We start from the raw sequence: 55974 nt of genomic DNA on the forward strand, positions 1-55974 counted from the left end.
GCTATGAGCGGGCGGAAATAGTCCCGGATGTACGATTCGCCCTTGAGTTTGATCGCCTGTGCTGTTCCTGACACGTGGATCGCAGTCAGCCTCGCGGGCACCTCGTTCTGCTCCGCACTCTTGGTGAGGTCGACAAGCTCGCTGCTGGCCTGTGGAAAACTGGCCTCGCCGGCGTGTGCCGGTTGCAGGAACCGGTCTTCGCCGGTCAGCAAGTAGCCGCGGGTTCCTGTTTCGATATCGACTAGGAGTCGCTCGACTCTAGCCGCGGCGGCCAGCACCTCCTGGGAGTTTCGAGCCAACTGAGCCGAGCTTCGCTGATCACCGATCGTCAGCAGCAACACGGCGAATGCGGCGCTCGTCAGCAGCGTGAGCAGCGCGCTAGCGATGGCCATACGGCGGGTCAGGCCGCCGCGCACGGTGGCTTACCTCCTGAGCTGTGCGACATGTGAACGGCGATGTGCTTCTGTGTGCGGGCCTGGCGTGCCTTCTCGAGCGCTCCGGCTCTGCTGTGGCCGGTCAAGTCGGCGACGCCGAGGAACTCCTTGACCTCGTACGCACGCACGCCCCGGATCTGGTCCTCGTAGACATCCGGATGCCGCCGACACACACCGAGGAGGGGGCTGGAGGCGGCGCGCGCGATCCGGGTGGAGTTTCCGCGCATTGCGATCCTGCTCCTCTCCGCGCACATCGAATCGAGCACGCGATGGAGCTGCTGGCCAGCGGTGGCCGGGTCGGATACCTGCTCAAGAGTCGTGTGACCGAAGTCGAAGAATTTTACACAGATGCTGAACCCGGTCGCCGGGGCGGCGCCATGATCGACCCGTCGCTGGGGCACGAGCTTGTCCCGGTGCGGCGGCGGGACGATTCGCTGGCCGTTCTCAGCCCGCGGCAGCAGGAGGTGCTTGCTTTCATGGCTGAGGGGCGCTCCAATACGGGCCCCGCCCGTCAGCTGTGGGTAACGGAAGGCACAGTCGAGAAGCACGTGAGCTTTCAATGACGCTCTGGCTCGCAAGGAAGAGTTCTCGGTGAAACGTGCAATGACCTTCGCGGTGGCCGCTGTTGCCTCGGGAGCTTTGCTCACCGGGTGCACGACGGCCCAGGTAGCCCCGGCGAAACACCCTTCGGACACGCTGTCGCTGTCGCCGACGCCGACGCCGCAGGGCGAGCGCCCGGCCTTGAGCACGACGAAGCCCACCAAGCCAGTCAAGATCGCGATCATCGCGATCGAGAACAACCCGTTCTTCGCGCAGGTGAAGACCGGATATGACGCGGTCAAGCCCAAGATCGAAGCCACCGGCGGCACAGTCGACTGGATCACCGCGGGTACCGACGTGACAGTCGACAGCGTGGGTGACGCGATCAACGCCGCCGTCGACGACGGCTATAACGCCATCGCCGCGCTGATGCCCGGTGATGGCATCTGCGCCTACGTTCGGCAGGCGACCGCCAAGGGTGTGCTCGTCGCGGCCTACAACGGCGATGCGTCGTGCGCCCAGAGCTCAGGTGCTCTCTTCTTCCATGGCCAGGATCTCCGCGCCGCTGGCGCGCAGGCTGGAAAGCTGATGTGCACTGCCACGAAGGACCTGGCCAGCGCGAGCAAGCCCGGTGTCGTCGGCGTCGAGACCGAGTCATTCACGTTCCAGGCGCTCGAGGAGCGCCGTCTCGGGTTCCTTGACGGACTCATGCAGAACTGCCCGTGGGTGACCCAGTTCGGCGATGGCGTCGATTACCAAGCGTCGACCGATCGGGTGGCATCCGCGACACGTGACTATCTGACCTCCACGGAGAACCTCGTCGGGATCTACGTGACCGGCGGCAACCCGCAGGTCGCGGCCCAGACCGTGGCGTCGGCGGGCAAGACATCGACGGTCAAGGTGATCGGCTTCGACTTCACCGCGGAGAACGTGGCCCAGATCAAGGCCGGCAATATGTACGCAGCCATCGGCCAGGACCCGTACGGCCAGTCCTACGACACCATCGTCTGGCTGTACAAGGCGCTGGTCGACAAGCAGAAGCCGTCGCCTGACTACTTCATCCCTACGGCGGCCGTGGTCGGGACCCACGCCAACATCACCACGGTCTCGGCCACGAAGTAGCAGGTCGGAATGCAGGTCATCGGTCGGTTGGGTGCCCCAGCAATACCGCCGAACAGACCGCCGCGATCTTCCGGCAGGACCCGAACGTCATCGGCACGGGCCTGTTGCTGTGCTTCGTGGGTTGCATGTTCTTCCTCGCGTTCGGCGCCGCCATCAGCGGTCAGACCCTGCGCATCCCCGGCGTCCCGGCCACGACGGTCGGCCGCGCGTTCCTGCGGGAGGCGGAGATCGCGGTGAGCGCATCGCGGCGGGCGAGGGCGACGGCGCGGGCCGGTGCCGACGAGCTGGTGGGCGAGCTGGTGGTCGCGGTGCAGATGGGCTTTGGCACGCCGCCGAGCTGGAGCGGCTGTGTCGCCGGGGCGTGCTGGACCTCGCCCTGATGGCGGCGTGCGAGCGGAGCCCCGCCGACGCCCACCACCTCGGCGACGAGGAGTTCGTCGTGGTGCTGGGCGCCGGGCACCGGCTGCTCGCCGCGGACCGGGTCGAGCTGCGCGAACTGGAGGGGGAGCCGTGGGTGAGGTTCGACCGTGACAGCGCGCTCGACGGCGTGCTGCTGGCCGTGCTGCGGGACAACGAGCTGACCCCGACCACGGTCGCCCGCGTGTCCCAGACGGCGACGGCCGTGCGCTGGGCGGCCGACGGGCTGGGGGTGACGCTCGTCCCGGCCTCCGCGGTGCCTCCTGGTCACGAACACCTCGTTCGCCCGGTTCTCCCGGTCGTGTCCCAGCCCGTCATCGCCGTACTCCGGCACGGCGCGGGCCCGGCGGAGACGGCCCTGCTCGAACTCCTGCGTCAGGAGACCTGGTCCGAGTCCGCTTTCTTCTCACCGGTGCCCTGACGGCCGAGAAGGGGACGGGCGCCGCTGAATTCTTTTGTCAAAACTGGCGTTCTGCCGAAACTGGCGGTCGGCGAATGCTGTCGGCATCAACCCCTGAGGAATTCGCCGCCGTCCACGATGAGATTGCTCCCGGTCAGCCAGCGAGAGGACCGGCGTGACCCGAGCCGGCGACGTGCAGGCCCACACACCCCGTTACGTCCACCGAAGGGGCACGATTACGGTGTGCGGCCGGAACATGGAGAACAGGACGTGGGGCCGGCTGCCGAGGAGACACTGTCGCCGGCCGGTGCTCCCCTCGTCGAGCGCCGCAACCGGATCAGCGCCGCGCTGGGTCGGCTTTCGGCCGCCCGGTCGACGGAGGTCATCCGTGCCACCGCGCCGCGCGAGCTCGTCGAGGCATGCGGTTTCACCCGGGCGATGATCTCGGCCGTGCGGGGGTCCCGCTGGGTGCCGCTGAAGCTGCACACCCGCCACGATGTGGATCCCAGGGCGGCGGAGTTCCTGGCCTATGTCGAGAGCGACGCGGAGATCCCGCTGGCCAACATGCTGGCGGAGACCGACGTGGTCCGGCGGCGCACCGCACTCCTCGTGGATGAGCACCTCGTGGGCACGCGCGCGTTCAAGCCGATCATCGAGGTCGCCCGGAGCCCGGCCTATGTGGTCGCCCCGCTCCTGGTGGAGGGCCGCACGATCGGGTTCATGCACGCCGACCGGGTCGGCCAGGGACCACCGGTCGATGAGGATGATCGGCGCTGCATCCAGGCATTCACCGCCGAACTGGCGGTGGTGTATCAGTGCGCGAGTTGGAGCGAGCGGGTGGCCGAGCGATCGCGGCGCGCGCTGGGCGAGCTGGAGCGGGCCGCTGACGCTATCCGGCTCATCGACTCGCCGGTCGCTGAGCTTCCAGTGGTCGCCGATCGCGCGCCCGCCGTCCGGCCCGACCCCAGGGCCGGCGGTGCGGTCCGGGAGGAGCGGTTCCTGACCGCGCGGGAGTACGAGGTGCTCGAACACGTCGCCGACGGCGCCACCAACCGGGTCATCGCGCAGCGGTTGTCGGTGTCGGAGGACACCGTGAAGACGCACATGCGCGGCGTGCTTCGCAAGCTGCGGGTGACCTCGCGCGGCGCGGCGGTGGCTCGCTACCTGGACATCAGCAGGGGGATCCGGTGAGCGGATCCAGGACGGAACCCGGCGAGCGGCTGGCCTGGGACAGGTTGGACGCGACGCTGGTGACGTTGCGGACAGCCACGTCGGTGGCCGAGCTCGTCGAGTGTGCCTGTGAGCTCGCGGTGGAAGGGTGCGGCGCTGATGCTGCCGCGGTCGGGCGGGTGACCGGCGGGGTCTGGGTGCCGTGGTTGCGGTCTGGTCGACCGGCGCTGTTCGAGTCGGACGAGATCGTGCCCGCGGGGCCGGCACCTCTCGCGGGTGCTCGCCCGTTCGAGGAGCAGGTGCTCGGCTCCGGGCGTACAGCTCTACGGGAGCTGTCGGGTGGGCAGGGAGAGCCGGCCGTGCGCCGGGTCGCCGTCGCCGCGATCACGACCGGGGACACGGTCCTCGGGCTGTTGCATGTCGTCGGTGCCGATTTACGTGTGGAGATCGTGGGCTCGTATGCACAAGCGCTCGGCTCGATGTTCGGTCTGTTCGACGTGCGCCGCCGGGCGGAGGAGCAGCGGTACCTGCTGGCCCGGCTCACCCTCGCTGACAGCGGGGAGCGTGCCATCGAGCTTTACGAAGCCTCGGCCGATCTGCGGGGTGCGCGGCTCGGTGCGGCGTCTGTGCGGTTGAACTCCTCGGCACTTCGCGCACGGCTGACCGCACGGCAATCCGAAGTCCTCGACCTGATGACGAGCGGGCTGTCAAACGCGGAGATGGCGGAGCGTCTCGTGGTGGCGTTGCCGACGGTCAAGAGCCATGTCCGCGCGGTGCTACGGGCCAGCGGTGCGGTCAACAGGTCGGACGCGGTCGCCCGTTTCGCCCGGGGCGAGTCAGCCGGACACGGCGCGGCCGGTGAATGAGTGGGCGACGGTTATGCGTACCGCTTGCGGAGCTCGGTCTTGAGCACCTTTCCGGTGGGATTTCGGGGTAGCTCGTCGACGATCTCGAGCTGCAGCGGCAGCTTGTAGCGGCCGATGCGCCGGCCGGCGAACTCGCGCAGGTCCTGCAGTTCGACGGTGGAATTCGGCTCTGTCACGACGATCGCGCAGACCCGCTCACCCCACCTGTCGTCCGGGGTGCCGATCACGGCGACCTCGGCCACGGCGGGGTGGTCGAACAACACGCCCTCGACCTCGGCCGGGTACACGTTCTCACCACCGGTGATGATCATGTCCTTGATCCGGTCGGCGATGAAGACGAAGCCGTCGTCATCGAGGTGCCCGCCGTCGCCGGTCCGAAGCCACCGGCCGTTGAACGCGAGTGCCGTCGCCTCCGGATCCTCGAAGTAGCCGGGGGTCACGCTCGGGCCCCGCACCTCGATCTCGCCGTCGACCCCGGGCGGTACGGGCGTACCGGTCGCATCGACCACTCGCAGATCGCACAGCAGCACCGACCGGCCGGCGGATCCGATCTTGCGCAGGGCGTTCTCGGCGGTCAGGAACGACGCGACCGGCGATGCCTCCGTCAGCCCGTACCCCTGGGCCAACTCGACCTGTCGCTCCTGGAACCGGCGGATCAGGCCCACCGCAACCGGCGCCCCACCGGTGATGATCAGCCGGAGGCGGGAGAGGTCGGCCGCCTCGAACCCGGGTAGTGCCGAGAGCGCCTCACACATCACCGGGACCCCGAACATGGTGGTGACCCGCTCGCGCTGGAGATCGTCGAGCACTGCCTGGGGCTCGAACGTCCGGTGGATGACCAGCCGCCCGCCCTTGATCCAGGTGGCGATCGTCGTGACGTTCAGCGCGCCGATGTGGAACATGGGCGCGCAGACGAGGGAGACGTCGTCGTACGCGATGTCCAGGGCCAGTACCACCCCGATGTTGTGCCACCACAGGTTCGCGTGGGTCAGGACGACGCCCTTGGCGCGGCCGGTGGTCCCCGAGGTGTACATGATCAGCGCGGGGTCCGAGGCGTCGACCGGTACCCGTTCCGGCAGTGGGCTCGCGCCCTCGATGAGCTCGTCGCCGTCCTCCCAGTCCGGGACGCTCCCGCCGGCGGCCACGCGGATGAACCGGGACGCGGCGATCTGGTCGCGGATGGCGTCGATGACGGCTGTGTGGTGGCTGTCGGCGAGCACTGTGTGGGCGCCGGAGTGGTTGATCGCGTGCGCGAGCTCGGGGCCGGCGAGGCGGAAGTTCAGCGGCACGAGCACCGCTCCGAGGTTGGCCGCGGCGAACAGGGACTCCAGGATCGCCGGGTCGTTGTGGCCGAGGTAGGCAACCCGGTCGCCCTTGCCAACGCCTCCGTCGCGCAGGACCTGCGCCAGGCGTCGGACCCGGTCATGGACCTCGGCGAAGGTCAGCGTGCGGCCGAGGAAGGTCACAGCGGGGCGTTCGGCGGAGGCCCGGGCCCGGCGCTCCAGCAGCGCTCCCAGGTCGATCTCGGCAGGGGCGGTGGGCAGGTCCGCGAAGTCGGCGCCGGCGAGCCCTGTCGTCTCGGTGGTCTCAGTGCGCATAAGGCATGAGCGAAGCAGCCAGGTACCTGTCCGACAATCCTTCTACGCCTTATCAGCGAGGAAGCCCGCTCATAGGGATGAGGACCCAACCGCCTGTGAGATGTGACAGTGGACACCCGCGATCCAGGCGCCTGTCGGTTGGATCCTCGCCGAAGCCGTCGAACGAAGGTGATTCCCGTGTCGTTGAGCATCCAGACGAGCACACTCGAGGCCTACCCCGCGCGCTATCTCGCCGCCTGGAGCCAGCGTGACCTGGCCACAGCACTGGAGGTCATCCACCCGAAGGTCAACTGGGTCGATCCACTGCTGCCCGAGCCACTCACCGACCACGACGGCGCCGCCGCCTTCTTCGGGGGCGCATGGCAGGGGTTCCCCGACTTGACCTTCGAGGCGGTGGGCAGCCCGCTCGTCGATCCGTCAGCCGGGCGGGTCGCGTCGGCGTGGCGGATGACCGGTACGCACACGGGCGAGTTCCCTCCGGGTGCGCCGATCAGCGGCAAGTCCTTCGAGGTCTTCGGGACCGACGTCTGGGAGGTGGACCTTGACGGGCGGGCGACCTCGGTGCACGCCTTCTACGACTCGATCGTGCTCCTGCGCGCAATCGGCCTGGCCTGAGGAGGCGGAGTGACGAGCACGAGCATCGAGAAGGCCGACGTCGTCATCGTCGGCTCCCGCTGCGCGGGGACAGCGGCCGCGGTGCCGCTCGCCCGGGCCGGGCTCAAGGTCATCGTCGTCGACAAGGGCGGATTTCCCTCCGACACCCTCTCCACGCACGTGCTGGTCCCCAACGGGGTGCAGGAGCTGCAGTTCATGGGCGCGCTCGACGGCATCCTCGCGCTCGGCCCGTCGAAAAGCCGGTATCTGACCGTGCGCGACGGTGACGTGGAGATCATCGAGCGGTTCCGCCCGTTCTCCGGGATCGACTACGCCCTGTGTATCCCGCGCGACCAGCAGGACGCGGTCCTCGTGCAGGCCGCACGGGACGCCGGCGCCGAGATCCGTGAGCGGACGAAGGTCGAGCAGGTCGTCTGGCGCGACGGCCGCGCGGCAGGAGTCCGGTGCCGGGCCCGGGACGGTGAGTACGAGATCCACGCCGAGCTGGTCATCGGCGCCGACGGCCGGCGCTCCCGCGTCGCGGGCGAGGTCGGGGCCTGGACCCCGTACCGCGCCTCGAAGAACGGCCGCGGCTTCGTGTTCCGCTACGTCGACGACCCGCTCGGTGCCGATGCACCCGATGCGTTGGAGATCTTCCGGGCCGACGGCGAGCAGGTCCTCGTCCTCCCGTCCTGCCCGGCGGGCCGCACGCTCGTGGTCAACATGACGGACGCGGCGGCCATCCCGGCGTACCGGAGCGACTTCCACGCGCAGTGGCAGGGGATGCTGGACCGCAACCCGGCGCTCAAGGCCCGGGTCGGCGACGCCACGAATGCCGGAAAGCCGCGCATGACCGACGACCTGACCGCCTACTACCGGCGCTCGTGCGGCCCCGGCTGGGTTCTGGCTGGGGACGCCGGCCACTTCAAGGACCCGACCACCGGCAACGGGATGCGCGACGCGCTCAAGTTCGGCCGCCTGCTCGGCGAAGCCGTCGTGCCCTGCCTGCACGACCCAGCCGGGCTCGACACCGACCGGCTCGACGCGGCCCTGCGAAAGTGGGAGGCCGCCCGCGACGCGGACACCATCTCCACCTACCACTGGGGCAACCGCGAGTCACGCCCCGGCGCGACCAGCCCGCTGGTTCGGGAGGTGCTGCGCACCTTCGTCGACTCTTCGGGCGGAGACCGGCCGAACCTGTCGGACACCTTCAACCGGGCCCGGCCCGTCGAGAACGTGATCAGCCCCAAGCGTTTGGTCATCGGTCTGGTGCGCTCTCTACGGGCACCCGGTGCCGACAGGAAGGCGATCCTCAAGGAGGTCTGGGGCGAGCTGCCGATGGAGTTCTCGCTGCGGCGTCACCGGCTCCTCGACGGGTTCCGCTCGACCCGACCGACGTCGACCGAGCGCGCCGGATGGAGTGTCGGATCGCCGCACTCGGCGCCCTCCTACCGCGCCGCGGCCGACGACGAGGATCTCGCGGCGGCAGCGGAGCCCGCCGCGTAGAAGCCGGAACGAATTCGGCGTGCCAGGTCTGGAACGCTGCTGATGAACCGGCGCCTCGGCCCGATGCGGATCGCCTGTTCCGTTCCAACCCCCGCCGGGCCCTCGGCCCGTTTGAGACGCCCTTCGGCAAGGGCCGCGCTCACGGTGCCGAGGGCCTTTCGTGTGCCTAGCGGCTAGTCGCGGTTGTCGCGGTTGTGGTCGCCGCCGTCGTGGCGGAAGCACCGGTCATCCCAGCGGTGGTTCCAGTCCTCGTGTCGTCTACGCAGCGATGGTGGACACGTCGATGACGAACCGGTACCGCACGTCGCTGTTCTCGACCCGGTCGTAGGCGGCGTTGATCTCGTCGGCGCCGATCACCTCGATTTCCGCGCCGACCCCGTGCTCGGCGCAGAAGTCCAACATCTGCTGGGTCTCCGCGATGCCGCCGATCATCGAGCCGGCGAGCACCTTGTTCCCACCCAGCAGCGAGAACGCGTTGTAGGACATCGCCTCCGGCGGTGCGCCGACGTTCACCATGGCACCACCGACGCGCAGCAGTGACAGGTAGGAGTCGATCGGCAACGGCGCCGCCACCGTGTTCAGGATGACGTCGAAGCGCCCCGCCAGCGTCTCGAACGTGGACTCGTCGCCGGTCGCGTAATAGTCCTTGGCCCCTAACCGGAGGCCGTCCTCCTGCTTCTTCAGGCTCTGGCTCAGCACGGTCACCTCCGCGCCCAACGCGACCGCGATCTTTACCCCCATGTGTCCCAGGCCGCCCAGCCCCACCACAGCGACCTTCTTGCCCGGGCCCACTCCCCAGTGGTGCAGCGGAGAGTAGGTGGTGATGCCGGCGCACAGCAGCGGCGCCGCGACGTCGAGGCCGATCCCGTCGGGGATTCGGCAGACGAACGCCTCCTTGACCACGACCTGCTGGCTGTAGCCGCCGTAGGTGTGAGTGCCGTCGTAGTCGACAGCGTTGTAGGTCTGCACGTTGCCCTTGACACAGAACTGCTCTGTGCCTGCCCGGCAGTACTCGCACTCGCCACAGGAGTTGACCATGCAGCCGACACCGACGCGGTCGCCGACCTGGTATTTCGTCACCGCTGCGCCGACGGCGCTCACGGTGCCGGCGATCTCGTGGCCCGGCACCATCGGGAAGAAGGCACCCGCCCACTCGCCCTTGGCCTGGTGGATGTCGCTGTGGCAGATCCCCGCGTAGGCGATGTCGATCCGTATGTCGTCCGGACGCAGCTCACGCCGTTCGATGGTGGTCGGCGCCAACCGACCCCCGGCATGGGACACCGCATACGCATTGGTTACAGCCATAGCTCCTTATTCCTTCCTCGCGATCCCGGTCGGCCTGAGGGCGTGTGCCGACGGACACGCGAAGATCCGGATGGGCGGACAGCTGGCTCCGGATGGGCGGACATGAGATCTCCGGGTCCGCGGACATGACTTCTCCGGGACACGCCTGAACAGCATGCGAGGCGGGGTCCCTCCTGCCGGGTTGGCTCTGGTTGTCGATCACAGCCAGCCCCGATCTGGAGGGACCCCTTGACCAAGTCTGGCAGGGAAGTCATGGAGATCTTGCAAGCGTTCGATTTGACGCGTTGTCCACATTCAGCCGCGGCGTTGGCCGGGGTGGATGAGAAGACCGTGGCCCGTTTTGTCGCGATCCGCGACTCCGGGCGCGACCCGTTTACCCCGGCGCGACGGCCGCGAGCGATTGACCCGTTCTTGGACAAGATCGAGGAGTTAGTCGAGGCATCGAAGGGGCGAGTTCGTGCCGATGTGGTGCACGCGCGGCTGGTCGCGATGGGGTTTACCGGCACCGATCGCAGCACGCGGCGCGCGGTGGCCGAGGTCAAGGCTGATTGGAATGCGGGGCACCGACGGAAGTACCGGCCATGGGTGGCTGAGCCGGGGATGTGGTTGCAGCACGACTGGGGCGAAGGTCCCCGTGTCGGTGGCAGGCGCACGCAGCTGTTCTGCGCGTGGCTGTCCTGGTCACGGTTTCGGGTGGTGCTCCCGGCCTGGGACCAGACGCTGGGCACCCTGGTGGGGTGTGTGGATGCCACGCTGCGGCGGATCGGTGGGGCGCCCACCTATTTACTGACTGATAACCCGAAGACGGTGACGATCGACCGGGTCGCCGGCGTGCCGGTGCGCCATCCTGACATCGTCGCCGCGGGCCGCCATTACGGCTGCAAGGTGGAAACGTGTGAGCCCTTCGATCCGGAGTCGAAAGGCGGCGCTGAGCACACGGTGAAGATCGCCAAAGCGGATCTGGTCCCGACCACGGCGAACCTGCTGCCCGCCTACGCCTCGTTCGCCGAGCTCGCCGACGCGTGCTTCGAGTGGTGCGAGCGGGTCAACGCCCGCCCGCACCGGGAGACCGGGGCCGCTCCTGTTGAGCGGTTGCGCATCGAGCGCCAGCACCTGCATGTTCTGCCGGGCGCGCCGCATGCGATCGCGCTGGGCGAGGAACGGCTGGTTGATGATGATCAGACGATCCGGTGGGGCTCAGTGCGTTATTCCACCCCGGACGGGCACCAGGGCCAGAAGGTGTGGTGCCGGGTGGTGGGCGAGGAATTGGCCATCACCGGGTCCACCGCGGTGGGGATCAGCGAGATCGCCCGTCACGAGCTATCCACCCCGGGGCATCCGCGCATCGTCGATGCGCACTACCCGCACCACCCAGGCGGGAATCTGCCGCGGGTTCCCAAGGTGCGTGCCCGCACCCCGGAAGAGGTCGCGTTCTTGGACCTGGGCGAGGGGGCACGCCGGTGGCTGATCGAGGCCGCCGCGACCGGGGTGGCGCGGATCCGGGCCAAGATGGCCCGGGCGGTCGCGCTGGGCGCGGTCCTGGGTGGCGACCGGGTCGATGAGGCCCTCGGGCTGGCCGCGATCGCGGGCCGGTTCGCCGAGGACGACCTGGTCTCGATCCTGGATCACCTCGGCGCCGCCGGGCCACCCGATGACGTCGTGCACGTCGACGAGGCGCACTCCGCGCAGCCCGGCACCGGGTCGTGGGACAGGTTCGGCGCATGAACACCCCCGACCCGACCCAGCCCGCGTCGTTGCCGGGCCTGCCGCCCTCGCCCTGGGTACTGATCGACCGCACCACCCTCGAGCAGACCACCACCGTTCTGGATCTGCTCGAGCAGTGGCTGGCCGGCGGCGACCCTGGGCCGACCGAGGCGTGCGCTCGGGCCTGCTCGGGTGGGCAGAGTGACGCGTTCGAGGTCGCGGCCTGGGTGGGCACCCTCGCCGCCCGGCTGCAGCAGCGCATCGAGGCGGTGGACTCATGGTCGTGAGCCACCCGCAAGCGCCGGCGCTGCCCGATGAGTTGGACAAGATCACGCGTCGGATGCGGCTGCCTTACCTGCGCAAAGCCGCGCCCGACATCCTGGCAACCGCACGGGCGCAACGTTGGGACCCCGCTGAGGTGCTGCGTGTCCTGCTGATCGAGGAAGTCACCGGCCGCGACTCGGCGACGCGTCGGTTACGGCGCAAGAACGCGAACTTCCCTACCGGGAAGACGTTCTCCTCCTGGCGGCCCGAGGAGTCCTCGATCCCCGAGCCCACCCAGAACGCGCTGGTCACCCTCGAGTGGATCGGTCGGCAGGAGAATCTTGCGGTCGCCGGCCCATCGGGCACCGGGAAGTCGCACTTCGTTGAGGCGTTGGCGCACGCCGCGATCGAGGCCGACCTGCGGGTCGCCTGGTTCACCTTGGAATCTCTGACCGCGGCGGTCGGCAAGGCCAAGGTCGACGGCACGGTCGCACGGACGGTGTCACGGATCTGCGGCTGCGATTTGATCGTGGTCGACGACATCGGGATGTTGCCCGCCGGCCAAGACGCCGCCGAGGCGTTCTACCGGATCATCGATGCCGCCTACGAGCGGCGCTCGATCGCGGTGACCAGCAATATCCACCCCAGCGGATTCGACTCGATCATGCCGAAAACCCTGGCCACCGCCACCGTCGACCGCCTGCTCCACCATGCACATCTGATCGCAACCACCGGCGACTCGCACCGTCTCGCCGAAGCCCTCGCAGGCAAGGGAGTGATCCCCTTGAACTAACCCACACCCGGAAAACTCACGTCCGCCTACCCGGAGATCCGCTGTCCGCCAGCCCGGAGATCAAATGTCCGCCCACCCGGAGTTCCCAATGACCGTTGACAGGCGTGCCCCATCGAGACCGCCTCCGGGTTGCGGAGGTGGTCGTCGATGGGGCGCGTCCGAGGTGCCGACACCTGTCACGGCTAAGAGTGGCAATCCACCCGGGGGTGTGTCGTCAGGGTGAGTACCCATCCGACTCACCAGCTAGCTGGGATCCCGGACTGCCGGCCAGTGGCTATAACGTCGACGACGCACAGCGGGGTGACCGCCTGGCGGACGCGGGGCGCCAACCTGCGCGCCTATCTCGACGGCAGGCAGGAGGACCTGTCATGAGACACCCTCTGTCAACCACGCGGTCAGGCTGCGTGCCCGAGGGCTCGGTTGCGGTTGGCGACGTGCACGGCTTCGTTGTAGGGGACGCCTTTGGTCAGGCAGTGCCAGAGGATTTCCAGCCATCGGTTGCTCAGGGCTCGCAGAGCCGCGTGGTGGCTTTTTTTGGCAGCGATTTTGCTGTCGTAGAACTCCCGCGCCCAGCCGCTTCTGGTGAGGCTGCAGAACGCCCATTGATGGACCGCTGCGCCGAGGTAGTGGTTGTGCGCCAGCCGGCGGGCAACGACAAAATCGCTTTTCCCCGACCGGCGGGTGACCGGGGCGGAGCCGGCGTAGCACTGCAAGCCCGCGGGGCTGTCGAATTGAGTGATGTGTTCGCCGATCTCGCCGGCGACCCGAGCTGCGAGACGGTCACCCAGGCCGGGGAAGCTCAGGTAGATCTCCCCGCCCGGGAAGGCCTTCCCCGGGTCGGGGTCCTTCACGGTGTGATCGCGTCCGGTGCGGGGCCCGCCCAGCAGCAGCTCGGCCATGCGTGCTTCCCAGCCGCGGCGGGCCTCGTGCAGGGCCAGCAGCTGGACCGCCGCCAGGCGGATGCCGGCGGCCTTGGCGCGCACGAGGTAGTCCCGGGTCGGCAACGACGGCGCGGCGAGCGCGGCGGTGACGCGGTCGGCGAACGTTTCGGGCCAGCCATGCCGGCCGCCCCGGGCGAACGCGACGAGCTCGTCTCGGGAGGCTTGGGCCAGCTCAGGCTGGGTGGGCCATTGCTGCAGCAGCCGCAACACCGTCGGTGCACCCAGGTCCTTACCCGCCAGGGCCAGCGCGGCGGGGTAGGTGGTCTGCAGGTCCGCGCGCAGCCGGTTGAGCAGCCGACGCTGATCGCGGGCGGCGCGCTCGTCATCGCGGCCGATCGCGCGCAACTCCCCACCGACCTGCCCGTGTGGGATCAACGTCTTGAGCGCGGCGTGCCGATCCAACGCGAGCAGGCAACAGATTCGGGCGTCCTCGGCATCGTCCTTCTTCCGGGCCGGACCTCGCCGGCGCGCGACCAGATCGGGGTTCACCGGAACCACGGTGAACCCGGCGTCGACCAGCGCTTCGACCAGCAACCCGTGGCGAGTCTCCAGCACCACCCGCACCTCGGCCGGGTCAGGTTCCAGCCGCAGCGCACGCTCGATCAGCGCGGCGACTCCAGTCGGTCCGTGATCGATGCGGAACTGCTCGACCACCCCTTTCTCCAGTGTTCCCAAGGCGATGTCATGAAACTCTTCCGCCCAGTCGATACCAATTCCCAGCACTGGTCCCCCTTCCGCCGTGAACATGATGCTCGGCGGACCGGGAAAGCGCTGCGTCGTGCTGATGAACCAGTCCTCGCGGGACTACACCCTCCTGGACGTCAGGCCTTCACCGGAGCCCGGCAGGGGCGCCGTCTCATGACAGTCCTCAAAGGACAAGCGAACCAAGCGCTCCCCGCCGGGATCCACCGTGCGAAAGGAAGGTAGTGCCATCAGCGAATCCGATGCTAGGGCGGAGGTGTTGGCCACGATCCGCGACGGATCGCCGCGGATCGAGCCGCGGCCGAGAAGCGGGACGATCCCACCGCGCGGGCGCGATTGGTGGAGCGCGCCGAGATCCGCGCCCAGTTGGCCGAGGAGGAAGCCGAAGCCATCGCCGAGGAGATCGCCGAGAACAAGGAGACGGCTCTGTCGGTACGGGTACCCCGAGTCGTTGTCGCGGGCGCTCGGCCCGGCCGAGGTCGCAGAACTCAGAACGGTGTCGGGATGTGGCGCGCCGAGTAGGTTGGGGGACGGTAGTCGCCGGGTTCCTGTCGCTCGGGCAGCGTGACTTGCGCCTTGACGAGTGGCTCGTACGGGACCTGGCTGAGCAGGTGGCTGATGAGGTTCAGCCGGCCCCGCTTCTTGTCGTCGGTGCTCGCGATGAACCACGGCGCCCAGGCGGTGTCGCTCGCGGCGAGCATTTCGTCGCGGGCGCGCGAGTAGTCGTACCAGCGGCCGTAGGACTTCAGGTCCATGTCCGAGAGCTTCCAGATCTTGCGCGGGTCGTCGATCCGACCCTCCAGCCGACGGGTCTGTTCGTCGGGCCCGACCTCCAGCCAGTACTTGATCAAGATGATGCCGGAATCGACCATCTCCTTCTCCACCCCCGGGACCAGCTCCAGGAATCGGGCTGTCTCCTCGGGCGTGCAGAAGCCCATCACCCGCTCGACCCCGGCCCGGTTGTACCAGCTGCGATCGAAGATGATCACCTCGCCCGCCGCCGGGAGATGCGGCAGGTAGCGCTGGACGTACATCTGCGACTTCTCCCTCGGGGTCGGCGTGGGCAGCGCCACCACGCGGAACACCCGAGGGCTGACCCGCTCGACGATCCGCTGGATCGTGCCGCCCTTGCCCGCGGTGTCCCTGCCCTCGAACACCACGCAGACCTTCGCGCCACTGGACTTCACCCACTCCTGCATCGCCACCAGCTCGCCCTGCAGCGTCGCCAGCTCGGCCTCGTACTCCTTGCGCCGCAGCTTGGGTGCATGGTCAAGCACCGCCACCTGGCCGTGGTTCTTGACGTCGTTGTGCTTCTTGCCATTCTTGTGCTTGGACATGTCCTCGGCTCCCGCCTCACCCGATGCTGCTGTCGCGCTGAAATTCCGGCCCGGCGTACCCGTCAGAGCACGACCTCAGGTGGCGGCTGCACGTCTCGCCGAAGGATCTTGCCGGTCGGGCCCTTGGGGAGAGACGGCACCAGCCAGATGTGGCGGGGGTACTTGTACGCCGCGACCCTCGCCTTGACGAAGTCGCGCAGGTCGGTGGGGTCTGCCGTGGCCCCGGGCTTGAGCACCACCGCCGCGCCGACCTCTTCGCCGAGCTCGGGATGCTTGAGGCCGATGACAGCCGCCTCGGCGACGGCGGGGTGTTCGTAGAGCACTTCCTCGATCTCGCGGGGGTAGATGTTGTACCCGCCCCGGATGATGACTGCCTTCTTGCGGTCGACGATCGTGTAGTAGCCGTCCGCGTCGCGGGTGGCGAGGTCGCCGGTGCGGAACCAGCCATCCGGGATCGCCTCCCTGGTGGCGTCCGCGCGGTTCCAGTAGCCCTTCATCAGGCCCTCGCCGCGGATGGCGATCTCACCGATGTCGCCGTCGGCCACGTCGTGTCCGCCCGCGTCGAGGAGCCGCATCTGTACGCCTCGCACCGGGGTGCCGATGGTGCCGGGCTTGCGGGTGGCGTGGGGGTGGTTGAACGACGCGACGGGGGAGGTCTCGGACGTCCCGTACCCCTCGAGGATGACGCAGTCGAACTCCCGCTCGAACGACCGCAGAACCTCGACCGGCATGGCCGCGCCGCCGGAGACGCAGGTGCGGAGTCTGGACAGGTCGACGTCGCCCCGGTTGTCGGCGTGCAGCATGGCCGAGTACATCGTGGGCACGCCCTCGAAGACGGTGACCCGATCCCGCTCGATCAGGTGGAGCGCACGGTCGGGGTAGAAGCGGGGCAGGACGGTGAGGCAGGCGCCGACGAGCACGCTGGCGTTGAGCCCACACGTCATGCCGAACACGTGGAACAGCGGCAGGCAACCCATCACGACGTCGTGCGGGCCGATCTCCACGAGGGTCTCCGCCGCGGTCCGCGCGTTGCTGGCCAGGTTGGCGTGGGTGAGCTCCGCGCCTTTGGGCTTACCGGTGGTACCGGAGGTGTAGAGGATCACCGCGGGGTCCGCGTCGTCACGTTCGATCGGCTCGACCCGTTCGTCGGGCAGCTCGCTCGGGCCCATCGGACCGACCACCAGCACCTTGGCCCGCGCGGCCGCGCCGGCCTGCTGGGCGGCCTCGGGCATCTGCTCTCCGACCACGACCACCTTGGCGCCGGAGTCACCGAGGTAGTACTCGACCTCGCGGGCCTTCAGCAGCGGGTTCATCGGCACCACCGTGGCGCCGGCGAGTAGCGCGCCGTAGCAGGCGATGGCGAAGGCGGGCACGTTCGGCAGTTGCAGCGCGACCCGGTCGCCCGGGTCGACGCCGAGGCCCCGCAGCAGTGCGGCCATCCGGACCGAGGTGTCCAGCAGGTCGGCGTAACTGAGGATCTGCTCGTCCAGCTTCACCGCCGGCCGGTCCGGGTACTTCGCCGCGGTGTTGAGCAGGTTGCGCGCGAGGTTGGTCATGAGTTGCTGGTCCTTCGGTATAGTTGATCAAGGATCCGCTCCGCCTCCGAGCGGGTCCCACTCTTGACGTAACTCCGCTGTGCTCGCCCCCGTGAACAACACGGGGGCACTCACCGGCAGTTGCTACGCGGACCCATCGGTCCTCGGGATCAACCTTGGGCTGTGGGCCGTCGGCCGCGCTTACGGCCGCGCCCCTGGACAATCCACCAAGGTGGTCGCGCGGCACCTGACCGTTCGAACTCGCCGCCTCTAGCGTTGTGGCACTGGTCTGTTCGGACCGCTGGCCGGTGCGGGGTCTTGGGAGAGCACATGGACTGGGCGGCCATCGTCGCGGACTTCAGAACCTGCGCGACATGGTGGTGTCGAACCTGACCCGCAACAAGGACCTCACCAACCGGCTGATCAAGGACATCGCCACTCCCGAGATCAAGTTCCTGGTGCGGTCGGGGATCTATTTCGGCTCGGTCATCGGCGTGGTGCAGATGTTGGTCTGGGCACTGACCCATAACGCGCTGGTGATGCCGATCTTCGGTCTGTTCACCGGGTGGATCACCGACTACGTCGCCCTGAACATGCTGTTCGTGCCGAGCGAGCCGAGGAGGTTCCTCGGGCTGAAGATCCACGGCCTGTTTCTCCGTCGCCAGCACGAAGTCGCCGAGACCTACGGTGAGCTGATCGCCAAGGAGATCCTCAGCCCGGAGAATCTGTTCGAGGGCATGCTCACCGGGCCACGTTCCGACCGGCTCATCGCGCTGGCCCAGCGCGAAGTCCAACGCACCATCGACCAGCAGAGTGGCCTGGTCAAGCCCCTGGTCGTGCTCGCCGTCGGAGGCAGGAAGTACCAAGAACTGAAGAAGGCCGCCGCGGCGAAGGTGATCGAGTCCGCGCCGACGACCGCCCGGAGCATGTTCGATTACACAGAGAAGGCCCTCGGCGTCAACACCGTGATCAAGGAGAAGATGCGGGAGCTGACCCCTACGCAGTTCATCCAGATCCTCCGGCCCGCCTTCAAGGAAGACGAGAAGACCGCCATCGCCGTCGGCGCGCTGCTCGGCGCCGCGGTCGGCGAACTGCAGGCCATCCTGGTCATCCACCTGCCGGCACTGCTCTGACGCCAGCGTCCGCTCACCTCTGAGCGGGCAATGTCCGCGAACCCCGATGCTGGCGGCCGACCATGCCAATGCAGGCAGCCTCACCCGAGGCGTTCGCCACGATCCGGCGGCGGCTGATCGATAAGGCGGCCAGTGATGGCACCGTCAACGACTTCGGCGCGGTCCGCAGCATCTTCTTCCGCGACCCCGACGGACTCGAAGGAGAAGTGCTGATTGCGAAGGCCTCACTCCGATAGCCCGGTCAGGGTCGCCAGGACCGCAGCCAGACGGTGTTCGGCGACTGGAGCAGGCCGGCCAGCGTGGCGTCGGTCAACACGGTGGCGGTGTCAGTGACGACGTATCCCTGCTCACCTCGGGTGGACAGGGACTGCCCGACCACGTTGACCCCGGTGTCGGCGAGCATCCGACTGATGCCGGCCAGCACGCCGGGCACGTTCCGGTGCAGGTAGCCCATCCGAAATGCGCCGGCGGGTTGCGGAAGGACCACCTGCGGCAGGTTCACCGAGAGTGCGGTGCCACCCGTCGTGACGAAGCCGAGCAGCTTGTTGGCTACGAAGTGCCCGATCTCCTCCTGCGCCTCTTGTGTCGAGCCGCCGACGTGGGGTGTGAGGATGACGTTGTCGAGGCCCCGCAGCGGGGACTCGAAGGGATCGCCCTGCGCCTTCGGCTCGATCGGGAAGACGTCGATCGCGGCGCCGGACAGATGCCCGGAGAGGATGTTGTCCCGCAACGCGGCGTCGTCGACGACCAGTCCGCGGGAGGCGTTGATGAACACCGCGCCCGGCTTCATCGTGGCGAACTGCTCCGCGCCGAAGAGCCCCGCGTTGCCCGGCCGCCCGTCGACGTGGAGGCTCACCACGTCCGCCTCGGCCAGTAGCTCGTCCAGCGAGCCGACCTGCCTGGCGTTGCCGTGGGCCAGCCGGTCCGCGGTGTCGTAGAAGATCACCCGCAGCCCGACCGCCTCCGCGACGTTGGACAGCTGGGTGCCGACGTTGCCGTAGCCGACGATGCCGAGCGTCCGGCCGCGGACCTCGTGGCTGCCCTTCGCCGACTTGTCCCAGATCCCCTCGTGCATCCGCTGGGTCTTCTCCGGCAGCCGGCGAGCCAACGCGACGATCTCACCCAGCACGAGCTCGACGACGCTGCGGGTGTTGGAGAACGGCGCGTTGAAGACCGCAACACCGCGATCGGCCGCGTCAACCAGATCCACCTGGTTGGTCCCGATGCAGAAGCACCCCACCGCCAGCAGATCCTTCCCCGCCTCGAGCGCCCGTGGGGTGACCTTGGTGTTGGAACGGATCCCGAGCAACGACACTCCGGGCAACTCATCGACGAGCTCGTCCTCGCTCAGGGAGGTCGAGCGCACGTCGACCTCGAAGCCCGCCCGCCGGAACGCCTCTGCCGCGACCGGGTGGATGTTTTCCAGCAGAAGTACCTTCACGTGATCAACCTAATCTGGCCGGGTTTCGATGCGGCGGCGGAGTCGCAGCCGCGCGCTCTGCAGCCGCGCGCTCTATCGACACTAGCGTCGGTGGCGCGCCGCGGCACACGCGCCGGTAGCAGCGGTGCCTTCGCTCTCAGCGAGTCCTGACGGCCTCGCCGAGCCAGCGGCAGGCGAGAAGGGCGAGGCCGAGATCGAGGCTGCCGTCCTCTACGCGGCGGCCGAGAAGCCGCTCGGCGGCGCGGACGCGGTACTGGATCGTGTTCTTGTGACAGTTCATCAGGCGTGCCGTGGCGGTGGCGCTGCGGTTCGCCGTCGAGTAGATCCGCAGCGTCCGGCGCAGCTCCTCCTCGCGGCGGCCTTCCGAGGCGAGCTGCCCGAGGGTTTCGGCCACCCAGGCACGGGCGCGCGGGATGTCGGCGCAAAGAAACGCCAGGCTGGACACCTCGCGGTACGGGAAAACCGCGCCCACGTCATCGCTCGCCGCCAACCCGACCTCGTAAGCGGCGCTGGCTTGGCGATGGGAGGCGATGAATCCGTCGAAACCGTTGGCGGGTTCACCGAGGGCGACCCGAACCGGGGAGGGGGCCGCGGGGAGCAGCTCGGGGATCGCCGCGACGTCCACCCGGGTCTGGCCGGCCAGGGGCAACCACACCCACAGGGTCGTGTGATCGCGCGCCACCACCAACGGCCCACTCCGGCATTGAGCCAGCCGGGCGAGTTCGGTCGCGGCGTTCTTGATTCGGAGGAGCTCCTCGCCCGAATCCCCCCGTCCGGCGAACCAGACGATCGCGGCGAGGTGCCGTTGCCCGAGCCGGTAGCCGAGGCCGGCCTCCGCCTCGGCGAGATCGGTCGTAGTGCCCCGGAGCAGCGCGGCGACCAGGCCCACGCGGGCCGACTCCTCCTGCTGGCGCCACCGTTCCCGCTCGGCCTCGTATTCAGCTGAGAGACCACGGCACACGAGGTCGATGTAGGAACGCACGAGGCCGCTGACCTCAGCCGTCTCCGACACGAGCTCATCGACGTCGGTGGTCAGCGTTGCGAGCTCGCGCATGCACTGCTGCACCCAGTACCACTCGGCGAGCTCGTAGCCGCGCACGATCTCGTAGAACGGCACATCGTGCTGAGCGACCCTGCGGACCAGCGCGACTCCCCCGAGGGGCGGTTCCACCCGTGCCAGATCGTCCGGATGCGCCATGACCTGCAGGAGCAGCTCGATATTGGTCTGCGCCGACGAACGCACCCACTCATGTTCGACCTCGTCGCTGCCGAGGCGCTCGACCCGCTCCTCGACCAGTGCGGTCAGGGAGTCGACGATGCGGGTGGACCGCGCGGCCAGCTGCCTCACCAAGGCGCGCCGCAGCGGACTCGTCGTCGTCACCCGAGCAGGATCGTCGACTTGTGCTGATCGGACAACCATTCCGTGGAATCCTGTCCCGCCGGCCGATGTCATCTATCCCGTGAACAGCTGAAATGGCTCACCGCATACGACGCAGGTGTCGCAGCAGAGGGAGCTCATATGGTCGTCCAGCACGAGTCGGGTGTCATGTCGTCCGGGCCGATCGACACCATCGTCATCGGTGGCGGCCACAACGGGCTGACCTGCGCCGCCTACCTCGCCCGCGCCGGCAAGCGGGTCACCGTGCTGGAGTCACTGGCGACGGCGGGCGGCTACTGCACGAGCGAGGCCACGGTCTCCGAAGCCCCCGGATTCCTCATGAACACCGGCGGCATCGACCACATCTTCACCAATGTCGGCCCCTCGGTCGTTGACGAGTTGCAACTTGCCCGCCGCGGGCTGCGCTATGTCGACATCGACCCGTTGGGCAGCTACCTCGGGCCCGACGGAACGTGTCTGCCCCTGTGGCGCGACCTCGACCGCGCGTGCGCTGAGATCGCGCGCTTCTCCCGGCGGGACGCGGAACGGTACCGGGAGTTCGCCACCGCGCTGGCCGACGCGGTACACGTCCTGACGCCCTACCTGATGGGACACCCCACCAGGGTGCGGCCCGTCGACGTACTGGCCATCCTCCGCCGTGCCGCCCGGAGCCGGCGCAGCCTCGCCACGGCCGTGCGGATCCTGATGTCCTCGCCGGCCGCGGTGCTCGACGAGTGGTTCGAGTCCGACGAGGTGAAGTCGGTGATCATTGCGTACACCTCGTTCACCACCACCCCGATCGACACGCCCGGGCTGGGACTCAGCCTCATCCCCATCCAGCACCGGTGGGGTCTGCGGCGACCGGTGGGCGGTAGCGGCGCGTTCACCCGTGCGTTGACCGACTGCATCCGGGCCGAGGGCGGTGAGGTCCGCACGAACGCGGCCGTCCGCGAGATCGTGGTTGGGAACGGCCGTGCGGAGGCTGTCGTGCTCGAGTCGGGGGAGACCTTGCACGCGGACCACATCGTCGGCGCGCTCGACCCGGTCACGTTGCTCACCAGGTTGCTCGACCCCGCTCACCTCCCGGCGAAGGTGCGCGCCGAGCTGGCCGGGATGCAGGTGGGTGCGCACAACCTCGGGGCCTTCAAAGTGGACATCGCGCTGCGTGGGCGCCCCCGTTTCCCGCGACACGGCGGGGGTGACCAGGCTGTTGTCGCCCAGGCGATGCTGACGGACATCGGGGAGGTCAAGGCCGCGACCCGCCAGGCGATGGCCGGCGAGCTGCCTGACGAGCCGCCCGTCACCCTGTGGACGCCGACGGTCTTCGACCGCGAGCTACTGCCGGCCGGTAGCACTGGCGACTCGCTGTACCTCTATCCCATCGCCACGCCCCTGAAGCTTTCCGATGGGCGTGACTGGCAGACCGAGAAGCAGGGCTACCTCGATCGATGCCTGGACGTGGTGGAGAAGTACGCCCCCGGGACGAAAGATCTCATCATTGGCACGAACATCCGCAGCCCGGAGGACTTCCCGTCCCACAACGGGAACATCTATCACGTCGACATGCTGCTGTCGCAGCTGGGACCGTGGCGGCCGACCCCGTCGCTGTCCGGATACCGCACCCCCATCGAGGGTCTATGGCACACCGCCGCGGGAGCCCACCCGGTCGGTGGTCTGTCCGGGTGGAGCGGGCGCACCACGGCTCGGACGATCCTGAGGCAGGACGCTCGCTCGGGAGCGCGCCGCGGACTCCTCCGCCGAGAACATTCAACGGCGTCGTCCTTGGCCTAGCGCACCGGCGGCCCAGCGCATCGGCGAGCCTGGTCCCCGTCCGAGCCGATGCGTGATCATCTGGTGATCGCAATTCCGGTGTGTCCGCACGCTACGCTGACGGGGGCACCTGTCGGACAGAGATCGACCTGGATGGTGCAGCCATGAGAAGGATCTGGGCGGCGTGGGCGTGGCCGATCGTCACGTTCGTCGTGATCAGCGCCTTCATGATCACCGTGCTCGTGGTTCGCAGCGTGTCGGGCACGTCGGCCGACACCGCGAACGCCTCCGCCGCTCCGCTGGAACCGGCGCGGCACGTCAATACCCGTGCCTGGCGGACGATCGCCGCGGACCCGGCGAACCACGCCGACGAACGTGTCGTGGTGTGGGGGCGGGTGACGCGGTTCGACCCGAGGGCCGACGCGTCGAGCTTCCGCGCGAACGTCGACACAGCACGCCACACCCCCCGCAACGGAGTGGTGAACTACCCGACGGCGGTGGTCCTGCACGGTGCTCCGGACATTCTGCGGAACCTGGGCCAAGGCTTCATCTTCACCGCCGAGGTCACCGTCGACGGCACTGCCCCGGCGGGTGGCGCCCCGGACGCCACAATCCCCGCGCTGACCGTCACCAAGCTGACCGTCACCGACAAGACCGTCGGCTGAGCGCACCAGGCGGCTGAACGGCTCGACCGGGGGCTATTCGGTGCGGGACCGGTGGCTACTCGGTGCGGGCGAACCTGGCCACCGCGACGGCCAACAGCACGACGCTGCCCACGACGACCAGGGCGAGCTGCACCCCGAGCGGAACCTGCCAGCCGCCCCAGACGATGCCCGGGTCGAACCGGGCCCGGGTAGCGGCGTCCACCCGGAGGTGGTCGAACACCACCGAGCGCATCGGCTCCACCGCGTAGGTCATCGGGTTGACGTGGGTGAGAACGGTGAGCCAGCCGGGCAACCCGGACAGCGGGAACAGCGCGCCGGACAGGAAGATCATCGGGGTAATGATCATCTGCACCAGCGGGAAGGCCGACTGCACCTGCTTGACCCGCGCGGCCAGCACCAGCCCGAGGGCGACGATCAAGAAGGAGCACAGGAAGAGCAGCCCGACCAGTTCCAGCAGCATCACCGGTGAGTACGGGACCCCGACCAGCCCGGCCAGCGCCAGCAACACGACGCTCTGCACGGTCGAGACCGTGGCGCCGCCGACGCATTTCCCGGTCAGGATCGCCGTTGTGCTCACCGGCGCGACCAGCATCTCGCGCAGGAAGCCGAACTCCCGGTCCCACACCATCGAGATGCCGGAGAACGCGGCGGTGAACCCCACCGACATCGCCAGCACCCCGGGGAACAGGAACGCGGTGAACCGGACCGAGCCTCCCGCCGGACCGGCGCCGGACCCGACCAGCGAGCCCAGCCCCACTCCGAGTACCAGCAGGAACAGCAACGGTTGCACCAGCGACGACGCCATCCGGGTGCGGTCCTTGCCGAACCGGATGAGCTCGCGCTGCCACACCACCAGCGTGGCACGCGCCTCGTGGCGCAGGTCGAACACCGGCACCCGGGTGGGTGCTGTGCTCACCCGCCCCGCCGGCTCCGCCGGCTGCCGTCCCCCGAGGTCGGCCGTCATCGTCCCCTCCTGGCCATCACGGCGAACGGGCTCGGACCGGCGCCGGCCTCGGCGTCGCGGATCGTGGAGCCGGTGTGGGCCAGGAACACGTCATCGAGGGTCGGCCGCTGCACCGTCACCGATCGGATCTCCATCCCCAGCTCGGTGAACAGCCGTGGGACGAATCCCGCCCCGTCCGGTACCGACACCGTGACCAAACCCTCGTGCACCGCGGCGTCCAGCCCGAACCGGTCCCGCAGCCGGAGCAACGCCTCGGTGTCGTCGGACGTGCTGATCTGGACCCGGTCCGCGCCCACCCCGGCCTTGAGCCGGTCAGGGGTGTCCAGCGCGACGATCCGGCCCTCGTTCATGATCGCGATCCGGTCGCAGTTCTCGGCCTCCTCCATGTAGTGCGTGGTGACGAAGACAGTGGTCTTCTCGGTCCGGTGCAGCTCGCCGAGGTAGGACCAGATCGACTTGCGGGTCTGCGGGTCCAGTCCGATCGTCGGCTCGTCCAGGAACAGCACGCTCGGCGAGTGCAGCAGCCCCCTCGCGATCTCCAGCCGGCGCCGCATCCCGCCGGAGTACTTGTTCACCTCGTCGCCCCGACGTTCCCACAGCCCGACCATCCGCAGCACCTGCTCGCGCCGCGCCGCCGCGCTGGCCCGGTCCACGCCGTACAGCTCGCCGTGGAAGCGCAGGTTCTGCTCGCCGGAGAGGTAGCCGTCCAGGGTCGGCTCCTGGAACACCAGGCCGATCTGCCTTCGGACCGCGGCGCGCTGGCGGACCACGTCGAAGCCGGCGACCTCGGCGGTGCCGGCGCTCGCCGTGGCGAGGGTGCACAGGATGTTGATCGTGGTCGACTTGCCGGCGCCGTTCGGCCCGAGGAAGCCGAACGTCTCCCCGGGAGCGACGTCCAGGTCGATCCCGCGTACCGCCTGCACCGAGCCGTAGCTCTTCACCAGCCCACGAACCCGCACCGCCGGCGGCTGGTGGCCAGGCGGTGTCGGGGTGCTCGGTTCGACTCCGGTCTGGTTCACGTGACCTCCGCGTTCGTCCCGTCGCGACGCTACGTCGCGCCGGGAGGTAGCGGCAATGCGGTTTGCCGGCGGCTACGACCTCGCCCGCCACAGTGGCAGCAGAAACGCCGGGCCTCCCGCGGTGGGAGCGCCCGGCGTTTTGCTTGTGGTTGCTGTCCAGGCCGGCCGAAGAGCGGCCGACCTGGACCTTTCGATCAGGCAGGATCAGGCAGGGTCAGATCAGGTCGTACCGGTCGAGGTTCATGACCTTGTCGAACGCGGCGACGAAGTCGTGCACGAACTTCTCCTTCGCGTCGTCGCTCGCGTAGACCTCGGCGACGGCGCGCAGTTCGGAGTTCGAGCCGAAGACGAGGTCGGCGCGGCTGCCGGTCCACGTGACCTCACCGGTGGCGGAGTCGCGACCCTCGAAGGTCTCTGCGGTGGCGCCGTCTTCGGTCGCCTTCCACGTCGTGCCCATGTCGAGCAGGTTGACGAAGAAGTCGTTGGTCAGCGATCCGGGCGTCGTGGTGAGGACGCCTTGTGGGGACTGCCCGGTGTTGGCGCCCAGGACGCGCAGGCCGCCGACGAGGACGGTCATCTCGGGTGCGCTGAGGGTGAGCAGGTTCGCGCGGTCGATGAGCAGGTACTCCGACGGGAGTCGGTTGCCCTTGCCCCGGTAGTTGCGGAACCCGTCCGCGGTCGGCTCGAGTGCGACGAAGGACTCGATGTCGGTCTGCTCCTGCGAGGCGTCCGTACGCCCCGGGGTGAATGGGACAGCCACGTCGTGGCCGGCGTTCTTGGCGGCCTGCTCGACCGCTGCGCACCCGCCGAGCACGATGAGGTCGGCGAGGGAGATCTGCTTGCCGCCGGTCTGGGAGGCGTTGAAGGACTGCTGGATGCCTTCCAGGGTGCGCAGCACCTGCGCCAGCGTGTCGGGGTCGTTGACCTCCCAGTCGCGCTGCGGCTCGAGGCGGATCCGGGCCCCGTTCGCGCCGCCGCGCTTGTCGCTGCCGCGGAAGGTCGAGGCCGACGCCCACGCGGTGGAGACGAGCTGGGCGACCGACAGGTCCGAGGCGAGGATCTGGCCCTTGAGCGCCGCGATGTCCTCGGCCCCGACCAGCTTGTGGTCCACCGCCGGGACCGGGTCCTGCCAGAGCAGCGTCTCCTGGGGGACCAACGGGCCGAGGTAGCGCTGGATCGGGCCCATGTCACGGTGCGTCAGCTTGAACCAGGCCCGGGCGAACGCGTCCGCCAGTTGGTCCGGGTTCTCCAGGAAGCGCCGCGAGATCGGCTCGTAGATCGGGTCGAACCGCAGCGCGAGGTCGGTGGTCAGCATCGTCGGAGGCCGGACCAGCGAACCGTCCTCGGGGTCCGGCACGGTGTTGGCCCCGGCGCCGTCCTTCGGCTGCCACTGGTTGGCGCCGGCGGGGCTCTTGGTGAGCTCCCACTCGTAGCCGAAAAGGTTCTGGAAGAAGCTGTTGCTCCACCTCGTCGGCGTGGCCGTCCAGGTGACCTCGAGGCCGCTGGTGATCGCGTCCCGGCCCTTTCCGCTGCCGAAGCTGTTCGTCCAGCCGAGGCCCTGCTCCTCGAGCGGTGCGCCCTCGGGCTCGGGTCCGACGTAGCGGTCCGGGTCGGCCGCGCCGTGGGTCTTGCCGAACGTGTGCCCGCCCGCGATCAGCGCGACGGTCTCCTCGTCGTTCATCGCCATGCGCCCGAACGTCTCGCGGATGTCGCGGGCCGCGGCGAGCGGGTCGGGGACGCCGTTGGGGCCCTCCGGGTTGACGTAGATGAGACCCATCTGGACGGCGGCCAGCGGGTTCTCGAGCTCCCGGTCGCCGGTGTAGCGCTCGTCGCCGCCGAGCCAGGTCTCCTCGGGTCCCCAGTAGACGTCCTCGTCGGGCTCCCAGACGTCCGGCCGGCCGCCGGCGAAGCCGAAGGTCGTGAAGCCCATCGTCTCCAGGGCGCGGTTGCCCGCGAAGATCATCAGGTCGGCCCAGGAGACCGTGCGGCCGTACTTCTTCTTGACCGGCCAGAGCAGCCGGCGCGCCTTGTCGAGGTTGCCGTTGTCCGGCCAGCTGTTCAGCGGCGCGAAGCGCTGCATGCCTGCGCCGGCGCCGCCTCGGCCGTCGTGGATGCGGTAGGTGCCGGCGCTGTGCCACGCCATCCGGATCATGAACGGCCCGTAGTGGCCGAAGTCGGCGGGCCACCATTCCTGCGAGGTCGTGAGCACCGCGTCGACGTCGGCGGCCAGTGCGTCGAGGTCGACGGTGTTGAACGCGGCGGCGTAGTCGAAGTCCTCACCCATCGGGTTGGCCACGGCGGGGTGCTTGCGGAGGATGCTCAGGTTGAGCTGGTTCGGCCACCAGTCCCGGTTGCTCCCGCCCTCGGTCGGGTGCGGGCGGCGTCCGGTCGCGACGGGGCACCGGGCTTCCTGCTCCTCATTCATCTCTCCAACAACGGCGTCAGGACTGTCAGACACGGGAATCCCTCCGGGATCAGACGGTGTGTTCAGGAACTGAATGCGGTGGAACAGTCGGGGCACAGGCCCCAGTAGATGACCTCGGCCTCGTCTATCACGAAGCCCCGGTCGTCGGACGCGGTCATGCAGGGGGTGGTGCCGACGGCGCAATCGATATCGGCGATGGCACCGCAGGACCGACACACGACGTGGTGGTGGTTGTCCCCGACCCTCGACTCGTAGCGCGCCACCGAGCCCGCCGGCTCGATGCGCCGCACCAGACCCGCGGTAGTAAGCGCACGCAGCACGTCGTAGACGGCCTGGTGGGACACCTCACCGAGGTCCCCGCGCACGATACCGATGATCGAGTCAGTGTCGGCATGTGGATGGTCGTGCACCGCGGACAGCACCGCCACCCGAGGACGTGTCACACGCAGGGCAACCCCACGCAACATGCGCTCGAGTTCCGAAGTCGTTGGCACGCCGCGAAGTTTGCCAGTTTTCTGGACTCAATCAAGAACCGGGGGGCGGCATGTGCGCACTCAGCGGCCGATCGTGGCGGCCACCGACCCGGAGACAGCAGCCGCGTCGGTGGGTGTCAGGCCCAGCGACGTGAGGACATGCTGGGTGAAGGCTTCCTCGGCGCCACGGCCGTGGCGGCCGTCGAGGATCCCCCGGATCAGTCCGAACGCCCCGCCGATGATCGCGGTCAAGGTCACCTCGATATCGACCACGGCGAAGCGCCCGGTCGCGAGACCGCGCTCGACGGCGATCCGCGCATAGGGGTGCATGGCGGTCCCGAACAGCGAGTCGGCGTGTCCGAGGTTCACCACGAGGCGTGCGAAGTCGGGGTCGTCGAAGGCGAGCCGGATGATCCGGAGGCAGGATGAGGCGACCACCTCGGCGGGGTCGACGACATGTCGAACCGACGTCATGGTGGCGGCCGCGAGATCGGTCAGGCTCTCCGAGATCACCGCCTCGACGAGTGCCTCCTTCGTGGTGAAGTGGTTGTAGAACGAGCCCAGGGCCACGTCGGCCCGTTCGGTGATCTCTTGGATGCGGAGGCCGGCGACGCCCCGCTCAGCGATCAAGGTCCGACCCGCGTCGAGCAACTTCCTCCTGGTGCGCTCGCGCTGGCGATCACCTCGCGTCGGGCTGCCGCGCTGCGACTCGTTCTCCACGAACTCATCCTCGCAGCTCGTACGGCTGTCACGGTGCCGTGCGTGTCCTCCCGCCATCAGCGGCCCGCGGCCTCGTCAGCTTCTCGGTCAGCGGTTGCCGATGAAGCTGATGGCCTCGCCGGTCGGGGCGGGCAGGCCGAGCAGCTTGGCGACCAACTGGCTGGCCGGGTTGTTCACCGCCATGGTCGCGTCCGGCGGGAGCAGGCCCGCAGTGATCATCATGTGCGCGGCGCGGACCATGATGATGGCCAGCCGGGTGCCGGCGAAGATCTCGTAGTAGTCGATGTCGCGCACCTGGTGCCCGGTGATCTGTTCGTAGCGCGCTATCGACTCGGCCCCGTCCGGGATGCCCTCGGGGAGCGGCAGCCCGATGCCTTCGGTGTGGTGTCGGATCAGGAACAGCCACCAGCCGAGTTCGAGCTCGCGGCTGGCCAGCGCCACCATCTCCCAGTCCAGGACCGCCGCCACGGTGTGGTCGTCGGCGAAGATGAGGTTGCCGACCCGGGCGTCACCCCAGTTGAGGACCTTCTCGCCCTCCTCGACGGGCTGGTTGTCCCGCAGCCAGCGCAGCGCGGCTTCGAGAGTGTGGTTGGGCTCACCCTCGGCGGCCCAGGTGAAGATCTGCTCCCAGTGCGCGAGCTGGGCGGCCAGTCCGCTGCACTGCTCAGGGCTGTCCAGGAACTCCAGGCCGAGGGCTCGCCAGTCGACCTGGTGAACCTGGGCCAGCACCCGCAGGCTGTTGTCCCAGAGCTGCCCGCGCTGCTCGGGTTCGAGGTCCAGCACCCAGCCCGTGGCGGTGAACGGCGGGTCGTCCGACGGGATGCGGCCGTCCACCCGGGCCATGACCAGGAACGGCGACCCGAGCACCTCGGGATCCTGCTCGTAGAAGAGGATCTTCGGCGCCGGGACCGCGGTGTGGTCGGCGAGCGCGCGCATGACCGTGGCCTCCTTCGCCAGGTCGTAGCTGGCGAACACCCCGGGGCCGCCCGGTTGTACCCGCGCGACCATCCCCTGCAGCTTCGGCGCACCGTTCTCGGTCCAGGCGGCGTCGAACAGGACGGTCTCGGTGGACAGGCCGCTCGCACTGGGAACGTTCACCCCGCTCACCCGGATGTCCTGTGCGTCCGGCATCCGCCGCCCGAGCCAGCTGGTGAGAGCCCGGGTCGCCTCGTCGGCGTCAATCTTGTTCGTCAGGGCCATGTCGGTCGCCTCACTTACTCGTGCGGGAGAGGTCCTTGGCGCGTGCAACCACGCCGCCACCGCTCTCCTTGCGCATCTTCTTCAGCAGCCACTTGGCGGACTGCTGTCCGGGGATGCCGCTGATGCCCCCGGTGGGGTGGGTTCCGGCGCCGCTGAGGAACAGTCCGGGTACCGGCGTGTGGTAGCTGCCGAACCCGCTGGCCGGACGCAGTGGTCCCATCCGCATGGCCGCCGGGTCGACGTGGTAGACGTTGCCGCCGGGGACGTTGAACCGCGTCTCGAGGTCCGGGATGTTGAACACCCGACGCTCGATGACCATCGAGTCCAGCCCCTCGTAGATCTCCGCGGCCGCGTCCAGCGCACGGTCGCCGATCTTGTCCCGGACGTCCTTCCACGGCTCGCGCGGGTGCGCCGGGGTGATGCCCGACCAGTACCAGAAGGTGTCCTTGCCGGCCGGGGCCTGACTGGGGTCGAGTGCGGTCGGGATGATCCCGATGCCGCAGATCGGGTCCGGCCAGCGCCCGGCGATGGTGTCCTCCCAGGCCCGGATGTGCTCGTCGAAGGTCTGCCAGGCCACGATCGGCTCGCGCAGGTTGAGGGTGTCGCCGGGGAGGTGCGCGGCGCGCCACGCCTGGTGGCGGGGCAGGGTGAGCTGGCCGTCCAACGCGACGTCGATCTTGAGTGAAGCGGCTTCCACGACGTCGACGGGGATCGCGTCGGCGCGTCGCTGCATGGTGTCCTCGAGGACACCGCGCGGCAGCAGCTCGGTCAGGGTCAGCTTCGGGCTGCAGGACGCCAACACGTACGGCGCGCGCAGCACCTCCCCACCCTCGAGCCGGACGCCGCTGATCCTCTCGCCGTCCAGCAGCAGTTCCGAGACGCGTGCGGAGAGCTGGACCTTGCCGCCGCTGGCCTCGAAGGAGCGTTGGATCGAGGCCGGGAGCTGTCCTGACCCGCCGGCCATTCGCGAGGAGTTCAGCCGGTGGCACATCGCGATGTAGATGAGCGCCCAGCCGGTGCCGTCCTGGGTCATCCAGCAGAACGGCGGCATCGACGCCAGCGCGGCCTGCAGGATCGGGGTGTCGAACCGTTCGGTGATGATCTCGGCGTGCGACCGGGTCAGGAAGTCGACCAGTGGCCTCAGTTCCTTGCGGCGCCGGGCCAGGACCGGGATCGAGTTGAGCAGCGCGCGGCCGGAGGGCCGGGTCGGGTGGCCTTTCATGAACGGCAGCGCCAGGTCCATCAGCGCGTCGCACTGGTTGGCGAACTCGAGGTAGGCGGCCGCGTCCTTGTGCGAGAACCGCTTGAGCTCCTCGGCGGTGCGCCGGGGGTCCCGCCAGAACGCCAGCGAGGATCCGTCGACGTCGAGGTGCACGTGGAACGGGTCGGCGATGATCTGTCGGAGCCCGTGGCGCCCGAGCTGGAGGTCGTCCACGATGGTGGTGGAGCGGAACATCGAGGCTTGGATGCCGCCCTCGTTGATCAGGTGGTCGGGGGCGCTGGGAAAGATCGGGTTGGTGCCGAGCATCCCGCCCGAGGTGGGCGAGGCCTCGAGCACCACGACGCGCTTACCCGCCCTGGCCAGGTAGGCCGCCGCGGTGAGACCGTTGTGGCCGGCGCCGATGACGATGACGTCGTAGTCGTGGCTCATGGATATCGAGCTCCTTCGCTCGCCGGTAACGGGGGTTCGGATCGGTGTCCCCGGGTCAGCTGCTCGAGGCGACGACCGAGCGCCGCTTCTTCATGGCGCGCTGGTAGGTGTCGAACCACAGTTCCTGGTAGGTGGCGTACGCGACCCGGCCCTCCTGGTCCTCCCAGCGGTAGACGCTGTCGTGGAAGGAGGTGTTCGGCCAGGCCGGCAGCGAGGCGCAGGCGATCGCCTCGCCGGTGAACCGGTAGGTCGCCCCAGTTTCGTCCTCCGCCTCGATCTCCTGGCGAATCGGCAGGTGGATCGTGGGGTGGTACTCCAGCACGTTGCGCCGGACCCGGACGATCTCGCGGGTCTCCTCGCCGAGCTGGATCCACGCGTAGTGGTGCGAGGGGCGGTTGCCCACCTCGAACAGGCCGGCCCAGGCGGGGTCGGTGTCCAGTGGCTCGAAGCTGATCTGGTTGAAGATCAGGTCGGGGCCGAAGTACATCGGTGACCAGCCGACCGGCGGGATGGGTACCGCGCCGCGCTTCTCCACCCGGATCTGCCGCCAGGAGCGGTCCCTGGGGGCGTAGCAGTCGATCGCGTGGCGTTCGCCGTGCAATACCAGCTCGCCGGTCATGTGCATGAACTGCTCGGTGCCGCCCGGCTCGCGGCTCGGGTCGTTGTGGTGGTCCTCCTCACCGGGCATGACGTGGCCGCGTGCGAGCAGTGGGGTGACGGCCTCGGCGACCACGTCCAGGGAGGTGTCGCCGTCGTGGCTGGTGTAGGTGATCCGGGCGGTACGGCCGAGCTCGGTGAACTCGATCCGCAAGCCGTTGGCGGTGGTGACCGTGTTCCCCTCGATCGTCGGCCACGGCATGGTGATCTCGTAGTCCAGGTACGCCATGTCGGTGTGCTCGACGTTGTCGGTGCCCTGGAAGATGCACACGCCGCCCTGCGACAGGGGGAACGCGGGTTGGTAGCGCACGTACAGGAAGGCGCCGATCTGTGCCTCCGGGATGGAGAAGCCGAAGTAGTGGGTGTGGATCAGGTGTGGGTCCCACTGCTCGCCCGGGGCAGGCAGCGGCAGCCAGAGATCGGTCTCGCCGGGGTGGACTCCGATGGGCACGGTCAGCTCCTCGATGCGTCGATCGTGCTGGTGCCGGCGACAGCTGTGCCGGCGTAGGAAGGGGTGGGAGCCTCGGTCCCGACGACGAGGGCCTTGAGCTTCGCGGCCAGCGACTCGTCGGGCAGTTCGTGCGCCGGTCGCGCCACGGCGAGGCTGATGATCCACACGCAGAACAGCGACAGGCCCAGGCAGGCGAAGCCCGCGAGGTAGGTCACCGCGTAGGACACGTCGTGCTGGTTGAGCGTGCCCCACATCGGCCACGCCGCCGCACCGTTGGCGATGCCGTCGGCCATCGGGATGATCGGGATGACGGCCAGCCGCTTCAAGGGGGTGTCCAGCCTCGGCCCCAGCTTGTAGATCAGCGCGCCGGCGACCATCGGCATCACCGGGTTCACGAAGCCCCACCACAGCGGGAAGCCCCAGAAGTTGAACGGCTGGTGGCCGTAGTAGAGGTACGTACCGGCCAGGATGCCGGGGGTCTCCAGGAAGATGTCGACCACGCAGTCGATCGCCCACAGCAGGAACAGGTCCCTCGTGGTCACGCCACGGCGGAAGAGCCGCGAGGCCAGGTAACCCAGCCCGCCGACGTACCAGGGATAGACGAAGCAGATGTAGAGCGGCATCGTCCGGTCCAGGATGGTGAACGTGCCGAGCGCGTTCACCTCCTTCAGGTAGACCAGGCCCAGTACGTCGACCACCGGCTCCATCGTCGCGGCGAGGGCGCCACCGATGATGCAGTAGAGCAGCACCGGGCCCTGCCCTTTGACGATCTTCCGGACGGCCAGTGCCAGCGCGATGCCGAGCGGGATGAAGATGAAGATGTTGAAGATCGTCTCTGGCAGCTTCGGCATCGCATCGGTGACCGGCGGCTGTGGGATCGACGGCGTCAGCGCTGTGATCAGCGAGATCAACACTGGTCTTCTCCGATCATCGGGTGGGCCAGGACATACCGAACACTGTTTGGAATGTACCTGTGACTGATCCGACGTTCAAGAGTGAAAGTTCATTCAATGTCTGACGGCGGGGGTCGCACGGGCAGCCGCCACCGCCGATCGCGCCCAGCGACCAGCTGTACGTCTCGATCGGCTACCCGCCGCGGACCCTTGCGCCGTGACCACCGAACGGATCTGACCAGCCCCGACGCCAACGCGCGGGCGCCCTGACTTGCGACCCCACGCGCCACCGCGCCGGTCGCGGGTTCTGGTGCCGTTCGCGTAGATTCGCGCGGCACGCGCTCTAACGGCGACGTGCGGCGTGGAGGTCCTCGATGACGATGATGTCGGAGCGGGTGGCGTTGCACCGGGCACACGACCCGGGTGACTCATGGACCGCGCGTGGCCCCCGGGTGCCGGCCGCCGTGGTACGCGAGGTGCGTCAGGTGCTCGACGCCGCCGCCGCGCTGTTGATCTGGTCCCCCGCTCCGGCGCCGATCGTCGACTATCCGGCCGCGAGCGCCGCGTTGTCCGAGGTGTGGCGGCTGGTCACCGGCGCTCTGCGGGGCGACCCGCACGCCGCCGAGCGAGCCTCCACCTCGGACGACCTGTTCGAACTGTTGAACCGGATACGCGCCGTCGAGGCCGAGTTGCGCGACGGCAGGACCGCGCAGCGGGAGCGCGCCCTGGGCGAGGTCGGCCGGGTACTGGGCAGGCTGAGTGGGGCTCGCACGGTCAGCCAGCTGAACGACATCGGGGTGCGGGCGCTCTGTGACCTGGGCTTCGACCGGGCGATCGTGTCCGCGATCCGGGACTCGGTGTGGCGGACCGAGGCGATGTGCGTACGGGGAGACCCCGAGTGGGCTGAGGAGATCGTCCGCGTCGGCCGGCAGAACCCGCGCCGGCTGTTGAGCGGACTGGTCGAGTCCGAGGCGGCCCGCCGGCGGTCGGCGCTGGTGGTCAGCAACGTGCAGAGCGAGAGCCACGTGCACCGGCAGATTGCCGAGGCGTCGCTGGCCCGCTCGTACGTGACCGCCCCGGTGCTGGTGGAGGGGCGTGTCGTCGGTCTGCTGCACGCCGACTGCTATTTCCAGCGCCGCAATGTGGACGAGTTCGACCGCGACCTGCTGGCCACCTTCGCCGCCGGTTACGGCTATGCCCTGCAGCGGACCATGTTGCTCGCCCGGCTGTCCGGCCTGCGGGACTCGGTGGGCCGGATGGCCGGCGAGCTGACCGACGCGATGGACCAGGACCTGGCCGGCTGGCCAGGTCAGACGGGGGGCCCGGACGGTTGCCTGCTCGACGCGGACTGCGTCGAACACCCCGGCCCGATCGGAGCCCCGCCGGTGGGCCCGCTCGGACCCGCCGACCCGGGGCTGAGCCGACGTGAGCTCGACGTGCTGCGGTTGATGGCCACCGGGCAGACCAACGCCCGGATAGCCACCCGGCTGGTCCTGTCCGAGGGCACCGTGAAGACCCACGTGCGCAACATCCTGCGCAAGCTCGGCGCGGCCAACCGGGCGGAGGCGGTCACCCGGTGGCTGCGGCCCGGCGCGACTACCGCGTCCCCCCGGCGCCGCTGAGCCCGCCGCCGAGGCCCGTCCCGGGCACTGCCGGAAGCATCGTCCGGTCGGCGGTGATCTTCTCGTCCGATCGGTACAGATCCGGGTCCGCCCGGACGTGACCCGTGCCACGGTCCCCACGCAACGACGGGGTTGCCGGGAGCACGGGAGACGGCGATGGGCTGGTTCGACGGCCGGGTGGCGCTGGCATGAGCATCGCGACGACGGACCTGGCGGGACTGGTACAGCCGGCCAAGGGCACCGTGTCCCGCCAGGTCTACGTGGACCAGGGGATCTACGACCACGAGTTGGAGCGGATCTTCACGAGGTCCTGGCTCTTCCTCGGCCACACCAGCCAGCTGGCCCAGCCGGGCGACTTCCTCACCACGTACATGGGTGAGGACCCGGTGATCGTGGCGCGCGGCAAGGACGGCCAGGTCCGCGCGATGCTGAACTCGTGCCGGCACCGGGGCATGCGGGTGTGCCGTTCGGACGAGGGCAACACCAGCTTCTTCCGCTGCCCCTACCACGCCTGGACGTACTCCAACACCGGTGAGCTGACCGGGGTGCCGAAGTTCCGGCTGGGCTACGGCGGCGTGCTGGACAAGAAGGAGTGGGGCCTGCTCGAGGTGCCCCGCGTGGAGGAGTACGGCGGGTTCCTGTTCGGCAACTGGGACGCCGGCGCGGTGCCGCTGACCGAGTGGCTGGGCGATTTCCGGCTCTACTTCGATCTGGTCTTCGGGCGGGACCCGGAGGGGGTGGAGTTCGTCGGCGGCGTGCACAAGTGGTCGGTGAGAAGCAACTGGAAGATCCCCACCGAGAACTTCGCCTGTGACATGTACCACGTGGCACACTCGCACGCCCGCTCCATGGAGATCGGCCTGCTCGGCCCGTCGGGGGACGACGGTTACGAGATCGCCGCCGGAATGGGTTTCCTCGGCAACGGGTTCGGGCCACCGGCCAGCGCGGACGCCGAGGGCGCCCCGGTGCACCCGATGGCGACCATGGCCACCCCGTACAGCGAGCACCTGGCCGCCCAACGGGCCAGGGTCGCCGAGCGGTACAGCCAGGAGATGAGCAGGGTCGTGCCCGGCGGGCACGGCAACGTCTTCCCGAACTTCGCGTTCCTGGACATCGAGCTGTTGCGACTGGTCCGGGTGCACCATCCGGAGGGCCCGGGCAGCCACACCGTCCACCAGTGGTGCGTGGTGGACAAGAGCCTCCCGGCCGAGGTCAAGGACGCCCTGCGGCGCCAGTACACCCTCACCTTCGGGCCCAGCGGCATGCTCGAACAGGACGACGGGGAGAACTTCCGGGAGTGCCAGGCCTCCATGCGCGGGGTGATCGGGCGCCGGATGGAGAACAACCTGATGCTGGGCCTGGGTCAGGACCGGACCGGCGCGGAGATCGTCGGCGACGGGGACGCGCCCGGAGCCGGCGGCGGCATCTGGTCGGAGGCCAACCAACGGCGCTGGTACGAGCATTGGCTGTCGTTCATGACCGGGCAGGTGCGGCGGTGACCGCTGTCGAGCCAGGTACCCGTCTGGACCGGATGCTGCTGAGCTGGTCGGTGGAGCAGTTCTACTTCCACGAGGCGACCCTGCTCGACGAGCGGCGCCTCCGCGAGTGGCTCGCACTGTGGGATCCCGAGGCGCGGTACTGGGCGCCGACCCGGGTGAACCGGGAGGGCAGCCCGGACGTCACCGTGCCCGGCCAGCTGGGCGTGTTCGAGGACAACCACCTGACGCTGGCGCTGCGGGTGGCCAGCATGGAGGCGAAGTCCGCATGGGCGGAGATCCCGCCCTCGCGGACCCGCCGGCTGATCTCCAACGTGCAGGTCAGCGAGAGCGACGACGGCACCGTGTCCGCGGGTTCGAACTTCATCGTCTACCGCTCCCGGCTGGAGAGCGTCGAGCACTGGTTCGTCGGCCGGCGCAGCGACCGGCTGGAGCGCGTGGAGCCGACCGGCCGGACGGACGACGGCGCGGGCTGGCGGATCCGCGAGCGGATGGTCCTGCTGGACCACGCGTCGTTCCGCACCGACAACATCAGCGTCCTGTTCTGATGCCCGTGGGAGTGCTGTTCTGATGCCCGGCGAACCACTGCGGCTGGGTAACGAGTACGCCACCGTCGAGGTCTCCCTCGACGTGTCCGCGAACGGACCACGGGTGCGCATCGTCTCGGTCCGGGACGAGCTCGAGGTATTCCTCGACCCGGTCGCACTGGCCCTGCTCTGCCACGCCGACGACACCGTGTTCGCCCTGCTGGCCGACGAGGCCCGCGACCACGGCGCACTCGCCGACCTGCGCGCCCACCGCATCACGACCGACCGCCTCACCACCGACCGACCAGGAGGTAGCGCATGAGCGCGCCCAGCGGCATGTTCGTCACCACCGGCAGCTTCCGGACGCACTACATCGAGGACGGCGCCGGGGACCCGGTGATCCTGCTGCACGGCGGCGGCGCCGGAGCCGACAGCGTCTCCAACTGGCGCGACTGCCTGCCGCTGTTCGCCAAGCGGCGCCGGGCCATCGCGGTGGACATGGTCGGGTTCGGGCGCAGTGACAAGCCCGGCCCGGACGGCTTCACCTACAGCCAGCAGTCGCGCAACAGCCAGATCGTCGCCTTCATCGAGGCGCTGGGGCTGGAGCGGGTCAGCATCGTGGGCAACTCGATGGGCGGCGCGACCGCGCTCGGAGTGGCCATGACCCGGCCCGACCTGGTGGCCAACCTGGTGCTGATGGGTAGCGCGGGGGTGCCGCACGACGGCCCGCCGAACCCCGCCCTGGCGCCGCTGATGAACTACGACTTCACCCCGGAGGGCATGCGCCGGATCATCGAGGTGCTGGCCAACCCGGACTACCGGGCCAGCGACGACCAGGTCCGGTACCGCTACGAGCTGTCCGCCCAGCCGGACACCCGCGCCGCCTACGGGCGATCATGGGATGGGTCCGGGAGAACGGCTTCGGCTACACCCACGACGACATCCGGCGGGTCACCACGCGCACATTGGTGGTGAACGGGAAGCAGGACATGGTGGTGCCGATCTCGGACGCCTACACGTTCCTGGAGCTGCTGGAGAACTCCACCGGCTACCTCATCCCGAACTGCCGGCACTGGGCGATGATCGAGTACCCGGAGATCTTCTCCTCGGTGACCCTCGACTTCCTCGACTCCTACGGTGCGAAGACCCCCGGGCGGACGGCGTCATGACGATGTCCGCGGCGCGGCCCGGCGCCACCGACGGCGCGAGCGCGAGCAGCCCGGCGCGGTACGAGGACGCGGTCCTCGGCTTCCGCAACCACTGGTACCCGGCGATGTTCAGCTCGGATGTCAGGGAAACCGAGATCAAGACCCTCCGGGTACTGGGCGAGGACATTCTGCTCAAGCGCGTGGACGGTCGCGTTTACGGCGTGCGCGACGAATGCCTGCACCGTGGCTTCCAGCTGTCGAAGAAGCCGGAGTGCTTCACCAAGAACACCGTCACCTGCTGGTTCCACGGGTTCACCTACAACCTGGCCGACGGCGGTCTCGTCGGGATCCCCTCCGACCCGGACAGCAAGCTGATCGGCAAGCTGAAGCTGCGGTCCTACCCGATCGAGGAACACAAGGGGATGCTCTTCGTCTTCATCGGGGACATCGAGCCGCCGCCGCTGTCCGACGACCTGCCACCGGAGTTCCTGGCCGAGGACATGCACGTGGTGCCGTTCCACCAGCAGGAGGTGGCGTCGAACTGGCGCATCGCCGCCGACTCGGCCTCCGAGCTGAACCACACATTCATCCACAAACGGGACGCGCTGCTCGACTACTGGCGCCAGCCGCTGCCGTTCGCGGAGATCCCGCGCGGCAACAACCCGTACGAAGGCTGGATCCTGCACGAGGGGCCGGGCTTCAAGGGGTTCACCGACGCGTTCGGCGACGCCATCCCGGTGTTCGAGTACAAGTTCGAATGCGATGGTGAGGTCGGGGTGGTCCGGGCGGCCTACGACCCCGCCGTAGAGCCGGGCAGCGTCGCGTTCGGCAACATGGAGGCCACCCTGGCCCTGCCGTGCGGGCTGCGCATCGGCCCGTGGGGCGCCAACCCGGGCGATCCGGAGAGTGCGAACTACTGGCACTACGAGTGGTACGTCCCGGTCGACGAGACGCACCACCGCTACCTCATCGCGTGGGGCAGCAAGGTGGCGAACGCCGAGGAGGCGCTGCGGGTCGAGCACGACGTGCGCACCCGCTGGTCCTACCTGGAGTACGAGGGCTTCAACGCCAGCGACATCACCGCCAACGAGGGATCCCAGCGCGCCTACGCGGAGGACGGCTACGAGTTCGGTGAGAAGGAGAACCTGTCCCGGTCGGACGGGTACGTGCTCACCTGGCGCCGGATCGCCGCCAAGCACAACCGGGGCCTGCAGGTGCGCTACGGCGGGAAGAAGTAGCGGCCGATGGGGTGGCAGGTGCTCTGTCCAGCACGTGAGGTCGTGGCTGAGGAGATCAAGGAATGTGTGCTCGCCGACGGCACGAAGGCCGTCGCGGTGCGGGCCGCCGACGGGGAGGTGAAGGTGTTCCAAGGCACCTGCCCGCACCAGCGGCGAGCCCTCGCGGACGGCGACCTGTACGACAACGTGCTCACCTGCGCCGCGCACATGTGGGCCTTCGACGTGCGGACCGGCGACGGAGTGCAGGAGACCCCGTCGCGTCTTGCCGAGTACCCGAGCAAGATCGAGGACGGGCACGTCATGGTCGATCCGTCAGCTGTCGAACCAGTCGCCCTCTGGGCCTGAGCATCGCGGTGCTGGGCGCGGATTGGGCTGGATAGCGCACTGTGCTTGGCAGGCCTGTGCCGGGGGTCCACACTGCCTCGATGGACCCGACGCTGCCCCGGAGCCTGCTTGGCGGGCTCGTGTTGTTCGGGTTGCTCTCCGTGGTCGACGTGGTCATGACTTTTGTGCCGGTATCGCCGGGTGAGACCGGACCGCCGTTCGCGGCGGTTGTTCTCGGCTTGGTGCTCGGCATCGTGAGCCTGGGTCTGTTGTTCATCGTGGTGCTGCGGCGCAGTACGGCGGCTCTTCGGTGGCTGACCGGGTGCAGGGTGCTCTCCGCGCTGACCGGGTTGCCCGCCTTCTTCGTGGGCGGTGTGCCGTCCTGGGTGGCGGTGCTGGTGGCGATCTTCCTCGTTCTGACCTTGCTGGGCTGTGTCCTGGTTGCGCCGGGACTGCGACGGGTGCCCACGAAGGCGGTGTGACCCTCGGTCCGCCGGCGGCGGGCCGCCCGGGCCGATGAGCTCGGCCCGGGTCGGTTCATCCGTTGTTGCGCACCTTGCCGCTGATCAGCCCGGGCCGGCGCAGGCTGGGGTGCGTGCGTTCTGCCTGGTCCTCGCAGTCCCGGTGACAGGGTCGTGGGCTGTGCGCGGCCGGCATTGCGGTGTCGGAACCGGTCCAGGGACGCCCGAGGGGGTCGGGCCGTTGACCACCGGAGCAACTGCGTCAACCGGCGGGTTCGCCTCGCCAACCAGCGGTGCGGGGCCGGTGGCCGGAGCTCCGGCATCCGGAGTCGTGCCGGTTGCCGGGTCGGTCGTGGTCGGGTTGGTGATTGTGGGGTCGGCGGCGGGGTCGGTGGCAGCGGGGTCGGTCGTGGTCGGAGTGGTGGTTGTGGGGTCAGCGGTTGTGGGGTCGGTCGTTGTCGGACCGGTGGTCGCCGGGGCGTTGGCTGCTGGGGTGTCCGATGGCGCGACGGCGACAGCGGCAGCGGTGTTCGTGCCGACAGCGGGCGGTCCCTGGCCGGTGAGGCCCTGGCAGTTGAGGTTGGTCCAGGAGGCTGTGAGGCGCTGGGTCAGGAAGTCGAACAGGGTGGCGCCGGCGGCCGGATCCGGGGACGTGGCATTGGCCAGGAACTGCTGGGCCCCTGCCAGGCGGGCCGGAGCGACCTTCCCCAGGTTGGTGCAGTACGCCGCGCCGGTGTCCGCGGCGGCAGCCGGCCCCATGTTGACCCCCGCCCGGTAGAGGTTGGTCTTGGCGGTGTTGTTCTGGCCGTTGACCTGGGCCATCGGGTCGTTCGGAGGTACCAGGGCGACGGGTGCTCGCTGGCCGGCGGCGGCCTGCAGCTCGTTGAGCGCGAGTGCCGGGGTCAGGCTGTTTCCTCCCGAGATGTCCGGTGCGGTGAACGGCTGGCAGCCCAGGGCCGGGTCGATGAAGCGGTCGAGCAGCCCGTTGTCCGAGGCATTGGTGAGTACGGTCGCGCCGGCGAGCTGGGACTGGTTGGCGGGGGAGAACTGCGCGGTGCGCCCATCCGGGAGGGCCAGGTACTTGGTGTCCAGGTTGTCGCTCTGGTCCTGGTCGACCACGCTGAAGTCACGGGTGCTCGGGCAGGGTTGGCCGTCGCGGGCGGTGCCCAGGGCCGGCACCCGTAGCGAGCCGGCGCGGATCGCTGCCTTGGCCGCGGCGAAGAACGCCGGCGCGTTGCAGTAGGCGAACTGGCCGAACGGGGAGTTCGCTGTGCCGTTGACGCACTGGTTGCCGTTACCGCCGAGGAAGCGCAGCAGCAGGCGGTGCCGGTTGAAGCGCTTGGCGCGCAGGCTCAGTGTGTTGGCCTGGAAGCCGAACCACACTGCGACCGAGGCCCGGGGTGGCAGCGTCGGGCGCACCGGGGCCGCCGCCGGTTGGGTGCCGTCGTCGATCACCAGCGGGTGGTAGATGGAGATCTTGCCGGTCCCCGGGTCCAGGATCGCCGCCTCGACGAACGCCGACTGGTTGGCGTTCGCCTCGTGGCAGGCGCCGGCCGCCCCGTCGGTCGCGGTCAGCCGGTAGGGGGTGGCCAGCCCAACCGCGGTGAGCGGGGCGGGGGGCACGGCCAGGGTGCAGTTCTGGTTGACCGCGGCGTCGGCCGCGGGAGGCGGGGCCAGCGGGGTCGTGGGCGCCGCGGCAGCGGGATCGGTGGTGGGCGCCGTCGGGTCGGTAGTGGGCGCCGCGGCAGTGGTGGGCGCCGCGGGGTCGGTCGTGGGGGCTGCCGGGTCGGTGGTCGCGCTCGGCGGTGTTGGACCGGGGGCGGGTCGGGGGCCACGACCTCGGCGGGTCGGCTGCTGGGCGGACACCACAACCGGCTCCCGGCTCGACCTCCCTGTGCTCGTCCCGTAGCCGACGGTCCGAATGCCCGGTGCACGGGCCGCGACCCCGGTGGATACCAGGCACAGGCAGCCGAGCAGGACACCGACCAGGATCTGGCCGGTCCAGGGATGGCGAGTTCGGGGATGGGCCATGATGACCTCCGAAAGATGTGCGGTGTCAGGCCGGCGGGCCGGTGGGGATGCGGCCGAGGCGGGGGAGCGTGCCGTCCTGGGATGTCGCCCGGAACAGGCATCCACATCCGAGGACGGACGCTAGAGACCGTCACCGGCCGAGGTTGCGTTCCTGAGCGCACCGTCCGGCGACCAGCCGCCTCGACCCGACCAGCGGGGAGCAAAGCGACCAAACGTCTGCTGCCGAGCGGCTGTCCAGAGCAGCCCTACCTTCAGCAAACCTGAGCACCGGCTGGGTGTCCGCTGTCAGCCAACCGTTTGCCGCACGAACGTCTCCGCCCGACGTGAGACCACGATTGGCCCAAGCCGCTCAGATTTCTGTCCAGGGGAGGTCTGGGCGAGCAGACTCCTGGGTTGTGCGCGATCTCGGGCGGGGGCAGGCAGTGGTGCCGGTTGTCGCGTCGTCGTTCGTGGGTCGGGGCGGCGAGCTCAGCGCGGTCGAGCGGCTGGTGGGGCGGGAGCGGCTGGTCTCGGTTGTCGGCCCGGGGGGCAGTGGGAAAACTCGGCTGGTGAGCGAGGCGGTTCGGTGCGGCTCGTTCGAGCTGCACGGTTTCGTCGAGCTCGCTTCGGTCCGGCAGGGCGGTGCGCTGGCGCTGGCGGTGCTGGCCGGCTGCGGGTTCCGGGACGAGCCGGGACGCAGCCCCCTCGACCGGTTGCGAGACCGGTTGGGGCGGGCCGGTGGTCTGTTGGTGCTGGACAACTGCGAGCAGATCCGCGACGAGGTCGCCGCCCTGGTCGCCGTCCTGGTACGGGATTGCGAGGGACTGCGCGTACTGGTCACCAGCCGGGTCACGCTCGGGGTGGCCGGTGAGACGGTGCTGTCCATCGGCGGGCTGGACGGCGACGGCGAGGCCCCCGCGCTGTTCCTGGACCGGGCCCGCCGGGTTCAGCCCGGGCTGCCCACCGGGGCGGTCACCGACGCCGCCACGCGCAGGATCTGTCAGTTGGCCGACGGTCTCCCGCTGGCCATCGAGCTGGCCGCGACCCACGCCCGCGCGCTGCCCTTGGCTGATGTCGAGGCCGGGATGGCGCAGCGGCTGCGGTTCCTGGCCACCCGTGACCCGGGCGTGTTGCCCCAGCACCGTTCGCTGCTGTCCTCGATTGCCTGGAGTGCCGAGCTGGTGGGCGAGGGGGCGCGGCGGGTGCTGGCCGCGCTGTCGGTGTTCGCCGGCCGCTTCACCCTCGACGCCGCGCTGGCGGTCGCCGGTCCGGGCGGGCGGGCGGCGGTGGAGACGCTCGTGGATCACTGCCTGGTGCAGTTCGACGCCGGGGAGAGCCAGTACGTCCTGCTCGACACCATCCGCGACTTCGCGGCGACCGAGCTCGGGGACGCGGACAGCACACAACAGGCGCACGCCCGGCTGATCACGTGGGTGGCCGAGCTGGCCGGCTCGTCGAGCGTCGGTCTCGGGCGGGCCGAGCCACAGGCCTTGACCCGGGTGGCGCGGGACGACGCCGCGGTGCGCTCGGCACTGGCCAATGCCCTGGTCACCGGGGCAGGCCTGGACGTGGCCGCCGGGATCGTGGTCGACCTCGCCTTCGGCTGGTTCCTGCGCGGGCGCAGCGCCGAGGGCCGGAGCTGGGCGGAGCGGATCAGTGCCGCGCTGGGCTCCGTGCCGCCGGGGTTGGCCTGGGCGAACGCGTTCCTCACCACGTACTCCGGTGATCTCGAGGTCGGTTTCGGGCTGGCCCAGGCGGCCGCCCAGCAGGCCGCCGCCGCGGGAGCCACCGCCATCCGGGCGCGATCGCTGATCCTGGTCGGGATCGCGGAGCTGTTCGTGGATCCGGCGGCCGCGGAGCTGGTCCTCACCGAGGCTGTCGACCTCGCTGCCGGAGCCGGGGACGACTGGGGCCATGTCGAGGCGCTGCAGGCCCTGGCGTACACCCACCTGTTCCGGACCGATCACGCGGCGGCCCTGGGCTGCGCGGATGCGGCGCTGCCCGCGCTCGCCCGGTTGGGTCATGCCCAGCTGCGGGCCTGGGATGCCGCGATCCGGGCCGATGTGGCGGCACAGACCGGACACTTCGAGGAAGCGTGCACCTACGGGCGGGCCGCGATCAGTCTGGCGGTCGGGATCGGCGAACCGGTGAGCGCCAGCACCGTCCTGCCCCCCCTGGCGCGGGCGCTCTGCCAGCTCGGCCGTACTGATCAGGCGACCGAGCTGCTCACCGCACATGCGTCGTTCCTCGACGACCACCCCGGCATGATGGCCGCCGAGGCGCTCGGCCTGGCCGCGGCGGTCACCGCGGCGTGGGTCGACCCCACCACCGCGGCCGAGCGGATCGAGTTGGCGCTGGCCATCGCGGCGGCCTCGGGCGTGGAGTTGTTGGGGGGTGAGGCGGCGGTGATGCTCGCGGTCACCCGCCTCGCCGGCGGCGCCGCCGAGGCCGCGCACACAACGGCGGATGAGACGTTGAGGTGGGCCACCGCGCTCGGCAACCGGGAAACCGCCTGCGCCGCGACCCTGGTCCTCGGTGCGATCCGGCGCGCACTCGGGCAGGACGCGTCCGATGACGCCTACCGCGCGCTCACCGACGCCACCCGGGCCGGGTTGCGGCCGTTGGTGCCCGATGCGCTCGACCTCATCGCCGGGCTGGCCCTGGACGGCGGGCGGATCGTCGTCGCGGCGCGGCTGCACGCCGCGAGTCACCGGCTGCGCGGCGACCTGGGCTGCGTGCTGTCCCCGCTTGCCGCGCTGATGCGGGAGAAGGACGAACCGGCGGTGGCCGGTCGGCTGGAGGCCGTGGACCTGGCCGTCGCGCACCGGGAGGGCGCCGCACTCACCACCGCTCAGGCGGTCTCGTACGCGACGCGCTCCCGCGGCCGCCGCACCCGTCCCAGCTCCGGATGGGCCAGCCTCACCCCGACCGAGCTCGACGTCGTCAACCTGGCTGCAGCTGGATTGGGCAACCGAGCCATCGGCGACCAACTCCTGATCACCGAAGGCACGGTCCGCACCCACCTGCGGCACGTGTTCGCCAAACTGGCGGTGCGCACCCGCGCCGAGCTCGCGGCGGCCGCTGCCCGCCGGGAACTCTCTGCCGATCGGCAGATGTTCTCGTAGCCGATCGTGCCTAGCGTGTGCCGCCTATCGTCCTAACCGGTCAACTCGCCTTCGGGAGCACCCATGCGGTCAGCCACGCTTCTGTACACCACTACTGTCGCCGCCGTCGTGCTGATCTTTGTGGGCACGACAGCTCTGGGCGAGCCTCCGGGGCCCTCGGCCAGCGGCCAGGAGGTAGCCGACTGGTTCGTCGCCCATGGTGGGCAGGCGAGGATGTACGCCTGGTTGATGGTGTTGTTCGTGCCCGCCTTCGCCACCTTCATCGCCCTCGTCCGCGCCCGACTGCCCCGGCCGCACCGCGACGTGTTTGTCATCGGCGCGGTCGCCCTGATCGCCGAGACCACGGTCAGCACCTGGATCTGGGCAGGGCTGTCCTGGCACGCCGAGCAGCTGGAGCCCGCGACGGCGCGCACCTTGCTCGACGTGGCATCGTTCTGGGGCCCGGTGTTGAACAGCGTCACGATCACCATGCTGGCCCCGGTCGTCGTGCTGTCCTGGGGCCGGCGCGCCGTGCTGCCGCGGTGGCTGGGCGTCGTCGGAGCGGTCGCCCTGGCCGAACAGACGATCGAGACGGTCACGATCTTCGGGCAGACCGGGTTCATCGCGCCGGGTGGCCACATGAACGTCTACCTTGGCGCCGGCCTGGTCAGCATCTGGCTGCTGTGCCTCGGGATCACCCTTGCCAGGAGCTCACCCGCCGGCCAGCCCAGCACCCCGCCGGCCACCGCCGAGCCACAGGCAGTGACCAGCTAGCTGCTGGGGCCGGATCGGTGCGATCTCGGGCGGAACCGGTCCGCTGACAGCGGACGGGGTGGCTGGTAGAGCTCCCGCTGCAGTTTGATCTCGTCGATCACGGAGCTCAGGACCCTCGAGAGCAGCGTGATGCCGAGGATTGCGCCGAGGACGAGGTAGAACCACACGAAGAACTGCGAAACTCCGCTACCTCCGCGCAGCGTGCTCAGTGCGGTGGACAGCGTCGTCGACGTTGTCGAGGACGCGACCGGCGCCGCTGTCCGTCCGGCGGAACTCGAGATCAAGCCGGCCAGCCACCTGGCGCGCAGCGCGATCAGCGCCACGAAGACCAAGGGCGACATGCGCCAGCAGGTTGTCACGCCATGACGATGCCGTGCCGCGCGCTCCCCGTCCAGAGGCATCCGAGGGTTGGTCGGGCAGCGGCTGAAACAGTGGGCGCCCAATCCGCCGGCGGACCCACTGTCTCGGTTCCCACTTGAGCCGTATCAGCTAGCGGATACGGTCACCGTCGAAGCGCCCACCGTCACAGCGATCACGGTGCCAGTTCACGTGGCCACCGCCATCGCGGCACCGTTCCGGGCTGACGCCCCAGTCGCGGTCGTGGTCGCGGTGACCCCGGTCGCGGTCGCGGTCGCGGTTGTGGTCGCCCCGGTTGCGGTCGCCCCAGTTGTCGCCCCGGTTGTGCTTGCCGCCCCAGTTGCCGTCCCGGTTGTGGTCCGGACCCTTGCCGCCCCAGTTGCCGTCATTGCCGGGGCCGCGAGGCGGCTTCTGGTCGTCGTGGCGCGGGCCCGGGGGCTGGGGGATCAGGTGCGGCGGTTCGGCGCTCACGATCGAGGCCGTGCTACCTGTCGCCGTGGGCGTGGCCGCGAACGCCGTACCGGCGCCGCCGGCGATCAGCCCGATGGTCAGCCCGGCGGTAACCAGGGCCTTCGTAGTGGAAATCACTGCGACTCCTTTCGGAGGTTTGATTCACGATGGCCGTCAAAAATTCGGCCTCAGAGGTTCATCGAAAAATGGCGCATCCCGTTTCTTGGATCAAACTATTTCACTCTCCCGGCCTAGTCGAGATCATTCGACGAATCGGTCCTTCAGTCGTCTATTCGGCCCGTTCGTTTCCTCTTTTTTGGTGTTTTTGGCGAGGAGCATTCAGGCTAAGGGTCCGCGGGTCGCTTCGAGCCCATCCGTGCAGCTCCAGCCCACCTGAGCTGGGAAGATGTGCCGGATTGGCCGGTCGGTGACTCGATCGTCGGGAGGGCGTATGCCCTGAAAGACCGCCCGCGGCGTTGGCATCCGGCGTAACCAGCCGTATTCTCCCCGTCGAGGTGTCGACCGTGACGGCCGGTTCCCGCTGGGAGGTGGTCGGCGAGATGAACGCTGTTGTTGCCGCCGCCGCCCCACTGGTGGGCAGGGACGCCGAGCTACGGGCCCTGCGGACGGTTCTGCCCCGGGTGCTGGAGAACCAGGCCCAGGTCCTGGCCGTGTCCGGGCAGGCCGGGGTCGGCAAGTCGCGGCTTGCCCAGGAGTGCCTGGCGGTGGCGCGGGATCGCGGCTTTCTGCCGTTGGCCGGCGCCGGCGGTGCCCTGCAGCAAGATCTGGCGTACGCACCGCTGGTCGAGGCGTTGCGGCCGCTCGTGTGCGCGCCGGCGGGGCCCGGTAGGTCGGCGCTGGTCGAGGGCTTGCCGGACCTGGGGCGGCTGTTCGGCGACCTGTCCTTGCCACCGAGTCCGGAGCTTCGCGATCCCGGGCTGGAACGCACCCGCATGTTCGAGTCGGTGTGTCGGCTGCTGGAGCGGGCGTCGGCCCGGCAGCCGGTGGTGCTGCTGCTCGACGACGCGCACTGGGCCGACCGGGGCTCCCTGGCCCTGCTCCACTACCTCGTCCGCGGCCTGGCCGGCCGTCCGGTCCTGGCGATCCTCACCTACCGCGACGACGAGGCCGATGCCGCACTGGGTGAGCTGCTCGCCGGCCTGCGGCGTGCCGGGGCGCTCACGGAACTGCCGCTCACGGGCCTGAGCGATGAGGCCGTCGGGCTGCTGGCGCACAACCTGCTCGACGGGGCGGTCCCCGCCGGGCTCCTGGACGTTCTCACCTCGCGTTCGGGCGGTCTGCCGCTGTTCGTCGATGCACTGGTCGGATCGTTCGTCGAGAGTGGAGCGCTGTACCGGTACGAGGGGCTGTGGGCGTTGGCCCCCGAGCACGCCGAGGCGGTACCCGCGGCCGTGAGCGCGTTGGTGGAGTCGAGGGTCCGACGGCTGCCCGGGGATGCCCGCCAGGTGCTGGACCTGCTCGCCGTGTGCGGTACGCGGGCCGACCACGCCCTGCTCGAGCAGCTCATGCCGGGTGCGGGTCTGCTGGTGGTCTCTCCGCCCTGCGGGCCGATGGCGTCGTGGTGGAGGAGGTCATCGACGGCCGGATCCGGTACCGGGTGACGCATGCCCTGCTCTGCGAGGTGGCTTACGACCTGCTACCGCTCGTGGTGCGCCGCCGTCGGCACGCCGATGTCGCTCGAGCGGTGCAGGACTCCGCACCGGAGCAGCGCGGGCTGCTCGCCACGCATGTACGCAGGGCGGGCGACGAGGTCGACGCCGGCTACGCCTTCGACGTCCTGGTCGCAGCGGCGGACGACGCGCTGGCCCGCCGGGCCGGTGACGAGGTGCTGGCCGACGTCCGTGCGGCCCTCGACCTGACCGCAACGCTCGACAGGCCGGACGCGGTGGCCGGCCTGCACGACCGGCTCGCGCAGGGTTACGGGCTGGTCGGCGATCAGGAGCGGGCGGTGTCGGCGTGGTTGGCCGCGGCGGCCGCCCGCGACGACGGTGTCGGACGGGCCGAGCGATTGCAGCGCGCCGCACAGCTCGAGGTGGAGGTCGGGCGCTATCGGGAGGGCCGCTGCCACGTCAGTGAGGCTGAGGCGCAACTGACGCGGGTGCCGCCCGGCCCGGTGCATGTCTCGCTGGCGCTGACGCGCATGCACATCGCACTGAGGTCGGAGGACTCCGCCGAGATCGGCGCCGTGACCGCCGACCTGGAGCAGCTGCGGCAGCGGTTCGAATCGCCTCAGGCCTGGTTCGGGGTGCACACCGGTCGATTGCAGGTCGCCGGCATGGCCGGGCGTTACGCGGAGGGCCGGGTACACCTGACGGCGTTGCTGCGGCTGGTGAGTGAGCTCCCCGACGAGCTCGGCGAGTCTGCGCGCCGCCCGGGTTTCTTCGTCGAGCTCGGTTGGGGCGATCTGGCGTCGGCGAGCCGGCTGGCGCGGGATGCACTGGACTGCGCCCGGCGTACCGGGGTACCCACGCTCGAACGGTCACCACGGACCAATCTGGGGATCGCGGCCTTCTTCGCCGGCGACTGGGCGGAGACGCTGCGGCAGGCCCGCGACGTCATCGACCTCGGTCAGCGGGTCGGGCCGCCGCGAGCGACCGCGTCGGGGTTGGCGCTGCGCGGACTGGTACTGCTGCGGCGGGGCCAGCCGGTCGAGGCGATGCGGTGCGCGGTGCGGGCACGTGAGGCACTGGAACGCGCGTCGGCGGTGGATCGTCATGGCCTGGCGCCGATCGAGCTGGTGGAAGCATGGGCGGCGTTGGCCATGGGTGAGGTGGCCACGGCGGCGGTACGGGCCGAGGACAGCCTGCGCCGGGCCAGCACACTGCAGGTCACCGCCCTGTCGGCCCTTGCCGAGGCGCGGATCGCCCTCGGGGACCTGCCAGCGGCCGCCGCGACCGCGCGCGCACTGGCGGCTCTGGGGCCGGGTGCGCCGTACCCCGGCGCGCTGGCCGCCTGGATTCACGGCCGGGTGGACCGCGACGAGACGCTGTTACGCCGCGCCGGCGACGAGCTGGCGGCGCTCGGGTTCGTCTACGAGGCCGCGGTGGCCCGCCTCGATCTCGCCGAGTTGGCCGCGACGCGGGCCGCCCCCTGGGACAGTGCGCTCGACGAATCCCTGCGGGCGCTGGAGCGACTGGGCGCGCAGTCGCTCCTCGACCGGGGTCGGCGGCTGATGCGCCGCCTCGGGCAGCGTCCACCCGCGCCGCGCCGGCAACCCCGTGCCGGTGGGTTGAGCGCCCGCGAGGAGCAGGTCGCCCGCCTCGTCGCGCGGGGGCTGTCCAACCCCGAGATCGCGGCACAGCTGTACCTGAGCATCCGCACGGTCACCACCCACCTGCAGAACAGCTACGCCCGCCTGGGGCTCACGTCCCGGACCGCGCTGACCCGTTACGTGCTGGAGGAGCTGCCACCGGATACGTATGCCGGCCGCGGAAATACGTAAGGCGACCGATGCCACGCCGGCCACGTGGGGCGCCAGGCTTGCGGCAACCAGCACCGGAGGTCGTCGCTATGACCGTTCAACTCAGCACCGACGGGACGCAGAACCGCGGGATCGAGCCGATCCCGTTGTCGGTGGACCCGCCGGAGGGTTTCTGGATCCGCGAGGCCAGTCATGCGCCGCTGCCGTGGACGGCCTTCACCCGCGCTGTCGGGAGGAAGGCCATCTGCGTCGGGACCCAGCGGATGTGCGCCGAGTTCGGTGCTCTGTTCGAGACGCTCGAGTTCCGGGAGATCGGCGGCTGGGAGTACGCGCGACTCGTCCCCTTGGGTGGCAAGGAGCCGCCGGCACTCCCGACCTGGCTGGTCCCGCTCGCCTTCCGGCTCGTGCCGGCACTGCGCCGACGCATCCGGGCGAGCGTCGCCGCGCTGCGGTCCGACGTCCCGGGCGCGTTGTTGCGCCGCTGGGCCCAGGAGTGGCGCCCCGATCTCATCGGACGGATCGCGGAGCTGCGTGCGGTCGACCTCGCCGCCTTGGACGACGCGCGGCTCGACGAACACCTGGGTGACGCGCTCGCATTGACCGAGCACGGCCTGCTTGTCCACTTCCGGCTCCACGGCCCCCTCGCGATCGCGCTCGGCGAGCTGGCCTTCACCTGCCGGGACCTGTTCGGGTGGGACGAGGCGAAGGTCTTCGAGCTGCTCGCCGGCACGTCCGAGACGTCCACCGCGCCGGCACGCGCGCTGGCCGCGCTCGCCGCCGGCCTCGCCGACCGACCGGCGGTGCGCCGGCTGCTGGAGGGCGGCGCACCGGCGCGGGCGGTGCTCGCCGCCGACGAACAGTTCGCCGCCGAGTTCGAGAGCTACCAGCGGGAGTACGGCCACCGGGCGCTCAGCTACGAGATCGCCGATCCCTGCCTGGACGATGGGCCCGACCTGGCGCTGGCGCTGATCCGCGACCAGCTCGCCACCGGCTTCGACCTCGCCGCCGCCGACGAGGCGAATCGGGCGCGGCGGACGAACGTCCGGGCCGAGGCGCTGCGCCTGCTCGACGGGCAGAGCCCCGCGCGGCGGCAACGGTTCGACCGGGCGCTGGACCGGGCGCTGCTGGCCTACCCGGTCCGGGAGGACAACGAGTTCTTCACGTTCAGCGCGCCGATCGCCCTCACCCATCGGGCCGCGCGGGAGATCGGCCGGCGGCTGGCCGCCGCGGGACTGCTCGACGACCCCGGCGACGCCTTCCACCTCGCACCGGCACGGCTCCGGGCCGCCCTGCGGGAGCGCCTCGACTGCCGGACCCAGACCAGGCGGAGGATCGGCGAGCGGGCCTGGACTCTCGCCCACCCCGGCCCCCCGTCCTACGGCTGCCCACCCGGTCCGCCACCACCGCTGTCGGCGCTGCCCGCCGAGGCCCGGCTGGTCAACGAAGCCCTGCTCTGGACCTTCGAGCACGCCTTCGGCGCGCAGGCGATCGCCGGCCACCGTCCGATCGAGCCCCACTCCGGCGCGACCGAGCTCTCCGGAGTCGCGGCTGCCGCGGGCAGCTACACCGGCCCGGCCCGGATCATCCGAGGCGAGAGCGAGTTCCACCGGCTCGAGCCGGGTGACGTGCTCGTCTGCCCGGCCACCTCCCCGGTGTGGTCGGTGCTGTTCGCCAGCATCGGCGCACTGGTCGCCGACGGCGGTGGTCTGCTCTCCCACCAGGCGATCATCGCCCGGGAGTACGGCCTGCCGGCGGTGGTCGGCACCCACGACGGCACGGTCCGGCTGATCGACGGGCAGATCGTCACCGTCGACGGCACCGGGGGCGTCGTGCGGGTCGTCCGATGAGCGCGGACCTCATCCCGGTCGCCGTCGAGCGCGCGGACCAGCGACTCGTCCGGCTGGGCAACATCGTCGAGGCGGCCGCCGCGTTCCACACCGCAACCCGCCTCGGCGTGCTCGATCTCCTGCGTGCGGCACCGGCCGGCGCCGACGAGGTCGCCCGGCACTGCGCCACGGCGCCGGGCCCGACGCAGCTGCTCCTGGACGCGCTCGATGCGCTGGGCGTGCTCCGGCGACAGTCCGACGGCAGGTACGCGGCCACCCACGAGGCGAGCTGGTGCACCATCCTGGCCGCCGGCTGGTCGCACCTCGACGAGGTCGTTCGGTCCGGGCTGCCGCATCTCGCGGGGGACACCCCGGCCGGGGCGGCCGAGCTCTATCCCGAGGTCGTGGCCACACTGTCCCGGCTGTTCGCCCCGGCGGTGGAGCGTGCGGCCGAGTTGCTGGCTCCGGTCGGGGGTGAGGTGCTCGATGTCGGCGCCGGCGCGGCGCCGTGGAGCATCGCGCTCGCCCGGACCGACGCGCGAGTCCGGGTGACCGCCGTGGACGTGCCGGACGTACTGCGCAGCACCCGCCGGGCGGTCGAGGCGGCCGGGCTGACCGGCCGGTTCCGGTTCTCCGCCGGTGACATTTTCACCGTCGACCTGCCGGCGGCGGCCTACGACCTGATCCTGCTCGGCAACGTCTGCCACCTCTTCGGCCCGGACGCGAACCGGGTTCTGCTAGGGCGGCTGCGGCCCGCACTGCGTCCCGGCGGAACGCTCGCCATCGTCGACGCGCTGCCCGCCGAGGATCCCGCGCAACGCTGGTACCTGGGCCTGTACGCCCTCGGGCTGCGGCTGCGCACCGCGGCCGGCGCGGTGTACCCGCTGGAGCGCTACGCCAGCTGGACCGAGGAGGCCGGCTACCGGGGCCTCTCGGCGGTCTCGCTGTCCGAGCAACCCGCGTTGGCTCTGCTCACCTGCACCGCGCCCGGTCGGTGACGATGTTGCTCAGCGGGGTCGGCGCAGGTCAGCGGAGCCGCCGTCGCCGGAGCTGAATACCACGCTGTCCCCGGCGACCAGCGGCACCTGCCCGTCGCGGGTGAGCTGGTCACCGTTCAGCGCCGCCACCACCTGCCGGTCCAAGGTGAGTCCGACCCCGCTCGCGGCCTCATCCAGCGTTGCCGCCCGGACCGGGCGCGGGCCCCGCCGACCGTCGCCGGCCAACGCGCCGAAACACTGCACGGTGATCTCCGCCGGCGGGCGTGCGTGTGCCTCCGCGTAGTCCTCCGGGGTGTTGATGTTCACCACCGAGTCCAGCTTCGGGTCGTAGCGGGCCAGCGCGGCGTCCGCGAGCAGCTCCGTGTCCTCGAGCTGCAGGACCTGGCAGTGCTTGAACAACATGCCCGGGCGGAGGTTGCCCTCGGCGACCAGATCCGTGATCAGCCTGGCCAGCGAGGTCCGGTAGCCGGCGGCCAGTGGCTGTCGGAAACCACGCGCGACCGGTAGCACCAGGTCGACATCCGGCACCGTCAGCCCGCGCAGCACGCGCAGCACGTACGCGGTGTGCAGGAACCGGTGGAGCAGACGAACGCCGTGGCCGCGCGGTCGGCGACCGCGGCCAGCCCGGCGGCGATCCCCTGCATCGGGCCGAGCCCCTCGACCGGATCCTGCACAACGGCGACCCCGGCCGGTAGCGCCGGCAGCAGCTGGCCCGGGCGCACCCACGACGACGACCGGGCCACCCACCGTGCGGGCCACCAGCGAGACCGTCCGGTACAACAACGTCGAGCCGCGCCACTCCAGGCCGGACTTCGGGGTGCCCATGCGCGAGGAGCGCCCACCCGCGAGTACGACGCCCGCGGCGGTATCGGCACCGGTCTGCATTACGGCGACACTAGCCCGGTCGTTGGCTCCGCGGACCTCGGACCGAGGAGCCGGGAATGCCGGGCGGCGGCCGGGGAGGTACGTTGCCGTTTCGTACCCGGGTCTTCGCGAGGACACCGTTGCAACGTTTGACCCGGCGGCACGTCAGGTCGATGCGAGTGGGCGTTGCTCGGCTACACGCGACCACAACCCACCGTGAGGAGAGGACCTCCCTAGTGTCGGTCACCGCGCAACCGAGTACCTCGACGGCTTCCCGCCGCCGGGGCACCGCGACGTTCCTGCGCCAGGCGCTGCGCAGCCAGGCGAGCATCGGCGCGATCGCGCCCACCTCCGCGATCGTGGCCCGGCAGATGGCAGGGCTCATCTCACCCGACCGCGATCTGACCGTGGTCGAGCTCGGTGCCGGCACCGGCGCGATCAGCGCGGCGGTCGGGCCGCGCCTCGCTCCCCGGTCGCGGCACCTCGCGGTGGAGCGTGAACCGCACCTGTTGGCCGTGCTGGAGCAGGTCGCGCCCTGGGCCGACCGGGTACTGGGCGACGCGTGCGAGCTGGGCGACCGGCTGGCCGAGCTGGACGTCTTCCAGGCCGACGTCGTGCTCAGCTCGCTGCCGTGGGGCAACTTCCCGGCGGATCTGCAGCAACGCATCCTCGCCCAGGTCACCCGGGTGCTGGCCCGGGACGGGGTGTTCGCCGCCATCGCCTACCGGCCGACCAGGCTGGCGCCGCGCTCGCGCGCCTTCCGCTCGACGCTGCACGAGACCTTCGGCGAGGTGGTGACCAGCTCCACGCTGTGGGCCAACCTGCCGCCCGCCCGGCTCTACGTCTGCCGCCGCCCGCTGCCGAAGACCGGTGCCGCCATTCCGGGGCCGGCTGCGTGATCAATCTGTTACCGGAAGTCTGAAACGGCTGGGGCTGCTGGGTCGACTGAACAGGTGGCGACCGCGTGGTCGTCCCGGCGAGCCGCCGTCGAACCCCCCCAAGGCGGCGGATCGTCTGCTCTGGCGGGCACCCCCCGACCGTCAGTCGACCACGCGGTCGCCGCTCTCGTGCGGGCTTACCGCGGCGCGGGTACGACGGCGGCCACCAGTCGGTGCACGGTCTCCTCGAGCGCACCGGTCCCGGTGACCACCAGGTGCGGGTTCTCCGGCTCCTCGTAGTTCTGCCCGACGCCGGTCATGTCCGGCAGCGTGCCGGCCCGCGCCCGCGCGTAGAGCCCCTTCGGGTCGCGCCGCGAGCACACCGCG

Annotated in this window: 55 protein-coding genes and 1 pseudogene (2 of these 56 cut by a window edge); 31 read left to right on the top strand and 25 right to left on the bottom strand. The window is 70.0% G+C overall.

Features of this window, described 5'->3' with window-relative positions:
- Window positions 1–416 carry the start of a CHASE3 domain-containing protein gene (locus ACTXG6_RS06720; protein WP_445186893.1) on the bottom strand. 1528 nt of this gene lie to the left of the window's left edge, so 416 of the gene's 1944 nt are visible here — the first part of the coding sequence; its start codon is at window positions 414–416; its stop codon lies off the left edge, out of view.
- Window positions 401–700 carry a hypothetical protein gene (locus tag ACTXG6_RS06725; RefSeq protein WP_445186894.1) on the bottom strand — a complete coding sequence of 100 codons (300 nt, stop codon included), beginning with the start codon at window positions 698–700 and terminating at the stop codon, window positions 401–403. The genes ACTXG6_RS06720 and ACTXG6_RS06725 overlap by 16 nt, the downstream gene beginning before the upstream one ends.
- A gap of 3 nt (window positions 701–703) precedes the next feature.
- On the opposite strand from ACTXG6_RS06725, the gene ACTXG6_RS06730 reads away from it, so the two are divergent.
- From ACTXG6_RS06730 to ACTXG6_RS06755, 6 genes are all read left to right on the top strand, one after another.
- Window positions 704–997: a LuxR C-terminal-related transcriptional regulator gene (locus ACTXG6_RS06730; RefSeq protein ID WP_445186895.1), complete on the top strand. Its 294-nt coding sequence runs from the start codon at window positions 704–706 to the stop codon at window positions 995–997.
- A 28-nt stretch (window positions 998–1025) separates the two neighbouring features.
- Window positions 1026–2096, top strand: a complete 1071-nt coding sequence (locus tag ACTXG6_RS06735) for a sugar ABC transporter substrate-binding protein (RefSeq protein ID WP_445186896.1) — start codon at window positions 1026–1028, stop codon at window positions 2094–2096.
- A 125-nt stretch (window positions 2097–2221) separates the two neighbouring features.
- Window positions 2222–2476, top strand: a complete 255-nt coding sequence (locus ACTXG6_RS06740; protein WP_445186897.1) for a hypothetical protein — start codon at window positions 2222–2224, stop codon at window positions 2474–2476.
- Window positions 2458–2934, top strand: a complete 477-nt coding sequence (locus tag ACTXG6_RS06745) for a LysR family transcriptional regulator substrate-binding protein (protein ID WP_445186898.1) — start codon at window positions 2458–2460, stop codon at window positions 2932–2934. The genes ACTXG6_RS06740 and ACTXG6_RS06745 overlap by 19 nt, the downstream gene beginning before the upstream one ends.
- A 249-nt stretch (window positions 2935–3183) precedes the next feature.
- Window positions 3184–4104, top strand: coding sequence for a response regulator transcription factor (locus ACTXG6_RS06750; protein WP_445186899.1), 921 nt, complete (start codon window positions 3184–3186; stop codon window positions 4102–4104).
- Entirely contained in the window at window positions 4101–4949 is an 849-nt protein-coding gene (locus ACTXG6_RS06755) for a response regulator transcription factor (RefSeq protein ID WP_445186900.1), read from the top strand. The genes ACTXG6_RS06750 and ACTXG6_RS06755 overlap by 4 nt, the downstream gene beginning before the upstream one ends.
- Before the next feature lie 11 nt (window positions 4950–4960).
- On the opposite strand, the gene ACTXG6_RS06760 is transcribed toward ACTXG6_RS06755, so the two are convergent.
- Complete coding sequence (locus tag ACTXG6_RS06760; RefSeq protein WP_445186901.1) at window positions 4961–6547, bottom strand: acyl-CoA synthetase; 1587 nt, start codon at window positions 6545–6547, stop codon at window positions 4961–4963.
- A 177-nt stretch (window positions 6548–6724) separates the two neighbouring features.
- Here ACTXG6_RS06760 and ACTXG6_RS06765 point away from each other — a divergent pair, with 177 nt between their 5' ends.
- Entirely contained in the window at window positions 6725–7162 is a 438-nt protein-coding gene (locus ACTXG6_RS06765; protein ID WP_445186902.1) for an ester cyclase, read from the top strand.
- 9 nt (window positions 7163–7171) lie between these two features.
- A complete protein-coding gene (locus ACTXG6_RS06770; protein ID WP_445186903.1) occupies window positions 7172–8647 on the top strand; it encodes an NAD(P)/FAD-dependent oxidoreductase in 1476 nt (491 codons plus the stop codon).
- 258 nt (window positions 8648–8905) lie between these two features.
- On the opposite strand, the gene ACTXG6_RS06775 is transcribed toward ACTXG6_RS06770, so the two are convergent.
- Window positions 8906–9952: an NAD(P)-dependent alcohol dehydrogenase gene (locus ACTXG6_RS06775; protein WP_445186904.1), complete on the bottom strand. Its 1047-nt coding sequence runs from the start codon at window positions 9950–9952 to the stop codon at window positions 8906–8908.
- A gap of 252 nt (window positions 9953–10204) precedes the next feature.
- On the opposite strand from ACTXG6_RS06775, the gene istA reads away from it, so the two are divergent.
- Genes istA through istB form a run of 3 tightly spaced genes read left to right on the top strand, consistent with a single transcriptional unit; the run spans window position 10205 to window position 12713 of the window.
- On the top strand, window positions 10205–11677 hold the full coding sequence (gene istA / locus ACTXG6_RS06780; protein WP_445183358.1) for an IS21 family transposase: 1473 nt from the start codon (window positions 10205–10207) through the stop codon (window positions 11675–11677).
- Window positions 11674–11943, top strand: coding sequence for a hypothetical protein (locus ACTXG6_RS06785; protein WP_331511675.1), 270 nt, complete (start codon window positions 11674–11676; stop codon window positions 11941–11943). Before istA ends, ACTXG6_RS06785 begins: the two co-directional genes overlap by 4 nt.
- On the top strand, window positions 11940–12713 hold the full coding sequence (gene istB / locus ACTXG6_RS06790; RefSeq protein ID WP_445183359.1) for an IS21-like element helper ATPase IstB: 774 nt from the start codon (window positions 11940–11942) through the stop codon (window positions 12711–12713). The genes ACTXG6_RS06785 and istB overlap by 4 nt, the downstream gene beginning before the upstream one ends.
- Window positions 12714–13108: 395 nt before the next feature.
- On the opposite strand, the gene ACTXG6_RS06795 is transcribed toward istB, so the two are convergent.
- From ACTXG6_RS06795 to ACTXG6_RS06805, 3 genes are all read right to left on the bottom strand, one after another.
- Entirely contained in the window at window positions 13109–14377 is a 1269-nt protein-coding gene (locus ACTXG6_RS06795; RefSeq protein WP_445183717.1) for an IS110 family transposase, read from the bottom strand.
- 467 nt (window positions 14378–14844) lie between these two features.
- Window positions 14845–15693, bottom strand: coding sequence for a polyphosphate kinase 2 (gene ppk2 / locus ACTXG6_RS06800; protein WP_445186905.1), 849 nt, complete (start codon window positions 15691–15693; stop codon window positions 14845–14847).
- Window positions 15694–15755: 62 nt separating this feature from the next.
- Entirely contained in the window at window positions 15756–17249 is a 1494-nt protein-coding gene (locus ACTXG6_RS06805; protein ID WP_445186906.1) for a long-chain-fatty-acid--CoA ligase, read from the bottom strand.
- A gap of 353 nt (window positions 17250–17602) precedes the next feature.
- On the opposite strand from ACTXG6_RS06805, the gene ACTXG6_RS06810 reads away from it, so the two are divergent.
- Together ACTXG6_RS06810 and ACTXG6_RS06815 are read left to right on the top strand one after the other, a co-directional pair.
- Entirely contained in the window at window positions 17603–18361 is a 759-nt protein-coding gene (locus tag ACTXG6_RS06810; protein WP_445186907.1) for a DUF445 domain-containing protein, read from the top strand.
- 62 nt (window positions 18362–18423) lie between these two features.
- Complete coding sequence (locus ACTXG6_RS06815) at window positions 18424–18597, top strand: hypothetical protein (RefSeq protein WP_445186908.1); 174 nt, start codon at window positions 18424–18426, stop codon at window positions 18595–18597.
- Window positions 18598–18602: 5 nt separating this feature from the next.
- On the opposite strand, the gene serA is transcribed toward ACTXG6_RS06815, so the two are convergent.
- Window positions 18603–19802, bottom strand: coding sequence for a phosphoglycerate dehydrogenase (gene serA, locus ACTXG6_RS06820; RefSeq protein WP_445186909.1), 1200 nt, complete (start codon window positions 19800–19802; stop codon window positions 18603–18605).
- Window positions 19803–19938: 136 nt separating this feature from the next.
- Window positions 19939–21183: a PucR family transcriptional regulator gene (locus ACTXG6_RS06825; protein ID WP_445186910.1), complete on the bottom strand. Its 1245-nt coding sequence runs from the start codon at window positions 21181–21183 to the stop codon at window positions 19939–19941.
- A 138-nt stretch (window positions 21184–21321) separates the two neighbouring features.
- Here ACTXG6_RS06825 and ACTXG6_RS06830 point away from each other — a divergent pair, with 138 nt between their 5' ends.
- Together ACTXG6_RS06830 and ACTXG6_RS06835 are read left to right on the top strand one after the other, a co-directional pair.
- Complete coding sequence (locus tag ACTXG6_RS06830) at window positions 21322–22971, top strand: phytoene desaturase family protein (protein WP_445186911.1); 1650 nt, start codon at window positions 21322–21324, stop codon at window positions 22969–22971.
- A gap of 143 nt (window positions 22972–23114) precedes the next feature.
- Complete coding sequence (locus ACTXG6_RS06835; protein ID WP_445186912.1) at window positions 23115–23615, top strand: hypothetical protein; 501 nt, start codon at window positions 23115–23117, stop codon at window positions 23613–23615.
- 55 nt (window positions 23616–23670) lie between these two features.
- Here the strand turns inward: ACTXG6_RS06835 and ACTXG6_RS06840 are convergent, their stop codons facing one another.
- From ACTXG6_RS06840 to ACTXG6_RS06880, 9 genes are all read right to left on the bottom strand, one after another.
- Complete coding sequence (locus ACTXG6_RS06840; RefSeq protein WP_445186913.1) at window positions 23671–24579, bottom strand: ABC transporter permease; 909 nt, start codon at window positions 24577–24579, stop codon at window positions 23671–23673.
- Window positions 24576–25598: an ABC transporter ATP-binding protein gene (locus tag ACTXG6_RS06845; RefSeq protein WP_445186914.1), complete on the bottom strand. Its 1023-nt coding sequence runs from the start codon at window positions 25596–25598 to the stop codon at window positions 24576–24578. The genes ACTXG6_RS06840 and ACTXG6_RS06845 overlap by 4 nt, the downstream gene beginning before the upstream one ends.
- Before the next feature lie 214 nt (window positions 25599–25812).
- Window positions 25813–28056, bottom strand: coding sequence for a catalase/peroxidase HPI (gene katG / locus ACTXG6_RS06850; protein WP_445186915.1), 2244 nt, complete (start codon window positions 28054–28056; stop codon window positions 25813–25815).
- 29 nt (window positions 28057–28085) lie between these two features.
- Window positions 28086–28517: a Fur family transcriptional regulator gene (locus ACTXG6_RS06855; RefSeq protein WP_445186916.1), complete on the bottom strand. Its 432-nt coding sequence runs from the start codon at window positions 28515–28517 to the stop codon at window positions 28086–28088.
- Between the two features lie 60 nt (window positions 28518–28577).
- Complete coding sequence (locus ACTXG6_RS06860; RefSeq protein ID WP_445186917.1) at window positions 28578–29216, bottom strand: TetR/AcrR family transcriptional regulator; 639 nt, start codon at window positions 29214–29216, stop codon at window positions 28578–28580.
- A gap of 87 nt (window positions 29217–29303) precedes the next feature.
- Window positions 29304–30416: a phosphotransferase family protein gene (locus tag ACTXG6_RS06865; protein WP_445186918.1), complete on the bottom strand. Its 1113-nt coding sequence runs from the start codon at window positions 30414–30416 to the stop codon at window positions 29304–29306.
- Between the two features lie 10 nt (window positions 30417–30426).
- The gene (locus ACTXG6_RS06870; protein ID WP_445186919.1) at window positions 30427–32067 is read right to left on the bottom strand and encodes a phytoene desaturase family protein; all 1641 of its coding nucleotides are present in this window, start codon (window positions 32065–32067) and stop codon (window positions 30427–30429) included.
- A gap of 55 nt (window positions 32068–32122) precedes the next feature.
- Window positions 32123–33175, bottom strand: coding sequence for a DUF7064 domain-containing protein (locus ACTXG6_RS06875; RefSeq protein ID WP_445186920.1), 1053 nt, complete (start codon window positions 33173–33175; stop codon window positions 32123–32125).
- 2 nt (window positions 33176–33177) lie between these two features.
- Window positions 33178–34089 carry a hypothetical protein gene (locus ACTXG6_RS06880; RefSeq protein ID WP_445186921.1) on the bottom strand — a complete coding sequence of 304 codons (912 nt, stop codon included), beginning with the start codon at window positions 34087–34089 and terminating at the stop codon, window positions 33178–33180.
- Between the two features lie 353 nt (window positions 34090–34442).
- Between ACTXG6_RS06880 and ACTXG6_RS06885 the strand changes: the two genes are divergently transcribed.
- The 9 genes from ACTXG6_RS06885 to ACTXG6_RS06925 all read left to right on the top strand — a co-directional run bounded on the left by ACTXG6_RS06885 (window position 34443) and on the right by ACTXG6_RS06925 (window position 40905).
- Complete coding sequence (locus ACTXG6_RS06885) at window positions 34443–35690, top strand: LuxR C-terminal-related transcriptional regulator (protein ID WP_445186922.1); 1248 nt, start codon at window positions 34443–34445, stop codon at window positions 35688–35690.
- Window positions 35691–35878: 188 nt separating this feature from the next.
- Complete coding sequence (locus ACTXG6_RS06890) at window positions 35879–37189, top strand: aromatic ring-hydroxylating oxygenase subunit alpha (RefSeq protein WP_445186923.1); 1311 nt, start codon at window positions 35879–35881, stop codon at window positions 37187–37189.
- The gene (locus ACTXG6_RS06895) at window positions 37186–37734 is read left to right on the top strand and encodes an aromatic-ring-hydroxylating dioxygenase subunit beta (RefSeq protein ID WP_445186924.1); all 549 of its coding nucleotides are present in this window, start codon (window positions 37186–37188) and stop codon (window positions 37732–37734) included. The genes ACTXG6_RS06890 and ACTXG6_RS06895 overlap by 4 nt, the downstream gene beginning before the upstream one ends.
- A 22-nt stretch (window positions 37735–37756) precedes the next feature.
- Window positions 37757–38035: a hypothetical protein gene (locus tag ACTXG6_RS06900; protein ID WP_445186925.1), complete on the top strand. Its 279-nt coding sequence runs from the start codon at window positions 37757–37759 to the stop codon at window positions 38033–38035.
- Window positions 38032–38688, top strand: a complete 657-nt coding sequence (locus ACTXG6_RS06905) for an alpha/beta fold hydrolase (protein WP_445186926.1) — start codon at window positions 38032–38034, stop codon at window positions 38686–38688. Before ACTXG6_RS06900 ends, ACTXG6_RS06905 begins: the two co-directional genes overlap by 4 nt.
- Window positions 38685–38882 carry an alpha/beta fold hydrolase gene (locus ACTXG6_RS06910; RefSeq protein WP_445186927.1) on the top strand — a complete coding sequence of 66 codons (198 nt, stop codon included), beginning with the start codon at window positions 38685–38687 and terminating at the stop codon, window positions 38880–38882. Before ACTXG6_RS06905 ends, ACTXG6_RS06910 begins: the two co-directional genes overlap by 4 nt.
- A complete protein-coding gene (locus tag ACTXG6_RS06915; protein WP_445186928.1) occupies window positions 38879–40099 on the top strand; it encodes a Rieske 2Fe-2S domain-containing protein in 1221 nt (406 codons plus the stop codon). Before ACTXG6_RS06910 ends, ACTXG6_RS06915 begins: the two co-directional genes overlap by 4 nt.
- A gap of 6 nt (window positions 40100–40105) precedes the next feature.
- Complete coding sequence (locus tag ACTXG6_RS06920) at window positions 40106–40444, top strand: Rieske 2Fe-2S domain-containing protein (RefSeq protein WP_445186929.1); 339 nt, start codon at window positions 40106–40108, stop codon at window positions 40442–40444.
- A gap of 80 nt (window positions 40445–40524) precedes the next feature.
- Complete coding sequence (locus tag ACTXG6_RS06925; RefSeq protein ID WP_445186930.1) at window positions 40525–40905, top strand: hypothetical protein; 381 nt, start codon at window positions 40525–40527, stop codon at window positions 40903–40905.
- An 84-nt stretch (window positions 40906–40989) separates the two neighbouring features.
- Here the strand turns inward: ACTXG6_RS06925 and ACTXG6_RS06930 are convergent, their stop codons facing one another.
- Window positions 40990–42915: a hypothetical protein gene (locus tag ACTXG6_RS06930; protein WP_445186931.1), complete on the bottom strand. Its 1926-nt coding sequence runs from the start codon at window positions 42913–42915 to the stop codon at window positions 40990–40992.
- 425 nt (window positions 42916–43340) lie between these two features.
- Between ACTXG6_RS06930 and ACTXG6_RS06935 the strand changes: the two genes are divergently transcribed.
- Both ACTXG6_RS06935 and ACTXG6_RS06940 read left to right on the top strand, forming a co-directional pair.
- The gene (locus ACTXG6_RS06935; RefSeq protein ID WP_445186932.1) at window positions 43341–46019 is read left to right on the top strand and encodes a helix-turn-helix transcriptional regulator; all 2679 of its coding nucleotides are present in this window, start codon (window positions 43341–43343) and stop codon (window positions 46017–46019) included.
- A 63-nt stretch (window positions 46020–46082) separates the two neighbouring features.
- A complete protein-coding gene (locus ACTXG6_RS06940; RefSeq protein ID WP_445186933.1) occupies window positions 46083–46772 on the top strand; it encodes a hypothetical protein in 690 nt (229 codons plus the stop codon).
- Here ACTXG6_RS06940 and ACTXG6_RS06945 read toward each other — a convergent pair.
- A complete protein-coding gene (locus tag ACTXG6_RS06945; RefSeq protein WP_445186934.1) occupies window positions 46769–47113 on the bottom strand; it encodes a hypothetical protein in 345 nt (114 codons plus the stop codon). The genes ACTXG6_RS06940 and ACTXG6_RS06945 overlap by 4 nt on opposite strands.
- 148 nt (window positions 47114–47261) lie before the next feature.
- Window positions 47262–47717 carry a hypothetical protein gene (locus tag ACTXG6_RS06950; protein WP_445186935.1) on the bottom strand — a complete coding sequence of 152 codons (456 nt, stop codon included), beginning with the start codon at window positions 47715–47717 and terminating at the stop codon, window positions 47262–47264.
- Between the two features lie 386 nt (window positions 47718–48103).
- On the opposite strand from ACTXG6_RS06950, the gene ACTXG6_RS06955 reads away from it, so the two are divergent.
- From ACTXG6_RS06955 to ACTXG6_RS06970, 4 genes are all read left to right on the top strand, one after another.
- A complete protein-coding gene (locus ACTXG6_RS06955; RefSeq protein ID WP_445186936.1) occupies window positions 48104–49201 on the top strand; it encodes an ATP-binding protein in 1098 nt (365 codons plus the stop codon).
- A complete protein-coding gene (locus ACTXG6_RS06960) occupies window positions 49159–51042 on the top strand; it encodes a LuxR C-terminal-related transcriptional regulator (RefSeq protein WP_445186937.1) in 1884 nt (627 codons plus the stop codon). The genes ACTXG6_RS06955 and ACTXG6_RS06960 overlap by 43 nt, the downstream gene beginning before the upstream one ends.
- A 68-nt stretch (window positions 51043–51110) precedes the next feature.
- Entirely contained in the window at window positions 51111–52868 is a 1758-nt protein-coding gene (locus ACTXG6_RS06965; protein ID WP_445186938.1) for a PEP-utilizing enzyme, read from the top strand.
- On the top strand, window positions 52865–53845 hold the full coding sequence (locus tag ACTXG6_RS06970) for a methyltransferase (RefSeq protein ID WP_445186939.1): 981 nt from the start codon (window positions 52865–52867) through the stop codon (window positions 53843–53845). Before ACTXG6_RS06965 ends, ACTXG6_RS06970 begins: the two co-directional genes overlap by 4 nt.
- 9 nt (window positions 53846–53854) lie before the next feature.
- Here ACTXG6_RS06970 and mobA (ACTXG6_RS06975) read toward each other — a convergent pair whose 3' ends face one another.
- The 3 genes and pseudogenes from mobA (ACTXG6_RS06975) to mobA (ACTXG6_RS06985) all read right to left on the bottom strand — a co-directional run.
- Window positions 53855–54391 (bottom strand): molybdenum cofactor guanylyltransferase, encoded by a 537-nt coding sequence (mobA, locus tag ACTXG6_RS06975; protein WP_445190348.1) that lies wholly within the window; start codon window positions 54389–54391, stop codon window positions 53855–53857.
- A complete protein-coding gene (locus ACTXG6_RS06980) occupies window positions 54376–54588 on the bottom strand; it encodes a hypothetical protein (protein ID WP_445190349.1) in 213 nt (70 codons plus the stop codon). The genes mobA (ACTXG6_RS06975) and ACTXG6_RS06980 overlap by 16 nt, the downstream gene beginning before the upstream one ends.
- A gap of 22 nt (window positions 54589–54610) precedes the next feature.
- Window positions 54611–54730, bottom strand: a pseudogene (mobA, locus tag ACTXG6_RS06985) (molybdenum cofactor guanylyltransferase); the annotation flags it as partial.
- A gap of 215 nt (window positions 54731–54945) precedes the next feature.
- Here mobA (ACTXG6_RS06985) and ACTXG6_RS06990 point away from each other — a divergent pair.
- Entirely contained in the window at window positions 54946–55608 is a 663-nt protein-coding gene (locus ACTXG6_RS06990) for a class I SAM-dependent methyltransferase (protein WP_445186940.1), read from the top strand.
- Between the two features lie 176 nt (window positions 55609–55784).
- Here the strand turns inward: ACTXG6_RS06990 and cysC are convergent, their stop codons facing one another.
- Window positions 55785–55974, bottom strand: partial view of an adenylyl-sulfate kinase gene (cysC, locus tag ACTXG6_RS06995; protein WP_445186941.1) — the 3' end only. It continues 365 nt past the right edge of the window; the window shows 190 of its 555 coding nt (coding positions 366–555); its start codon lies beyond the right edge, outside the window; its stop codon occupies window positions 55785–55787.

It is taken from the genome of Pseudonocardia sp. Cha107L01 (assembly GCF_052566575.1).

Excerpts from the sequence above, each read along its gene's own strand:
- ACTXG6_RS06730 (WP_445186895.1), top strand. The coding sequence starts at position 704 with ATGGAGCTGCTGGCCAGCGGTGGCCGGGTCGGATACCTGCTCAAGAGT.
- ACTXG6_RS06740 (WP_445186897.1), top strand. The coding sequence starts at position 2,222 with ATGTTCTTCCTCGCGTTCGGCGCCGCCATCAGCGGTCAGACCCTGCGC.
- ACTXG6_RS06760 (WP_445186901.1), bottom strand. The coding sequence starts at position 6,547 with ATGCGCACTGAGACCACCGAGACGACAGGGCTCGCCGGCGCCGACTTC.
- ACTXG6_RS06775 (WP_445186904.1), bottom strand. The coding sequence starts at position 9,952 with ATGGCTGTAACCAATGCGTATGCGGTGTCCCATGCCGGGGGTCGGTTG.
- istA (WP_445183358.1), top strand. The coding sequence starts at position 10,205 with ATGGAGATCTTGCAAGCGTTCGATTTGACGCGTTGTCCACATTCAGCC.
- ACTXG6_RS06785 (WP_331511675.1), top strand. The coding sequence starts at position 11,674 with ATGAACACCCCCGACCCGACCCAGCCCGCGTCGTTGCCGGGCCTGCCG.
- ppk2 (WP_445186905.1), bottom strand. The coding sequence starts at position 15,693 with ATGTCCAAGCACAAGAATGGCAAGAAGCACAACGACGTCAAGAACCAC.
- ACTXG6_RS06805 (WP_445186906.1), bottom strand. The coding sequence starts at position 17,249 with ATGACCAACCTCGCGCGCAACCTGCTCAACACCGCGGCGAAGTACCCG.
- ACTXG6_RS06810 (WP_445186907.1), top strand. The coding sequence starts at position 17,603 with ATGGTGGTGTCGAACCTGACCCGCAACAAGGACCTCACCAACCGGCTG.
- ACTXG6_RS06815 (WP_445186908.1), top strand. The coding sequence starts at position 18,424 with ATGCCAATGCAGGCAGCCTCACCCGAGGCGTTCGCCACGATCCGGCGG.
- ACTXG6_RS06830 (WP_445186911.1), top strand. The coding sequence starts at position 21,322 with ATGGTCGTCCAGCACGAGTCGGGTGTCATGTCGTCCGGGCCGATCGAC.
- ACTXG6_RS06835 (WP_445186912.1), top strand. The coding sequence starts at position 23,115 with ATGAGAAGGATCTGGGCGGCGTGGGCGTGGCCGATCGTCACGTTCGTC.
- ACTXG6_RS06840 (WP_445186913.1), bottom strand. The coding sequence starts at position 24,579 with ATGACGGCCGACCTCGGGGGACGGCAGCCGGCGGAGCCGGCGGGGCGG.
- ACTXG6_RS06865 (WP_445186918.1), bottom strand. The coding sequence starts at position 30,416 with ATGGCCCTGACGAACAAGATTGACGCCGACGAGGCGACCCGGGCTCTC.
- ACTXG6_RS06870 (WP_445186919.1), bottom strand. The coding sequence starts at position 32,067 with ATGAGCCACGACTACGACGTCATCGTCATCGGCGCCGGCCACAACGGT.
- ACTXG6_RS06885 (WP_445186922.1), top strand. The coding sequence starts at position 34,443 with ATGACGATGATGTCGGAGCGGGTGGCGTTGCACCGGGCACACGACCCG.
- ACTXG6_RS06890 (WP_445186923.1), top strand. The coding sequence starts at position 35,879 with ATGAGCATCGCGACGACGGACCTGGCGGGACTGGTACAGCCGGCCAAG.
- ACTXG6_RS06900 (WP_445186925.1), top strand. The coding sequence starts at position 37,757 with ATGCCCGGCGAACCACTGCGGCTGGGTAACGAGTACGCCACCGTCGAG.
- ACTXG6_RS06905 (WP_445186926.1), top strand. The coding sequence starts at position 38,032 with ATGAGCGCGCCCAGCGGCATGTTCGTCACCACCGGCAGCTTCCGGACG.
- ACTXG6_RS06915 (WP_445186928.1), top strand. The coding sequence starts at position 38,879 with ATGACGATGTCCGCGGCGCGGCCCGGCGCCACCGACGGCGCGAGCGCG.
- ACTXG6_RS06920 (WP_445186929.1), top strand. The coding sequence starts at position 40,106 with ATGGGGTGGCAGGTGCTCTGTCCAGCACGTGAGGTCGTGGCTGAGGAG.
- ACTXG6_RS06925 (WP_445186930.1), top strand. The coding sequence starts at position 40,525 with ATGGACCCGACGCTGCCCCGGAGCCTGCTTGGCGGGCTCGTGTTGTTC.
- ACTXG6_RS06930 (WP_445186931.1), bottom strand. The coding sequence starts at position 42,915 with ATGGCCCATCCCCGAACTCGCCATCCCTGGACCGGCCAGATCCTGGTC.
- ACTXG6_RS06940 (WP_445186933.1), top strand. The coding sequence starts at position 46,083 with ATGCGGTCAGCCACGCTTCTGTACACCACTACTGTCGCCGCCGTCGTG.
- ACTXG6_RS06945 (WP_445186934.1), bottom strand. The coding sequence starts at position 47,113 with ATGTCGCCCTTGGTCTTCGTGGCGCTGATCGCGCTGCGCGCCAGGTGG.
- ACTXG6_RS06965 (WP_445186938.1), top strand. The coding sequence starts at position 51,111 with ATGACCGTTCAACTCAGCACCGACGGGACGCAGAACCGCGGGATCGAG.
- ACTXG6_RS06970 (WP_445186939.1), top strand. The coding sequence starts at position 52,865 with ATGAGCGCGGACCTCATCCCGGTCGCCGTCGAGCGCGCGGACCAGCGA.